We start from the raw sequence: 55080 nt of genomic DNA, 5'->3' as shown, positions 1-55080 counted from the left end.
CAATGACCCGCATTATTGCAGAGGTTGTGTGGGGCCGCGGCGGCTCTCCAACCTCAACAATTTGCTCGTCGCTCCATCTGGGCCCTTGGTCCAGCGACAAGATGGATAGTGTCGTAATCATTTGCTCCTCCATGAGCGTGACAACCACGCCTTCTGTTGGCAAGCATGGGTGTGAGACCGCCTTTCGGTCCTTTATCGGAGAATTAAAAGTTCCAAATTTGCCCAAAAGACCGTCGTGCTCAGCTTTCAGGCAGACCGGCTAGACGCAATCCCCGAAGCACGGGATCAATTCGTTCCGGCAATTTTTTTGGCTGTCCTCGTCTGATGGCCGCAACAGTGGTGCCCGGAATGGCCAGTTTCAGTCGAGCGCAGCTTTCGTGAGCGGCATCAATCCGCCCCATCAACGCGTTCGCTGCAGTCAGCATCCAATGGGTCGGCGCGTAAGTAAGATTCAAGGCCAGCGCCTCGTCGGCAACATTCAACGCCTCTTGGTACCGACCACTCACAATGGCCACATGCGCGCGAAGGATCAGTGAAATGAAGCGCATAGGCTCCGCGGGGCTCAGTTTGAGTGCCCGTACGGCAAGCTCGTCCGCTAATGCAAGATCCCCAAGATGCAGCTCGTTGATGGCGGCGATGACGACCGCGACCATCAGATTCGGGTTCGCTGCCAATGCGCGGCGGCTAGTCGCGTGCGCAAGCTCAAATTCAGTGCTGGAGTGCAGCAGCGCGTTGGAACAATAACTGAGCGCCCTCGCGTCGTCTGTACCGATGCCGAGGGCGCGCAATGCCAGCTCGCGGCAAGTACGCTGGTCGTCCTCGGTTATATCGGCCCAGCCAGACATGGGGCGGAACTGCAGCACCCATGACTGTGCGGCAAGATAGACCGGGTTGTCAGCTTCTTTTTCGATTGCGCGGCCCATAAGCTCGAAAGCCATGCGAGAACCTGCGTCCGTGGTCTTCTCGAGCTCGGCCATACCGCGAAGGTAGAGGTCATACGCATCTGTGCTTGCAGGCCTCGTCCGAGCCGCTCTCAACTCGGCAGACTGTACTTCGGGCGCAACCGCGCTGACGACTGCTTCGGTGATCCGGTCCTGCAAATCAAAGAGGTCGGCAAAAGTGCTATCGAACGTGCGCGCCCAGAGCTGCGATCCGCCTGTGGTCTCCGACAAATGTGCAGCGATGCGCAACCGTTCTCCGACGCGCCGCAGGCTGCCGTGAAGCGCATAGCGCACGCCGTTTGTTGCCAGAGCGTCTTGATGTGCCAGCGCAGATTGCCTGGTCAATACTGTGAATTCCTTGAATCTGCCCAAGGCGGTAACGATATCCTCGGCAATACCATCAGCAAGATACCTATCCTCAGTGCCACTGCCGATCAGTTCGATGGGCAGTACAGCAATGCGGGGCAGTTCGACGACATCGGGAAGCAGCCGGTCTCGTCTGAGCCGATATCCGATCCGCGGAACGGTGATAATCGTCTCTTCGCCCAGAAGCTTGCGCAAGCCCGCGATCTGGACTGTCAGATTACCCTCCTCGACTGTCACGCCGGGCCAAGCCGAGGTCAGAAGCCTTTCTTTGGTCACGACTCCCTCTGCCTCGACGAGCGCTGTCAACACAGCCAGTGCCCTGCCGCGGAGCGGCGCTGCAACGCCATCCCGGCTCAGTTGGCCGGTAGCGGGGTTAAATGCGAAGGCACCGATTGAAACCGATGTTTCCATGCATGCGATACTAGCGTGATTTTCTTGCTGCGGCTATGCGTGGCTGCGGAAGCCCCGGTCCCAAATCTTTGGCCTGCCACGCTTGAGTGGTCCGCTTCATTCTTGGTGCATGGCGGTCTTGGCGTTACGGCTTGGTTGGCCGGCGCAGCGGCTCCGGATGGCGAAGCCGGCCTCTGGAGCTGGCGGGCAATACCCAACGAAGAGTGCGGGCACTTGGTGTTCTTGTGGCGTCGACAAGGTTCGATGCCGATCCATGCTTCAACGGAACTGAAAAAGGACCTCCCCGTTGAGCAGCCCGTCCGTAAGTTTCGAGTTGAAGCTCTCACAGTAGCCGTTCTTCCAGGGGCTGCAGCCAACTCGACTCAATTAGATCGATGCTGCAAGTGCCCTGACGTCGGCGGCTGTGGAGGAGGCGGCTACGTCAAAGTCACGTTGCAGACTTTCGAAAAGTGGCACCGATCTCTCCCGATGCAGAGCGACGGCCTCCGAGACTTTGGCGCCCGCCAGGTAGTTGATTATGCCACTGGTATCGTCAGTGAAATGCCCGATTGTTCCGACTACGTTCTTTACCTGTAGGCGTCGTAGCGGCGCCATTCCCGCTTCTCTCCTGATCTCCTTCAGAATTGCCGTATTTGCGTCCCGCAACCCAGAGGCTGCGGAGCGAAGCGAGTCAAGGTCTGCAGTCTGATCCCGGCCTGGATCCGGGCTGGCGGCGTCAAGCAACACTTGAGTCTGAATGTGCCAAAAACCGCACGCAAGATGCTCTAGGGCAAAGAGCTGGTATAGGAGCAGTGCATTCTCCGCCAAGGCCAGCGCGACGGCCTTTACGTCGGCTTCATCGGCCCGGGCGGCAACACCGGCCGTCAGCGGAGCCGCCATCAGAGCCAAAGCCATTGTCCTGCGGTCTGTCACCTGCGTGCGACTCATCTTCCTACTCCTTGCGATACTTAGGCACGTGCACTGTCGGGACCTGGCACGGCTATGCGTCCAAGGATAGCGCTGGACTGCCCCCATAGAGAGGTCCGAGTTGAATGTTAGTGTATGGTCGGCCTTGGGTCCATCGGAACGAGGGTCTGCGGCATTGGTGTGCGGTATCTCCAAGGCGCTGTGGGCCTGACGGTACTGTAGTGGTGGTGCCATTTCTTGATCAGGATTTGAGCTTTGCGCAGGGGATAGAAGACCTCGGCGTTGAGGGGCTTTGTCAGAACAAGGTGCTTTCAGGAATGCGAACCAGTCTCCGTCACCCCAAACCCACGAGTCGATCAGACTGCGAGAAGGCGCGCCAATCGGCGAGAGCGGCGGCACGGGTCAGCTTGTACGTGTCGCGGTTCTGGAGGCGGCGCTCCGTCGGAAAGTGGTTTTGGACCGAGGCATGGACTTAGGCGAACTTCTGCAACGTTCGCATGCGCCGGAACCGCAACATTGCCCGCTCCCGTCGTCGGAATGGAAAGTGCGAATTCTCTGCCCGATTGTTGAGCCACCGCCCCATCTTGCGGTCATCACTGCGGCCCAGGTCGTTAGGCGCAGCGCCGTGGGACCGAAGTCGATCGGTCACGATCGTCTCAGGTCGGCCATGCCGTTTCATCGATTTCTTCAAGAATTTAAGGGCTGCTTTGCGATCGCGGCGCTTGGTGACGAAGCTTTCCAGCACCTCGCCCTCGTGATCAACAGCCCGCCAAAGATGGTGCCTCACGCCGTTGATCTTCACGTAGACCTCGTCCAGGTGCCACTGCCATTTGCGGCACGCACGCACCGCTTCGACACGTTTCCCACGAATCTCGGCGGCGAACGTTGGGCCGAACCTGTTCCACCAGTACGCACCGTCTCGTTGCTGACTTCGAAGCCGCGCTCATGGCGGATATTCCCTACATTTCGCAGTGACCACGGGAAGCGGATGTAGAGCATCACCGCTGGGCGGATGATCTTGGGGCTCGTCTGGATGTAGCGAAGCGGGAGCGACTGGTGATGTGGTCAGGCTCGCTGAGCGCCTTGCCTCGCGGCAACCAAAGCTCCTCCGACAACACCGAGCTAATGGCCGAAGCTGCAGCCTATCCCAGATATCGAAAGTGCGGTTGGGGAAGATTAAAAAACAGGTGCCCGGCCGTCGGGGAACTAAAGCCGGGCACCTTACGACTATTACCCCAAGGAGCGAGATAGTCGTACGTCCTCTAATGGACTGCCAAATATAACGAAGAAGCTGTGTACTCGTTCCCGCCTGACAGCGAAAAGGAAGGAAAAAAATCAAAATGAATCAGATATTTAATCCAGAGTGAACGAGATGTTCATGTCGTGTTCATTGTCGCGCGCAGGCTTTGAGCGGCTTACACAGAGAGGAACCGGGCTGCAGCCCCAAGTGGCTCGAAGCGGAATCAGCTACTGCTGCGCCGAATCGTTTGCAGTCTTTCGCGGAGATTAACGACCGGTTCACTTTAGGTTGTCTGCGCTCCCTCACACTGAACTGCGGCCAGCGGGTCGGAAGGCACATTCAGATGGATTGGAAGAATCTGGTGGACGAAAAGGAAAGGCGACGTTTCGTCCAGCTGTATGAATACGCAGCTGCACTCGAGATTGAGTTGGCACGATGCACGTTCAAGTATGGAATGACCGAGGAGGCATTCCGGTTACTGAGCGACAGCCCGCTAAAGGAGGAGACTCACGATGCTACTTCTCAGTCCCGCCCTCGTCGGTCCAGCGACTTCCATTAAGGGTTACTGAACCGACGGCTCAACCCAACGATTAAGGGAACTTCGTGCACCGATGAGCCCCAAAGATACGTGCCAATACCGCCGCTCGAAGTTTCTCAACGGCGGAAGACACGTCTACCGAACCATCGCGGCGACTGAAAGCCGACTTGGCTCAGTCTCCCCGCTTCTCCGTGCCCTGCACCCCAAGGATAACCCTAGGGCGCGCCTGTTGAGAGCAACGGCAGAGCAACTGGAGCCGAGCTTTCCTTTGGCTTGGAGTCTAGCGGCGGATCGCCTCGACAAGCTTTCCGCGGATTTCGGCGGCAAACACCGGGCCGAACAGGTCCCACCAGGACCGCACCGTCTCTTGGCTGATCTCGATGCCGCGTTCGAGCAAGAGGTCCTCGGCGTTTCAAAGCGACAAGCGACAAACGAATGTAGAGCATCACAGCTAGGCGGATGATCTCTGGCTGGCTTTGAAATATCGAAAGGGGGGGCGTACGGTCATTTAGGTAGGCTAATTGACTGTCAGGCCTACCTTAAGCGAAGTCCCTCCGGCATCACCCAACGATCCACCCGATTACCTTTTCTGCCTGTCACTCAACCCGAAAAGCACCCATGGCGAACCTTAGACGCGCCACTCTCGCGGACACCCTCCGCCTAATGGAAATCCGTTTCGCGGTGCGGGAGAACCGGCTGGCCGACCCCACTTCGGTTACCGCGGCCGACTGCTCTGCTTTCATTGCCCGCGATCTGGTATGGGTCGCCGAAGAGCCAGGCGGCATCGTCGGTTTTTCGGCTAGCAACGACCTTGATGGTACGATCTGGGCGCTTTTCATCGACCCTACCGATCAATGCCGCGGTCTAGGTGCGGGTCTGTTGGCGCTCGCCTGTGCCGATTTGGCGGCTAAGGGCTTTGCCATCGCCCGCCTGACCACCGACCCCGGCACGCGCGCCGATCGGTTCTACCGCCGCCACGGCTGGAAAGCGACGGGCATTGGCGAAGACGGAGAAGTGCAGTTTGAAAAGGTGCTGTAACCCGCGGCCTACCTTCGCATGCGTACCGGCCCACTCAAGCCAAGTTCTTCTGACACCACCGATTTACAGCATCACCGCCAGGCGAATGATCTCGGCGCTCGTCTTGAAGTACCGGAATGGGGAGCGTTTGGTCATCCCGAAAGGCTAGCCGGGTGCACTAAACCGTCGCAAGCGAAGTTCTTCTGACAACACCCTGACGAGAGCTATCGCCACGAAGCCTCGTTGTATTGAACGCCCAATGTTCTACAATCCGGTTTGAACGTGTGTCATGCGTCCTGCCATCTTCTCGTGGGGAAATGAGCTCGAATGGACAAAATGCGCAACGTCCGAGGACCGACGATCACGCTGCTCATCGTTGGTTGCTTCTCGTTGCTTCTACTTGTTGTGCTTAACCTGGTGTTCGGAAGCCTTGCGCAGAACGCGTCCGAAAGGGTGAACTTCTCGCGTGAGGTCCGCGCCCATGCTGTGTCTATGCGTTCCGCACTCCAAACGGCAGAGGCCAGTCAACGCGGTTATCTCTTGACAGGGAATGAAATCTATCTCGCTCCGTTTGCAACCGCTCTGGACGAAGCCCAACGCGCCTTGTCTGAGCTTCGACAGCGCGATGGGTTGCTGCCGACCGGCGAACACGCCTTCCAGAAACTGGAAACGGTGATTCAAGAGAAGATCGTAGAACTTGAGACTACTGTCGAACAGTACCGACGTGGGGAACGGGATAAGGCACTGGAGGCGGTGTCGCAGAACCGCGGCAAGGCGTTGATGGACGAAGCAAGCGTGTTTATCTCGGCGATCGTCCGTAAGGCGGAGCGGGACCTAACAGCGGGCGTTGCGCTCCAGCAGAACAGTCTTCGCACCGTTCAGATCAGCACTTACATTGCGGTCTTCGCCGTGTTCCTGGTGACGGCTGGGGTCTATTTCATTCAGCGGTCCTTTGTCCGTGAACTTCGGACGGCAAATGAGCAGGTCCAGTCCCTGAATGCCGAGCTTGAGGCGCGTGTCGAGGAGCGGACACAGCAGCTGAGACAGGCACGCGACCGCGCTGAAGTCCTACTGGCCGAAGTCAATCACAGGGTGGCCAACAGCCTTACAATGGTGGCTTCAATGGTCGGGATGCAGGCCCGCGCGTCCGGCGACGAGGAGACCAAACGGATACTCGCGGACACGCAGGCGCGGATCAATGCCGTTAGCGTCGTTCACAAGCAGCTCTACACATCGAGCAACGTGCAATCTGTCGCCCTACCGGACTTTCTGCCGAAGCTTCTGGAGCAGATCGAAGGGGCGATGCGAAGCGAAGGGCTGTCGGCAACTGTCCGTAAAGAAATCGAGGCCATCGAGATGCCGACGGATCAAGCGATAAGCTTGGGGATCATCTTGACGGAATGGGTCACCAACGCGTTCAAGTATGCCTATCCGGCAGGTGTCGGCGAAATCCGGGTGAAGCTTGTCCATCTGGGCGACGGTCTGGCCCAGGTCTCGGTCGAGGACGACGGTGTTGGCCTCGGGGCAACGACGGTACCAAAGGGAACGGGTCTGGGGTCTAAGCTCGTCTCAGCGATGGCGGCAAGTCTTGGCGGGACGGTCGAATATCAAAACCGCAACCCGGGCACCGAAGCGCGAATGGTCCTGCCGCTATAGGTCGAAATGGGAGGGGATCGTTCTGATGAAGCGACGTGCATTGCTTGGGTCTTTCGCATCGGCGGCAAGCCTTGCGCTGCTGGGACTGGTGCCGACTCGGGGTCTAGGCCAAGGCGGACTAGACGGCCTGACGGTCGCGGTTCCCTTCGGTCGATTCGACCCGCGGGCGCCGCACTGTTCTTCCAACACGGGCCTGTCGCGCACCTTGGCCTTCGTGCGCGACAATGATCGCGATTTCATTAACGGGGTCGATTACGGCCTGTCGCTGGCGGCTGCCGACCGGCAGCTCGACTATGTCAGCATGAACGCGGACAACAGCGCCGAGTCGATGGTCGAGCATCTGCGTGAGATGCAGGCGCGGCAAGTCGGCGGGCTCGTCACGGCCCCGGTCGATCCGATGAAGAGCGCCCCGATCCTGCAGGAGCTGCTGCGCGCGGGAACTTACGTCGGGACCATCGTGCCACCGCCTGCCACGACGATCCTGAACGCTCCGCAATACCTGACCGGGAAGGTGCTGGCCGAGGCCGCCGCCGCACATATCCGCGACACTATGCAGGGGCGGGCCAACGTCGTGTTGCTGACCCATGACAGTATGCAGTTCCTGTCGCCCCGGTTTGCTGCCATGCGCGATGTGTTCCGCGAGATGCCGGAGGTCGCTATCGTCGCGGACATCTCTCCTGTCACCGTGACCGAGAAGGGCGGCTACGACACGATGACCAACATCCTGATCGCCGAGCCGCAGATCGACGTCGTCCTCGGGGCCGATACCGTGGTGCTGGGTGCGCTGGCCGCACTGCGCGATACGGGAATGGCGCGACCTGACCAATTTGTCGGCGGGATCGATGGGGAGCGGGAGGCGGTGGCCGAGTTGTCGCAGCCCGACAGCCCCTACAAGACCAGCATCAGTCTTGCGTCAGCGATCTTCGGTTATGCGATGGGGCAGCACGCGGCGGACTGGATCGAGGGGAAGAGTATTCCAAAGGCAATCGACGTCCTGCCGTTCGCGCTGACCGCCGAGAACGTGGAAGCCTACAGGGCTGACATGGCCGATCCAGCCAAGGTCTACGCCGACCAGGCGCGGTTGGCGAGCTACCTTGCGATGTACGGGAACACTTGCATCGGCACGAAGGACGAGTACGTGAACTTCCCGTGGTCGTCGGAAACCCGGTTCTAACGCAGCATTTGGCGTGCACCCGTGCCGTCAGACGAATGCGAACCAGTCTCCGATACCCTACCCTAGTTCTTTAATTGGCGACGAAAGACCTGCGCCACTGAGCGACGCTGGAGCAGGTCAAGCCGCAGCGCCCAATCGACGGAAGTGCAACTTCAAGTTCCTTTTGTTCCACACCCGCCGCGCCGCATCCGAATTCCCCGAACTGCAAGTTCGGCAGCGATCGCCCGCAATGAGGTGTGCTCACCCGCCCGGATATCCGCGATCACCGGCGCCAAGTCTGACGCGAATGCGGCTGCGTTCGCCGACTCCGGCGGCCTCAGCGCCACACCGCCCTTCCTGGTGCGCCGCAGGCTCTCCGCGTCGTTCGAGTTCCCCAGCTTCACTCCACTTGCCTTGGCGACCGCCAGCGCCTCCTTAGTCCGTCGCGACGTAGCTTTCCGATCCGACTGGGCAAGCAGCGCCAGTATCCCGACGGTCAAATCGTCGCCTCCGGAATGTCATGGGTATCATCGAATGCCGCAGTTGCGCATGACGAAAAGGAAGGCGGGGCGGCCGTCTGCGATTTGTGATGCTATGTTAGGTGCGGGGAAAGTTTCGGAAAGATTTCACCCGCTTTTCAGGACTTCGGCGTGGCACTGATCGACACTTGTTACACCGTACAGATGGAGGTGTACCATGTCGCTTCATGATCCTTTACTCCTAGCCCAAGACTTGGCGGCTGTTATCTCCGGGGCAGGCGTCTTGCCACCGGTGGACGATCGTCGCCACCGTCTTCTTGAGGCGGGCAGCATAAACTGCTGTACGGACGGCGATTTCCTTGCCCTGATGCCGTCCGTCGACACGTCGGCGCCAACCTGGCGCGACGATCGGACGTGGTTCCGGCGGATCCTCGGGTTCTGAAGGCTTGACAGGTCGCACTGACGTGTCTTCGCTGTAGGCACCCTGTTGCGGGTAAGCCATGAGGATCGGAGACCACAACCTCGATCTGCAGCGCGGCACGCTGGTCCATGACGGCGAGCCTGTGCATCTGCGGGCAAAATCTTTCGCACTCCTGTCCTACCTCGCCCGGAACGCGGGTCGAGTTATTGGCAAGGACGAGCTGATGGCCGTCGTCTGGCCCGACGTGACTGTGACCGAGGATTCACTTACCCAGGCCATCAGTGAGCTTCGCCGGGTGCTGGGAGACCGCCATCTGCGCACCATTCCGCGTCGAGGCTACATGCTGGAAGCCGCGCGGGTCACGCCCGCCCCAGATGGCCCACCCACCGTGGTCGTGCTCCCGTTCCTAACCATTTCGGAAAGGGACGAAGATCGCACTTTGGCGGACGGCATCGTTGAGGAGATCTGCCAGTGCCTGGGGCGTTATGGTTTAGTCCGCGTCATTGCCCGGCACTCTGCCTTCCAATGTCGGCCCGAGGATATCTCGCCACAGGAGGCGGCGCGCAAGCTGGGTGCGGACTGGTTCGTGGAGGGACCAGCGCGAAGGGTCCCGGACGGGCTGAGGCTGTCGCCCGCCCTGTGCGAGACTTCGACCGGGCGTCAGATCTGGACGGAGACCTTCCTTGTCGGCGACGACGGCCCTGCGGAGGTGATGTCGGCCCTTCCGCACCGCATCGTCACCCGTCTGAGTCTTGATGAGCAGAAACGCACGGCGCTGCTGCCGGCCTCGACGAGTTCCGATCTGGGGGCGTGGCAGCATTTCGTGGCAGGGGTCGCAGCACTTCGACGCTATGGCCCCGGAGTGAACGAGGAGGCTTGCGCGCGTTTTCGGGCCACTGTGGATCGGGATCCGGGCTTTGCTTTGGGGCATGCATATCTAGGGCTCGCGATCCTAACTTTGGGCCGCTATGACGCGTCGCCGCCAGCGGTGCTGGACGAAGGACTGGCCCACGCTCTGCGCGGCGTGGAACTTGCGCCGGAAGAGGCGCGGTGTCACGCCATCCTGGCGCTAGCCCGCCTTTGGCGTCGGGAGTTCGACGCGGCCGAATATTCGGCGCGAAAGGCGGTGAACACCAATCCGTCCGACCCGGATCCGCTAGCTATGCTGGGATACGTCCTGACCCTTCGCGGGAAGCCTCATGAAGGGATTGCCTGCCTGAACGCGGCCGTCCAGCTCAATCCTCTGCATCCGGACTGGTATCACGGAGATCTGGCTATCGCGCATCACATCGCAGGCGACCACGCCGAGGCCATCGCTTGCATGCAGCGCCTGCCGTTACTGGATGCGTGGAAGGAGACGCGCCTAGCTGCCTGCCATGCAGCGCTTGGAAATTCCGCCGCCGCGGCCCGTCACCTCGACCGGGCCGAAGCTCTGACCCCCGGGTGGGACGCACAGGCCATGGTAGACAGCTGGGCCGAACTGGAGCACGAGGGCGACCGGAAGTACATGCAGCGTGAGGTGGCTTTAGCCCTTGAACTGCGCCGTAGACAGAAGCGGGACGACGCACATTTGTGACAAGAGGATTTCTTTGGGCAACAGAACGCGAAGCGGCGGGGCCGTTAAACAAGGACGGCGCCAGCTATTGAGCGAAACGGGTCGCAAATTTCAGTTCCTCGTCCGCAGAACGATTTGTCTCACATTTCCGACGCTCCAACTCCCACCTCGCCGCGTTCTGATCCCGCGCGCCGTAAGCTCTACCGCAATCGTCCGCAGCGAGGTGTGCCCCGCCGCTCGGATTTCTGCCAGCACCGGCACCAGGTCCGCTGCGAATGCGGCTGCGTTTGCCGTGACGGCCGTCCGCAGTGCCACACCGCCTTTCCCAGCCCGTCGAAGGCTCTGTGCTCCATTCGGGTTGCCCAGCTTCACCCCGCGCGCCTTGGCCACCGCCAGCGCCTCCTTCGTCCTCCGCGAGATCGCCTCCCGCTCGGCCTGTGCCACCAGCGCCATGATCCCCACCGTAAGATCGTTCGCCTCTGGCATGTCGACCGACACGAACCGCACTCCGCTATCACGCAGGGCGAGGAGGAACGCCGCGTTCTGCTTAAGGTTCGCCCCTCACATATCGCGGTGACCCCGCCATGGCTCCTGTGGTCCCGCCGTCGACGACAATCTCGGTTGCCTGGAGGCCGGAACTCTCGTCAGATGCGAGAAACAGGACTGCATTCGCAACTTCGGCAGCGCGGATCATGCGGTTCAGAGGAGCACGTTCCCCGATCAATCTCTTACGCTCGTCGCGGAGGCTCAACTCCAAGTCATCCATTCCCCAGCTAGGTGTGTCGACTGCGCCGGGTACAACAACATTGACCCGAATGCCGCGTGGCGAAAGTTCCGATGCGAAGGACCGGGCGAGAGCGGCGATCCCGGCCTTGCTGGCTGCATAGGCGCCTGCACCGGGAGGACCCATCGATGCATAGAGTGAGCCCATCAGAATGATTGACGCACCTTCCCGTAGATGCGGAAGAGCCAGTTGCACGGTCATAAACGTGTTCGTCACTACGGATAGCTGCTGTTGCAGCGTTTCGCGTGAGGTTTCGCCCAGGGGGGCGTTTACGTAGTGGCCGGCATTGGCAAAGACCACGTCAATCCCTCCCGACGCTGAGGATGTTGCCGACAACGCCGCAACCATGGCCTCGTCGTCACCAGCATCGGCGACAAAGCCCACACAGTTTTTTGCTAACCTAGCGATGACCGCGTTCACCCCCTCTGTCTTTCGAGCCGTGAAGCCTACCATCGCACCGTGCTCAATAAACGCCTCTACCGTGGCGAGTCCGATGCCTCTCGTGCCTCCTGTGATAAACGCTGTCTTGCCACTGAGTCGCATGGTGTTCTCCTCCGCTCTCCTCGGCAGGCTACACTATGCGAGCCTCGATAACGCTGACCAAAGACCAGCCGCTCTTACTTCGGACGAAGCCACGCGCCTTCCGATTGGCGCCGCTAGTTCATTCTTGCGAGAAGGTTGCGCACGTTCCCTACGCCCCATTCTCCGCCACGTCTGGTTCTGATCCCGCGGGATGTGAGCTCCGCTGCGACGGACCTCAACGAGACGTGTCCCGCCGTTTGGATGTCCGCCACTACTGTCGCGAGGTCACGGGAGAAAGCTCCCGCATTCGCCGCCACCGCCGCCCGCATCGCAACTCCACCCTTGCCCGCCCGTTTGAGGCTTGCGGCACCATTTGGGTTCCCCAGCTTCACCCCACGCGCCTTGGCCACCGCGAGCGCTTCCTTCGTCCTCCGCGAGATCGCCTCCCGCTCGGCCTGGGCCACCAGCGCCATGATCCCCACGGTGAGGTCGTTCGCCTCTGGCATGTCTACCGCGACGAACCGCACTCCGCTATCACGCAGGGCGAGGAGGAACGCAGCATTCCGTGACAGCCTGTCCAACTTCGCGATCACAAGCGTCGCACCCGTGACCTTCGCCAAATGCAGCGCTTTCGCAAGTTCCGGCCGGTCCGCCTTGCGCCCACTCTCGACCTCGGTGAACCGCGCCAGGACCTCTGCTCCACGAGACGCCGCGAAGTCCTCGATCACCTTGCGCTGAACTTCCAACCCGAGCCCGCTGGCTCCCTGCCGCGCAGTCGAGACCCGCTCGTAGGCCACCAGCCGCTGCCCTGTCGCCATGTCTGCCCCCTGTACAAAACTGCCTAACGTTCGTTGCGCAGTTGTGTACACCGAGTGGCGCGGAGGTCGTAGCGCGAAGTGGCTGGGGTGGTCAAAAAAACCAGCAAGAACAATGATCTATCGAGTTGATAGGTGCCTGCGGTAGAGCGAAGCTGATCGCAGGGCAACTCACCAGCCCGGAGGATCGGACAATGGCCCGCAAGACGGCCGCACCGAACGACAAGGCCCTGGACGCCTTCGTGGCGGCGAAGACCGAGATCGACCGGCTCCTCGCCGAGTTGGCTTCCTTGAGTGCCGACCACTTCCATGCCAGCCCGGATGAGATCACCTGGAGCCACGTCGGAAGCGCGAACCACATCCGGGAGCGCCTGCAGGAGATCGCTAACTTCGCCACCGGCAATGGTTGAACTCACTCGCTGGGCTTTGGACGGCCGCACATCTCCACAGCCCGCCGCACGCGGGCCTTGGCCCCGTAGAAGGGCTGGCATGCCGCCGGCCCGGACAAGGAGGCCACAATGGCACGCACCGTGAAGACCAAGGACGATCCCGCAACCCAACCCGTCGAGGCACCAGACGCCACGACCACCACCACCGAGACCGCTGCGCGCACCCCTCGGCCCGGCAGCAAACTCGCGAAGGTGGTGGAACTGCTTGAAGGTGGGGCTGGTGCGACCATCGCCGAGATCATGGCCGCGACGAGCTGGCAGCAGCACACCGTGCGCGGAGCGTTCGCCGGGTCCATCACCAAGAAGCTGGGTCGCGCGCTGACCTCGGAGAAGATCGAGGGCCGCGGGCGCGTCTATCGGATCGCAGCGCGGCAGGATTGATCCTCGCCCAACAGGATCAGATGCCGTCCCGTCCGGGGCGGCACCTTTGTCAAAGGTCGCCATAGATCTGGATCCGCTTCGGCCGCTCGGGATCAGGGGCAGGGGTCTCTTTTTCGATGGCTGGCGGTGGGTCCTCGGGACGCTTCTCCACGCGATTGCCATCCTTGTCCTGGTAGACGATCACGAACTCGATCTTGTTGATGGGCTCGGGCTGGTCAGCGGGATTCATGATGGCGATCCGCGACCGAGAGGCAGGCGTCAGCCCGATCTCGGCCATGTAGCGGCCCATCAATTCCATCTGCCGGTTGGCGATGTTCAGCCAGGGCGACTGCTGCACGTAGCCCGAAGGTGTCTTGAAGAGGACGGGCGTCTCCTGCAGCTTCCGCTCCGCCTCAACCCAGCGCCCATAGGCCTGGCAGTAGGCCGCCAGCACTGCCCGGTCGACGATGGTAATGACACCCATGCTGACCAGCGTGTCCACGAGCCGGTGCCACTCGGCCTTTGCCTCCTCGCTCAGATGATCCGGACAGTCCGGTGTGCCCTCGGGCGGCTTTGGCTCCGCGTGGTTCCATGCCCGCTTGCCGCGGTTGCCTTCCGCCCGGCGCCAGGCCGTGGGCTTCTTCGGGGGGCCGCTCATGGCAGCTGGTCCCGGAAGGCGTTGAACAGGCGACGGACGGTGTAGCCCCGCAGGATCGAGACGACTGTGAACACCGAGGCCACGACCATATTCTCGGCCAGGGCAAGGTCATGCCCCATTGCCGGAAAGAGCAGCCGTTGCACCCACACCGACAGGATGAAGCCGATCACCGTACTGGTCAGCGTCTCGAAGAACGAGCAGGCGCGGGATTGACCGTCAGCCATCTTCGCCTCCGGACTGTTCAGCGGGAACTGCTTGGGGCTCTGCCGTCAGTGTCGCCGCCTGCGTCCGAGAGGCGATGGCATTGAGATAGGCCGTCAGCTTCTGGAAGGCGGAGTCTGGCGAGATGTCGGGCTCAGCGGGCAGCATGTGCTCGACCTGGCTCGTCTCGCGCCAGCCAGCCTGGGTCTTCAGGAAGAAGATCATCGAGGTCGTGTCACCGGCCCGGGCCTTGTTGATCAGGCCCTGTGCAATGACCCCGATGGCCTTGGCCTTGCCCCTTTTGTAGCGTGCCGCGATCTCCTCATCGCGCTGCATCATGGAATAGAAGGTTCGCCTCCCGATGCCGAAGTAGTCCGCCACCTGTTCGGCCGTCAGCACCGCGGCAAGCGTTTCCACCTCGGCCTTCTGCTCGTCCGTGAGGGTGAAGGGCTGCATCGCCATCAGGCGGCCTCCACGGGCGCCCTGGCGGCCGCTACAGCCGCGAAGGTCTCGCCGGTCGCCTCCAGCACCGCCTCCCGCCCGGTGAAGGCCTGCCAGCGCAGGACAGCCACATCGACGTAAGCCGGGTCCAGTTCCACGGCATGGCAATGTCGCCCGCAGGTCTCGGCGGCAATGATACACGAACCCGATCCCGAGAACGGCTCATACACCGCCTGGCCGGGGCTGGAGTTGTTCAGCATCGGGCGACGCATGCATTCCACGGGCTTCTGCGTGCCGTGCACCGTGGCCGCATCCTGGTCCCGGCTCGGGATCTGCCACAGCGTCGTCTGCTTGCGGTCCCCCGACCAGTGGCCGGTCGCCTTCTGCCGGACGGCATACCAGCAGGGCTCGTGCTGCCAGTGGTAATCGCCACGAGAGAGGACCAGCCGCTCCTTGGCCCAGATGATCTGGCTGCGGATCGCGAAGCCGCAGGCCCGCAAGCTCTCGGCCACAGTGGTGGCGTGCAGCGCGCCATGCCAGACATAGGCCACGTCGCCGGGGAAGAGCGCCCAGGCCTCGCGCCAGTCGGCCCGGTGGTCGTTCAGGACCTTGCCCACACGCTTCGTCTTTGCCGCCCCCACCTCGTTGCGCCAGGCCGGGTCATACTCCACACCATAGGGCGGGTCGCTCACGAGGAGATGCGGCCGCACACCGTTCAGCACCTTCGCTACGGAGTCCGGATCCGTCGCATCCCCGCAGATCAGGCGGTGGTTTCCGAGAACCCAGAGATCGCCAGGCTGGGAGACGGGTAGGGCAGGGGGCTCGGGGATGTCGTCTTCCCGCTCGTCCGCTTCCCCGGACCGAAGTAGCGCATCCAGCTCTGCCGCATCGAAGCCGAGGCTCGACAGGTCCACAGCCATGTCCTGCAGATCGCCAAGCTCCAGCGCGAGCAGCGCCTTGTCCCAGCCCGCCTGCTCGGCCAACCGGTTGTCCGCGAGGATGTAGGCCCGCCTCTGCGCCTCGGTCAGGTGCGCGAGTTCGATTACCGGGACCATCGCCAGCCCCAGCTTCCGCGCGGCCATCACACGGCCATGCCCCGCGATGATGCCGTTCTCGCCGTCGACCAGGACAGGGTTGGTGAAGCCGTATTCCCGGATCGAGCCCGCGATCAGCGCAACCTGAGCCTCCGAATGCGTCCGGGCGTTCCGGGCATAGGGGATCAGATCGCCGATTGGGCGGTAGTCGATTGCCAGCGTGCCATCCATCTCGTTCCCCCACCCCCCCGGTCCGCATCAAGCGGTGTCTCTGCGGGAGGTGTGGCCAGTATATCAGAGGACTAATGCATTGATAAGAAGGACAATATCCGACATTTGGCGACATAGAGGGACAGGGGCGGGCTAAGGTGGCAAGCGATGGAATTTGCAGTGCCGGACGACTGCTGTGCGGATTTTGCTGCCGTTCGCTCTCCCGAACCGAAGGCCTGCTTCATTCGAATTCTGACGCAATCCAATCAACGATCCGCTTGATGCGCGTCTGGCCCAGATGTTCCTTCGCCCATGAGATATAGAGCCCATCATCGGAGGGGTCGGGATCGACCCAAATCTCCACCAGCTTCTTTGACCGAAGATCATTCTCCACCATGTAGGTCGGTGCGATTGCAACGCCGTGACCACCGATAGCAGCATCGAGAGCCAAGGCAGATCGGTCGAAGTTGAGTAGCTTGTGCATGTTTCCATACCCGGTCTTATGGATCAGCTTTTCCCACCGCCGGTGCGCATCCTGAAGGAGCGGCAGCGTCAGCAGTGTCTCCAGCCCCATTGGCCAATCTGGTCGCAGGAAATCAGGACTGCATACGGCAACTAGGCGGATGTCGGCCAAGTGGCGCGATCCGTGGGCTGCATTCGTATCATGTGCTTTTCCGGGCCAGATTGCGATCTCGTTCCGACCCAGACTGCGCGCAAGAACTTGCTCGTGGACCTGAGTGGTGAGGGACACGTTCGGAAACTTGGCTGCGAAAGCGTTCATCCGGGGCATCAGCCACTTTGTTGCTGTGGAAGACCCAAGGTGTAGCGTGACGCGATTATCGTCCTCGCCGATGTTCAGAAAGGCAGTGTCGAGGATTGCCAAAGCGTCTTTCATCGCCGCATGACAGCGCTCGCCTTCCGGGGTCAGCGAGACACCGCGTGCGCTACGCACGAGAAGAACCACCCCCAGCTCGATCTCGAGCTTTTTGATCCGTTGAGATACCGCACCACGCGACAGGCTCAGCTCCTCAGCCGCGCGTTGCAGATTCCCGTGCAATGCGACGACGGAGAACACTCGAAGCGCATTGAGGTTCACGTTCTTCATTCGATACCTTGGAGGCGATAGTTTTGCTAAACGGTGGTGTAACTATCCTGTTTTGTCAATTTAGTGCGGGCGGCCGATACGAGCAGGCAAGAAGCACTAGCTACATGAGACAGAGCTATGACCCAGACAGTCCGACCAGCGACACCCGACGACATGCCGCGCCTGATCCATCTTCTTATGCTAGATGCCCAGGAACGCCGTGCAGAGGATGCCATGCTCTGGAAGATGGCAGATGACGCGCCCGCGCAGATCGAGAAGGCACTGACATTTGCGCTAGCGGCCAAGCAACAACCCTTTCGACAGTTTTGGCATGTCGCGGATGATGGGGGTCAGATCACGGGTGTCATTCATGCTATGATGCTGCCGGTCCCTCCAATCTATGCAGGCCCGTTCGGCGAGCCGGGACTGATCCTGCCAGACTCCTTCGTTGCTGCCGACGCGGCGAGCGGCACTGTTGACGACCTATTGGCCGCAGCCGAGGACGCACTTCACGAAGCCGGTGCCCGGATCAAACTGGCGTCCTACGTGGCGGGCGAAGCTTGGCGAACCGCGTTTAACGCAAGCGGCTATGAGCCTCTGACACTTTATCTGTCGCGCAGTGACCTGGGCGATCAGGGAATGCCGGTCAGTGTTCGACAAGCGACGGAAGACGATATTCCGGGTATCGTTGAACGCAGCGCTGAGAACCGGCAGGTTCTTTTTAACATCGACCCGTTCTGGGATATTCATCCTGAAGCTGATCCACGGTTTTCGGCGTGGATGACGCGGAGCCTGACGCTTCGGGATCGGGACATGATGGTTCAGGGTGACTCCGAGGATTTGCAGGGCTACATCATCGCACAACCCGCCTCACGGCTGCATTTTCCTCCGGCCCACGACATCACCGGAACGGGTGTGATTGATGACTACTACCACCGTGAGATGGCCAACCCGGCGGCTCTTGAACAAGGAAACGAAGGTGCGAGCGCGCTTTTGCGAGCGGCTGAGGCGGCATTCGCCAACCGTGGGATTGGAGCCGCCGTTGTCGTCTGTCCGGCGAGTTGGGCTTCTAAGGTCGAGTTGCTGGAATCTGCTGGATACGAGACCGCGATGATTTGGTCTATCAAGCGATAGCAATCCGCAAAGCAGCCCTTGGGGTGTTGCGCAGCATTCGGTGAAGTGGGCTCTAAGCAGACCATAACATTACATAGGCTCCCATCGCTCCAGGCTGCCAAGCGTCTGCACCAAGCGAAGCCTGATTTTGTCCGTAGTGCCCGAAACCCACCATGCGGTCTGCAAAGACCGACCTCTGCCACCTCGCCGGTACCGGGCCGATTTAAGCGACATTTCCCTATAAGAGTTACCTATAGGGATTTGTCGCTTAAATCCCGCCCGTTCGAATGCCTTCTGCGCCTGCTTAGCGTCTAGGAACAGGCCGGGATGAAGTGCCGCCGCATCGGCCGGACTGTCCACCGCCAGACCAGCCAGCAGCATCATCTGCATCAGGTCCGGCCTCACGCTGTCCCAGGGCACGAGGCGATCATGGACCATCGGCAACGCCACGTCGGCCAGAACTTGGACTTCGAGTGGATTCGTCACTGTTCGATTGACCCCGCGCCCCCGACCGATGGCCTGGACCACCTCGTCGTCGCAAACGGCAGCCCGCATGAGTTCAGCCTTCGGGTCCTCGTGCTCGATCACCGAGATCGCCCGTCGCGATCCGTCCCGCATCAAGAGACCGCGCCGGACCGTCTGGTATTCACCCGTGGGCAAATGCCCGAAGTAGGCGCTCGTCAGCTTTGCGAGTTCATCGCTGCCGGGCAGGGGGCGGCCAATGACGATCAAGAGCGCGACGTCCTTGAAGACGTCGAGCCCCGCGATGGCCTTGAAGTGACCTGTAAAGACCCCAAGGATGCTGCTAAACGCGGGCTCGATCGCCTGGTAGGTCACTACAAGAACACGGCCCGGGGCGACCCGAGCTGCCTCCCAGCGGACGTGGTCAACGCATTCCTGCAAGCGGTTGCGACGCCGCCTGTTCTCAGCGGGAGAGGCTTTCGGATCCTCCACCAGCGATGATTTCCCAAAGCTGCCCTGCACTGCCGTCAGGTGCATATGCGGCATGTCCGCTGCGATCTCGGTGACCTCCAGTCCTGGCAGCACCGTTTCTGCGAGCCCGGGCCTGAGCGTGGCATCGAGATGCAGGATCGGCAGGCGCGCCAAAGCCGGTTCAATCTTGTGGAGAACGGTCACGTCGATGCTGACGGCACTTGGTGCGGGATCGGGTGAGTGCACCTGGATGCGTCCATCCAGCTCGTCCGTTCCCTGCAGACAGGCTGCCAACGCACGGAACAAGGCCTCGCGCCGCACCGAGCGGTTGGCATCCTGGCTGAGGTTCACCGCTTGTCTGCGCGCAGCCTGCGGCAGCCCTGGGCGCAGGCCGGGATCCAGGCGCAACTGGACTTCCAGAACAGCAGCAGAGGCGCAATCCGCTTCCGTCAGTCCGGCCTCGACCAACCTCTGTCGTTGCAGCGGCCCGGCGCCATTCGCCAACAGCGCGTCGGCGACAAGGCCCCGGAGCCGGAAGAGGTCGGTCCAGGCACTTTCTTCGGCCTCGGGATCGTCCATCCTCGGCTGGTCCGCGGCATCGGGGTCCGTGATCTCCGCATGCCTGATGCTGATCTTCCTGACCGCGCGTTCCCAGCATCCCTCGTCGATGACCATCAGCGCGAACTTCTCCGGGTCGGCGGCAAGTCCGGTGAAGAGGCTGTCATAGGCAGCGAGGACCACGTCCGCGCTTTCAACCTCGCGCAGGTTCTGCTGCTTGGCACAGTGATCGAAGTTGTGACAGCTCGCCCCGCCGCGCCGAAGACACGCGTTCGGAAAGATTGGCAGGCCAGAGGCAACAGCCATGCGCACCATCTCGATATCCCGGCACATCGGGATTCCCAGCCCCGGCATCATCGCCTCGTAGCCGCGATGGACAGCAACTTTGAACCCGTCGGCCTTCCAGCCGGCCTCTGCCTCGTCGGCCAGTGCGAGGGATGGCACGGAGACAAGGATACGGTGCGGCAATCCAGCCTCCTTCAACCGCTTCTGCAGAGCACCAAGGTCCCGCCGCGACACCGCCGATTTGCCCAGCCCGACGCTGGCACGAAGCCCGATCCGTGGTCCCGCGTCTGCGCGCCCAGCAACAGCCCAGGCTTCAGCAGCGTTGCAGAAGGCGGCGATCTCCTGGTCCAGCCTCGCCCGTGCCTCGTCGACAGTAAGGCCAGGTGGAACCTCGACGGGCTGGGCCTCCGGCGATGCGCGAGGTGGCAGGCGGCCAGCAGCATGAAGGGCCAGCTTGTCGCGAACCTTCCCTTGAGCGTCCTGAACCCCGTAGCACTCAATGCTATCCTTCTTGCCCCGGGACAGATCAGTGGTCGCTGCGAACCGGTCCCAGACTCGATCCGCCAGAGCATCGGGGTCGAGGTTGTGCCGAGCGTCGATCGCGTCATGGACCATGTGATAAGCAATCGTGGACAGCCAGCCGTCGCGGCCGTCGATGACCAGTCCTGCGTCGTTGCGGGTAGGTGCGCTTTTGTCCCCGGATGGGCGGCCAGATCTGCTCTTGCGCTGCTTGTCCCCGATCGGCGGCAGCAAGGCTGCGAGTTCGTTCAGGAGATCGGTGCACGTTGCTTCGTCGACCAGCGGCAGGTCGACCAGCGGGACATCAAGCGGTGTTTCGTCCGTCCAGTAGTAGGGCTTCCGGGTGTCTGGATGGATCCCGAAGGTAACGAACTGCTGGCCGTGGCCGAGGATTTCCAGCTTGCGGATGGATTTCTTGGCGAAGGGGTGCACTGTCCGGACCAGGTAGAGCCGCTTCGGCCAGAGCCCCACCCGCATCAGCGATGCGCCGGTCCGTTCCTCCACGATGCGCCCCATCTCGTGGGCGATCTCGGGATCCAGCACATCGATATCTATGCCAACGGCGTGTCCGGTCCGAATTCCCACGCCCGAGTCAGGCAATTCATCGATCCACCTGCGGACCTGAGCTTCACCTATGACGAGCTCGGTCCAACCCTCGGGAATCGGCCGCTTCTTGCGGACATAAAGCGGAAGCGGCTCGTAGCCATTGTCCAGAAGCTTCAGCGCCACTTCGGCGTAAGTGGGATGGCTAATGGGTTTCGGGCCGCCGGTGGCAGCCTGGGTGTCGTCTTCCTCTTTTTGCGCGGGTCCCCAATCGCGGCCCCACGCCACGGTCTACCCGCCTTTACGCCGGTGCCGATCCTCGTAGGCGAGGACGTCATCCATCAGGTAGAGGATCTTGCCACCGATGTGATGCCAGGCTGGGCCGTAGGGCTCGGCTCGCCAGCGCTCCAACGTCCGCGTGGTCATTCGCCAACGGTCGGCAAGTTCGGCCGTGGTCAGCCAGGACGGGGATGGGCGAAGAGTCATCTCAGCTCACCCCACAATGATGCGGGCAATTCAGGTCACAGACGCTGCTATCAAAGTTAGGCATTTCAAAATTCGCCGCACCGGGCGCTCCCACAAGGGCCTTGCCCCAATGGTAGCACTTTAGTAAGCAACTGATAATTATGACATTTATCGCCACAAACGGACAAGGGCGGCCAAAGGACGACATCTCGCGAAAAGCCTTGCAGGGCGCTATCCTCTGATGAAGCTCAAGATGGCTCCACTTCGAATCACGCTCCAACGAGAGGATTTGGTTTTGGGTGTCGACAACCAACTTGACCAGATGCTGGATGCAGACCGGATGGGCCTGCTCAGAGAAAAGCTGGGCAAATGGTTATCATGGCAGCAACCAGCCATTGTTCAAACCATCGGACCGTTCGACCCGGACGTTTGGGATCGATTTGCCAAGCTACATCGGTCGGTCGTGGACACTTGTGTCGAATGGCTTCAATCGTCTGCAGACGATCGTATCGCCGTCGTCCTCCGGAATCGAAATGTCAGATCGCCCGGAATTGGCCAGACGGACCAGAGGGACCCGGAGGCGCGAGAATGGTTCAACCTTGGCGAAGGGAAGCTGGCCGATCTGAACCGTATGTTGCCCCCTTGGTATGCCGGCGGATTTGGCCACCCGGATCACGTCGCTGACTTTGAGTACTGGGCAAGGATGTCCCAGTTCAGCGTCGGTGAACTCACCTGCCTTTCTGTCGGGATTGAACCAAAAGAATACCCTGACCCGAAACTCAAGGAGCTCAGCAAATCGAGCGACAGGCCCAAATTCTGGAAGCCACAACAGTTCATCCTGCTCCGCTACGAACAATTAAAGCGCAAGTTCGACCGACATGGTCACGACCGGAGCGTGTCGCCGAACGATTTCCTGGAATGGGTGGACCAGTTTGAGTTTCCCGTTCACCCGGAGTTCCTGGATCTGCTGCGACGGTTTCATGGCCTACGGGATGAAGCAAAGGCTTCAATCAAGGTACTGAAGACGGACCGCCGTGAAATCGATTCCATCGCGATGCTCTTTACGGCGATGGCCATCGATCAACTCGGGTATGTCCCTGGCGCCCCCCGTAGTCCCATTCCCAAAGAAATCGGCGAAATCGTTGCAAGCCTTGGTATGTCGATCTCGGAAGACACGATCCGGAAATACCTTCGTAAGGGCGCGGGGTTTATCTCGCCCGACTGGAAGCCAGAGAAAAGATAATCGTTCAACGATTATCTTTCGGAAAGCTCAATGAAAGCAATGGCCTGATCTGATCGACTTGGCATTGGGGCAGTTCGCGTACAGCCCGTGAGCGATCTGGCACCATACCCGCAATCGGCAATGTGCGGGCAGAAGGTATGCGGAAACAGCCGGACATCGAGGTAGATCGACTTCTGACGCAACGAGAACTTGCGGAGCGTTGGAGTTGTTCCAAGCGCACCCTTCAGCGTTGGAGAGCGTCTGACGACGGCCCGAGTTTTGTTCGGCTTGGCAGAGGTGTTCGCTACCCACTCGCGGACGTCGTCATCTTTGAGCAGCGCAACAGGAACGGGAGCAGGCAACAATGAACCCTCTCTCCCCGTTCCACATGACCCCCGCAGAACGCCGCGCCGAACTGTGCCGCATCCTGGCCCTCGGTCTTGTTCGCCTTATCCAGCGGCAGTCAAGCGAACTATCCGACGGCACCGGAGAAAGTTCGCTACACTTTCAGCCCGACCAGAGCGGTCATGCAACCCGTGACGAACGGAGATCCGCATGACCACACACGATCCCATTCCCGCGCGCCTGTCCGCGCTGAAGACCACCACAACGGCGGACCTGAAGCAGCAGTGGCGCGACCTCTTCGACAGGGAGCCACCACCCTTCAACCGGCGCTACCTGGAATCCAGGCTGGCCTACCGGATCCAGGAACTGGCCTACGGCGGGTTGAGGCCCGAGACGATCCGGCGGCTGGAGCAGTTGGGCGAGGAACTCGACGGCGGCGACAAGAAGAAGCGCAGCATGCGGCTCGATCGCGACCGCCCGATCACCGGGACGAGGCTCCTGCGGGAGTGGCAAGGCGTCGAGCAGGTGGTCACGGTGACCAAGGACGGCTTCGAATGGCAGGGCCGACCCTACAAGTCGCTTTCGGCCATCGCGCGCGCGATCACCGGCACCCGCTGGAACGGCTGGACCTTCTTCGGGCTGAAGAACCATCGGGGGCGGACATGAACGCGCTGACCAAGCCCCTCGTCCGCAAACTCCGCTGCGCTGTCTACACCCGGAAGTCCTCCGAAGATGGGCTGGAGCAAGAGTTCAACAGCCTCCACGCCCAACGGGAAGCCTGCGAGGCCTACATCGCCAGCCAGCGCTCCGAGGGCTGGGTACTCGTCCGCGATCATTATGACGACGGCGGCATCTCCGGCGGCACGCTGGAACGGCCCGGCCTGCAGCGGTTGCTGGAGGATATCGAGGACGGGCTGGTCGACGTCGTTGTGGTCTACAAGATCGACCGCCTCAGTCGCTCGCTCGCCGACTTCGCCAAGCTGGTCGAGGTATTCGACAGGAACGGCGTGACCTTCGTCTCGGTCACACAGAGCTTCAATACGACGACGTCCATGGGGCGGTTGACGCTGAACATCCTCCTGTCCTTCGCCCAGTTCGAGCGGGAGGTCACCGCCGAGCGCATTCGCGACAAGGTCGCCGCCTCCCGGCGCAAGGGGATGTGGATGGGCGGGGTGCCGCCCTATGGCTACCGCGTCGAGAACCGGAAGCTGATGGTCGATGAAGACGCCGCCGCACATGTACGCTGGATCTTCGCCCGCTTCATCGAGATCGGCTCCTGCACGATCCTTGCGCAGGAGGTTGAGGCCAAGGGTCTGCGCACTTCCCGCGGCAACCGGATCGACAAGAAGTACCTCTACCGGATGCTGTCGAACCGAGCCTACATCGGCGAGGCGGTCCACAAGGGCGACAGCTACCCTGGCGAACATGACGCGATCATCGACCGCGCGCTCTGGGACAAAGTGCACCTGATCCTGAAGGAGAGCCCTCGTGCAAGGGGAACTCGCACGAGGGCCCAGACGCCTGCACTTCTCAAGGGCCTGGTCTTTGGCCCCGATGGTGCAGCCTTCTCCCCCACACATACGCGCAAGCTTGGGAGACTTTACCGCTACTACGTTAGCCAGAGTGTCTTGAAGTTCGGTAAAGGCGGGTGCCCGATCGGGCGGGTGCCCGCGGCTGATCTGGAAGCCGCTGTGATCCAGCAACTGCGGGCCGTGTTCCGGCAGCCAGAGACCGTGGCAGGGACATGGAAGGCGGCGCGGGCCCATGATGACAGCATCACAGAAGCGGATGCGTCGGCGGCGCTGCAGCGGCTCGATCCGGTCTGGGATGAACTCTTCCCGGCTGAGCAGGCACGGATCGTGGGGCTGCTGGTCGAGCGGGTGGACATCGGGGACGGTGAGCTTGTTGTCCGCCTTCGGCAAGTTGGTCTGAGTACTCTCGTGCAACAACTTGGCTCGGTCACAAAAGAGGCCAGGTGAGCAAAGAGCGGTAACGCCAACCAAGAAAGGCAAAGCATGAAAGAACTCAACTTTGAGAACTTGACCGATCAGCAGCGCATTGAACGAGCTAAGCAGATGCTGAGGGTTGTAGAGATGCCTGATGGTTTCCATGTCGTTCAGATCCCGGGCGACGGAGAGGCTTCTCTCACACATTGCGTCGGTCCACAGGTGAATCGGTTCGCTGCTGAAATGCAGCGAGATGAGCTCATCAACGCGGCAGAATCTGGGGACTTTTCCGGATGCTTTTCTGAATCTGCCAGAGAATACTTCGATCTGGCCGGTCACCTTGAGAAGTTGATCCGAAGCCACGAGGGCGATGCGAGAAGTCTTGCCCACCTGCTGTGCCGAGACCAACCCTGGGCACGAGACCTGCGTCTTGACAACGTGCCGCCGCCATTCTGACGGGGTCTCAATCATGCCTTTGAGTACTGAAGCAATCGAACTCCATGTGCCGTTCCACATAGTCAAGCGCGGAGGCCGGAAAGAGATGCAATTACCCGAAGGCGCCACGCAGCCGCGGCGGACGGACAGCACGTTGGTCAAGGCGCTTGCAAGGGCATTCCGCTGGAAGCGAATGCTTGAGTCGGGGGAGTTTGCCAGCGCCTCAGAGCTGGCCGAGCGAGAGGGGATCCCGCCGTCATACGTGACACGCATCCTGCGGCTGACATTGCTCGCGCCTAAGACTGTCGAAGCGATACTAGACGGAACGCAAGGACCAGAGATGGAGCTGGCGCGAGTGCTGGAGGGCGTGACGGTTGAGTGGATGGAGCAACCGCACTTTTCGGCTGACTGACGTGAATGGCCCAATGCTGCCGTTCGATCTGGCCGGGGCAGCGTTTATTGTCGGCCCCGATTAGAGCACAGCGCCTCTAGTCCGCCGCCCCGCGAAGCCTAGCGAAGTAGGTCTTCAGACGCTCGTCCGAAATGTCGCTTTCGTAGCAGAGCGGACTGTAGCCGCCTGCTCTTGACCATGCGCTTCGTCCTCCACATCGTCGACCTGCTCTGTCTGAATTGTATGGACACGGGCAGGAGCCAGGATATGACGCGATGCTTTGTCGAATGATCTCCGCCTTAGCTCTAGCAACCTCACTCGAACTTGGAGCCGCCACAGCCCGTCGAGGTTCTGCCTGCTGAACATCTGCTGGCCTTTCGGTTGAGAGAAAACGAGTTGCCATCCAACCTTGGCCAAGGGGCGTCCGGATCTCGCTCCAGCCATCTACCTCGGCAATCCGATTGACCAAGGTCCCCTCGACCAACTGTCCTAGCGTCTTGCCTTTTAGGGATGGAGCATCTCTCAAATTTACCTTTGAGCCCGTCACGTACAACGTAACCGATGGCTCCGACTGCAGCTCATCCGAAGATGCAATCAGAACTGGGACTGGGCTCTGCTCTTGGTCATCGGCCGCCGTACCGTTTGCCTCACTTTCTGTAGATGGATCAAGGCCGGCGACAGGGCGCGAGTCAGCGGGTGAGGCCAGATCAGCAGTTGAGGGTGCGTTTCCAACAGACGGCGTGGATTCTGCAACAAAGAGCCTGGAAGCAACGACCAGCAAGCCAACCACAAAAAGCGTGCGAAATTTCCTCAACATCACCTGATCCATTCAGAAATTGTGGCCGTCCAATACAGTTGTGGATAATGCGAATGCGAGCATCGCACGACCTGGCTCCCCAGTAAACACTGAGTGCCGAGTGTCATAAACTTGGGTCAGACAGGAAGACGTGGAGTCAAAATCGGCCCATGGCGGACGGTCAGCTCCGCCGGCGGCGACGAGCCAAATGGTCGAGATCTGCCGCTGTGAATCGCACGAGAACTATGTCAATCACGGGACAAGTTTTCACTGCAAACTTGATTGCCCGAGGCAAGATTCCTGACGCAGCTTCCAGCAGTGACCAAAACTTCCCCTCGTTGCCCGTTCACAAATACCGTCGCCGATTTCTCTGCAACCTCGACACCAATTTCGATGACAGTCCGAGCACCACTTTGCCACTGGAGAAGATGTCTCACCTTTGGCTGAGACCCACTGACCAATGATACGAGATGCAAGCAAACTTCGTCGTCCGTAGCGTCGCCCGACATACTTACCACTCGGCACCGTCGGAAGGAGATAGCATCAAATTCAACGTCTAAGGGAACCGCAAGCGCCCGCAGGTCGGAGACTGGATGTTGAGAGTAGATGCGATCAAAGTACCGCAGATCGTCGCCAACGTCACAATTTCCGAGCCTCGTATCTGAGCTCTCGTCGTACCCGCAGACACCGATAAAATCTGTCGAAGTATCAACCTCGCAGCTGATGCTTGAGTATCCAGAACGAGGGCTGGTCGTCGCATACCGTCCGCTCTCCCCTTTGCTTGCCACGCCTCGCGTGGCGTTATCGACCGACCAACCATTTGCCGGACGTAGTTCGAAGACCTGCTCTGTCATCAACCCGTCTTCGTTTCGGACGCTTGTAAGAGTGTATCCCGAGTTGAGCGCATTCTCACACGCAAACATGACATTCGGCTTAGTCAAACGTTCAAACCCGGGGAGCCCATCTACGCCTATCTGCCAACGCGTGACTTGCTCGACCGTACGAATTAGGTACATGTCCGATCCGGGTGTTCCGGCCATCAACTCCATCAAATCCGGCTCGATCATAAGGCTGTCATGCCAAGGAGTGGGGGTATTTGCGAGAGACATCAGCTCATAAATGGATCCGATTCCAATGTCATAAGCGAGCTCAACATCACCTGCACCGTACTGACGCGCCTCGTCAATTGTGAGGTAGGGCCGATGAAAGCCGAGCGTCGAGCTAGCGTGCATTCGTCTGTCTAAGAAGGCAACCTCAGCGCCGCGCGCGTTGCCCATCATGAACATTACCGCACAAATTGACTGGCACTCCGCGTCCTCGCGGATACGGGTCCCGACTCCACGCTCAAGTATGAAGCGAGCCATCTTCAGCCCATCGAGGAGGCTTCCACCTGGGCTGTCCAAACAGATCAATGAGCCACTCGTGGACTCGCCATTGCTCACCACTAGCTGATCTTCCAGTTCAACTAGCTTCTCAAAATCACCCGCCACGATGGGTCCCTCAAGGTCCACCTTACAATCGGCATCGGTAGACACATGAATGTCAGCGGCGGAGGAGGGCGCCGCCAACGCGGCTACCCAGCCAGCCACAATACAGACGCATATCTTGTAGCACATTCGTCGATGTTAGCTCCAGCCGAAGCGATGCCTTGGGCAAAGCGTTGGAAGATGGACTTGTGTCGTCCGTCAAACCTGTCATCGCTTGCCGATAAGCTTGACACTGGTTTGGTTTTTGGCTCGCCGCAAGCGTTGTTCTGTCCTCAAAATAGTCACACTACCGGATCAGGTTTTTGCTACAAGTGACTTCATAGACGGGCCGAAGGACCAGAAAAGGCACGAGATGCGGAAGATTGTTCTAACGATTGCGGCAGCGATAGGCGGCCTTCTCTGCGTGCCGGCTGAGGCTGATCCTTGGGGCAGTGCCAAGAGCTACGGCAGTTTTGTCCACTTTGAAGAGATTCCCGACGCGCTTTTTCTGACGGGTGAGATCAACGATGGCGACTACTTCCAGCTGCGCAAGGCAATGCGCGAAGATGAGATCAGCATCATTGTCGCGGCCAGTCCCGGTGGAAGCGTCTTCGAAGCTTTGCAGATAGCGGGGGTGATCCACGATACCGGCATGTCGACCTACGTGCCCAAGCAGCACGATTTCCTGTGTGCCTCGGCTTGCGCCTTTGTTTTCTTCGCGGGTGGAAAGAGGCTGGTCGGGGGCGAACTCGGAGTTCATCAGTTTTACGGCGCGGAAGGGTCAGCTCTCGATAAGGCCGGAGGCGCGGTCGCGAGCATCGTCACACAGTACACCACGGGCGAAATCATCGCGTTTCTCAACGACTTCAAAACGCCTCCGGAAGTCTATGCCAAGATGTTCTCTACCACGGACATGTACTGGTTCGATGCCACCGAAAAGGCTGAACTCGCGCTTGGTGAGGACGATCCATTGTTTGTTGCTCAAACAGTCTTGATCGATAGCCTTGTCGATGTACTCGTCGCCACGATGCCGAAAAAGCAGCCGCCACAACTCCTTGCGACAGAAGATCCAGTATCCGCCAAGCCCAACCCAGAACCAGCTGCACCGCCGACGGCGGCTCCAGAAGAGAAAGGCTTCAAGATAACCTATGACGCTGACCTTTTCGGAAACGACATCATGGCCAAAGGTGTCCGAGACGTGAGCCTAAGTCGCTGCCAGGAGCTATGTGCAGAGAGCACCGCTTGTGCCGCATATACGTACATACCCGAAACCCGCTGGTGCTGGCCCAAGTTCGCAGTCGGGAGCATGAGCTTCAAGTCTGACGCTGTTACCGGGATCAAATATGGTGAGGGCGCGCTGCCGGCCCTGCCCGTTGACACCGGGTTCCTTGAGTACACGTCCAAAGACATTGCCGGCTTTGATCTCCTGCCAGGCGGGTTGCCAAGCACTAGCCTTCAAGACTGTCGCCTGTACTGCACTGCTCGATCTGACTGTGCTGCTTTCACTTGGGTGCGCGATAAGCAGTGGTGTTGGCCAAAGTCGTTTGTCGGCCCTGCTTCGGATCGACTTGGTATGATCACAGGTGTCAAGCCCTGAGCGACTCCCGCAGCCGACGAACGCGATCAGTAGATAGCTCGAATGATGACCGATCCAAATGGCCGCCCTCAAGTGCCATACTTAGGTGACCGCTTATCCGTTGGGCAATGTCGGGATCCGGCGTATCGAAAGTCGAGTAGATCAAAAGGTCGTTGCCCGCCGCCACCGCCAAGACGGCCGCTTGTTCCTCACGATAGTTTGCCGTTACAGCGCGCATCTGCATGTCGTCAGTCATGACAACTCCTTCAAAGCGCAGGTAGTTTCTGATCTGATCCACCGACTTTGCGGACAAGGATGCAGGTTGACCAACTGTGTCCGAGAAATCCGGGTGATAGAGGTGGGCGTTCATGATGCTGTCGGCCGTGCCTGCTGACACGATCGCACGGAACGGTTCCAGCTCGAGCATCGACCATGTCCTGGATACATCAACCGGTCCAAGATGCGTGTCTCCCTTCGAGCTGCCATGCCCAGGAAAATGCTTCAGGCAAGTGAGTACTTCAGCTTCGTGGTGCGCCCGTATGAACCCCTCTGCGCCTGCCACGACGCGCTCAGGGCTAGCCGAGTACGAACGACCCAGACCTCCGATAATGGGATTCTTTGGGTTCAGATTAAGATCAATTACTGGCCCCAGGTTCAAGTTGATGCCTGCAAATGCCAGTTCCCGCGCACGCGGCCTGTAATAGTTGGCGGCACTTTCTGCGTCCGGGTAATTCTCTCCGACCTCCTCGGCCGGCAGCCAGCTCGAGAACCCAGCCGGCGAATTGGCGCGCGCTACCAAGCCCCCCTCGTGATCCACGCAGATAAGCGGCGGCAGGTCTGGTGAAGCCGCTCGCAAAAAAGAACAAAGGCCGATGACCTGGTCAACCGAGACTATGTTTCGGGCGAGCAGGATCACCCCCGCCACACTGCCTTCCGCAATGCTTCTTGCCGCCGATTGAACCCCAGCGTCCCTCGCGTCCTGTCCTGCAAATCCCACGACAAGCCGCGGTCCGAGACCACGGGGACGGCGTGGGTTCTGGCGCGGCTGCGTCTGGGCGAGAACACGGGAAGGCAGCACCACAGATGCCATGGCAGCCAATAACAGATCTCTGCGGGAACTAGTATTGGCCATTGCACTCGAGCTTTGTCGTACTTGGGACGGTCATGATGGTCACATAGGAAGTAGCAGTACAGACCAAAAATCTTCTGATTGAATGGCCCAACGTGGATCTACGCGCCTTCGTGCTCGGCGGCAACTTCGGCCGCGAACCGACCATTCTCCCCTACCGCCCCGAACGACTGCTCACCGCCGTTATTCGATGATCGAAAAAAGACTGTGCGCTCTAGTTGCGCTCAAGGGTCGCACCGTTCTCTCGGACAATCTTCAAACTGCCGTCTATGTCTGTAAGCCACAATGACCAGGTCGAACGCCCAGACGCTTTAGCGCCCCTGGCAGGCGATGCGGCCAACCAAGCGATCACGGCGTCTACTACGCAGCCTTCCGAAGAGCACTTCACTTTGAAGCTCCCCGGTTCTACCCGGTAACTGCGTACTGGCCAACGACTAGCAAAATCTTCTTTCTCGGTCATCACCTCCGCATGGGTAAAAGGGTTGCCGTAAAAGTCCACGAAAGGCGCGTAGTACGTTGCTAGACGAGGTAGGGCTTGGTCGTTCGGAAGCGACCAGTCCGCATTAACACTAGCGAGTAGAATGGCAGATGCTTCCTCCATGGTCGGCAATGGCGGTAGGTTAGGAGGTGTTGCTGCAGCCGGCGCCTCGGCTGGTGCAGGGTCCGTAAGGTTGGGAAGGCGATCCAGTACCTTGGGGTTCGTCGATAGATACGCATCGACTTCTGCGACACGATCGGAGCCAGCAATATCAGCTTCAGAGCGATTCAGGAGCTGCTTCTCCGCGGCCTTAAAATAGTAGATGTCAGTTGTCCCAAACATCTTCTCGTAGACGAAAGGTGGAGTGTCGAACTCGTTCATGATGCCGATGATATCAGCGGTGGTGTACTGCGTTGCGGCAGTTGCAATGTCCTTGCGAACTGCCCCATCTGCGTCCGGTCCGCCAGAATAGAACTGATGGACACCCAGTTCCCCGATCACAAGGCGGTGCTGTCCACCAAGAAAAACGGTCGCACAGGCAGACTCGCAGCTGGCTCCCATAGGCACGTAAGTGCCTACGTTGTTGTCATGCAGGATCGCTGCAATCTGCAGTCCCTCATAGAGACTACCACCCGGGCTCGCAGTGACAACGAGGTCGATTGATTGATCACGCATTGCACGTCGCAGTTCGAATGAGTCTCTGTCTTGGATTTCGCTCATTAGGAACAGCACACTAGGTAGGTCGGAATTGTGTTGAAAGCTTCCATAGGAAGTAGTCTCAGCCAGTGCAGAGCTGGCACCGACTGTGATGACTGCTATTACAAGATCGCGCAAACTGATCATGTTGCCTCTTGGACTGGGCCGGATTTTCGACTGAGCGAAACACGGGCGCCGAACTTACACAAGACCCTTCATGTTGCCTGACTGACACCTTTCTCCCGCCGTCGCGCCTTAGGATAGGTTAGAAGTCGGAGCCTTCACCAGGTGTCCAATCTGGCGAAACTCTTCGAATGCAAAGCAGCGCACTGGCCGATCTGCTGTCCCTTTCGAATACCGGCAATGCCTAATCTGCCGGATCGATAGGTGACAGTTCGACTACAGTTCCAGATCGCGCAGATGCGCCGCGGATCCAAATCGATTGGATGATTCAGGAAATCTATTACTTTTTAATATCTTATGGTCAAACCACCATACTGGTGCAGTCATGAGGTCCAGAGAGGACAGGCCTAGAGAGACTGTTTTCGCGCTTCGTGCCGCCGAGGCGAGTGCTCAGGCCCATCCCCATAAGCCCCGAAAACAATGGAAAAATCCGGACGCGCCGGGATCGGGAGAACACTTTCGTGAGGTCAAGTGGCGGAGAGGGTGGGATTCGAACCCACGGTAGGCGCAAACCTACAACGGTTTTCGAGACCGCCACGATCGACCACTCCGTCACCTCTCCGCGCTTCAGGGGTCGTCTATGTGGCGGGGTGGATAGCCGGGTGCCGCGCGATGCGCAAGAGGCAATCGGAAGTTTGCGTCACGGCGGCGAATGCGCGTGATCACGGGCTGTTGCGGTCCGGTGCCTTGGCAAGGGCGGGGGAAGGGTCTACCTAACCCCTTGCGGTCCACGGGGGCCGCCAGCTCTGGACCCATGCCCATGCTTCTGTCGCGTCTTGCCCTTGCCGCCTTCCTTGCGACCGCCGTGCCGCTGGCGGCCGAGACCGTTACAGAGCAGCCCGGGGCCGAAGTTTCTCCTGACCGGATTGGAGAGGTGCTGCAGCTGGATGCCCTTTTTGCCGTGCTGCGCGAGGAGGGGCTGGCCCATGGCACCACGCTGGAGGAGGACATGTTCCCCTCGGGCGGCGGGGCAGAGTGGCAGGCGGCGGTGTCGGCGATCTATGATGCGGACCGGCTGCGGTCGGGGTTTGATGCGGTGCTTCAGGAACAGCTCGCCTCGGACCCCGCGGCGGTCGAGGGGATCGTGGCCTTTTTCGGCTCGGACCCTGGCCAGAAGATCCTGGGTCTCGAGATCGAGGCACGGCGGGCATTTCTGGACACCGCTGCGGAAGAGGCCGCCCGGGTGGCGGCGGACGATGCGGCCGCAGCGCGGGACCCGAAGGTGGCGCAGGTGCGCCGGATGATCGAAGCCGCGGACCTGGTGGAAATGAACGTCGCAGGCTCGATGTCGGGCAATCTGGCCTTCATGACCGGCATGGCAAGCACCGGCGCATACGGGTCGGACATGCCAGCGGACCAGATCCTGTCGGACATCTGGGCGCAGGAAGAACAGGTCCGGGCGGACACCTCGACCTGGCTTTATGCCTATCTGGGACTGGCCTATTCGCCGCTCAGCGAGGCGGAGATGGACAGTTACATCGACTTCTGGGAAAGCCCCGCCGGCCAGCGGCTGAACGCGGCGCTGTTCACCGCCTTCGACCAGGTTTTTCGCCAGGTTTCCCTTGAGCTGGGCCGTGCCGCCGGGCGGGCGATCCAGGGGCGCGATATCTGATGCGGGGCGCTTGACACTTGGGCCGCTTCACAGCATAAGCGCGCATCCCGGGCAGAGGCGACTCTTGGCCGGGTACTATGTTTTCAATGACGCCCCATCTGGGGGCGCGCTGTCCGAGGCGGGGGTGACCCCGAGAACACCCGACCGGGGGCCACAGGGCGCGGAGCGATGGAAGGAAAGACCATGTTTGCGGTCCTCAAGACCGGCGGCAAGCAATACAAGGTGCAGGCGGGTGACGTTCTGCGCGTTGAAAAGCTTGATGCCGTTGCCGGTGACAAGATCCAGTTCAACGACATCCTGATGGTCGGCACCACCGTTGGTGCGCCGCTGGTTGCAGGCGCGGCCGTCCAGGCCGAGGTCATCGACCAGATCAAGGGCGAAAAGACCATCCACTATGTCAAGCGCCGCCGGAAGCATTCTTCCCAGCGCACCAAGGGCCACCGCCAGCACCTGACTCTGGTGCGCGTGACCGACGTGCTGGAAAAGGGCGCGGACAAGTCGGGCGTGAAGGCCGCCGTCGGCACCGCTGCCGCCCGCGTCGCCGCGCATGAGGCCCCCGGCGCGAAAGCTGCCGAAAAGGCCGAGAAACCGAAGCGTGCCTCCAAGGCCGCTGCAGCGCAGGAGTAATCCCCCATGGCACACAAGAAAGCAGGCGGTTCGTCCCGCAACGGCCGCGACTCGGCCGGTCGTCGCCTTGGCGTGAAACTGTTCGGTGGTCAGCACGCCATTCCGGGCAACATCATCTGCCGTCAGCGCGGGACCACCTGGTTCCCGGGCGAAGGCGTGGGCATGGGCACCGACCATACCATCTTCGCGACCGTCGAGGGCCGCGTGACCTTCAAGAAAGGTCTGAAGGGCCGCACCTTCATTTCGGTTCTCCCCGTCGCGGAGGCAGCCGAGTAAGCCGAACCTTTACAATCGGATTGTAGATGGGGGATCGGCCGAAGGGCCGGTCCCCTTTCTCGTCTCGGGGCCCGGTCAGGGAATGTGGCGGTCTGCCACGCGACGACCCTGAAAGGGCCAAACAATCGGGCGATTGCGCGGGTAACCGACAATCCCCACATGTGCTTCAAAGGAGGGAAGCCATGATCCTGGAGAAGTTCGCCGCTGCCACCGTTCTGCCGGTCGAAATCGTGACCGAGCGCTTCACGCTGCGCCCGGTGCGAAAATCCGACGCAGGTCTCTTTGCGCTTTATGCCGGTGACAAGCGCGTGGCCGAGGCGACGCAGGGCATTCCCCATCCCCTGCCGCCCGGCGCGGCCGAGGCCTTCTGCGCCCGTGCGATGGCGGCGGGGTCCGAGGAGGACATCTGGGTCATGGACGGCACGCGGTCGGACCTGCCCGAGGTCCTGGGGGTGCTCAGCCTGAAGAAGATGGACCGCAACCAGTCCGAGGTCGCCTTCTGGGTCGCCCCCGCCTTCTGGAACCACGGCATCGCGTCCGAGGCGGTGAATGCGCTGGTCGCAACGAACCCGCAGAAGAACTGCACGATGTTCGCGGAAGCCTTTCAGGACAATCCCGGCTCGGCCCGCGTCCTGACCAATGCGGGTTTCCAGTACCTCGGCGATGCCGAAAGCTTCTCTGTCGCGCGGGGCGTGAACGTGCCGACCTGGACCTATATCCGCAAGCTGGACTGATGCCACTCGCGACGCATTACCGGACGGCGCGGCTGGCCTTGCGGCCGGTCGCGGTGGCGGATGAGGCGGAGGTGGTGGTGGGGGTCGGTGACCTGGCGGTGTCGGGCTGGCTGGCTGTCGTGCCGCACCCCTATACCGCGGCGGACTTCCGATACTTCCTGACAGAGATCGCCGTGCCGGGCGAGACGTTCGCGATCGAGGACGCATCGGGCTTTGCCGGTATCATCTCGCTGGTGGACGGCGTCCTCGGCTATTGGCTGCATCCCCGAGCGCAGGGGAGGGGATACGCAACGGAAGCCGGGTTGTGCCTTGTCTCGGCACATTGCGCCGCCAGCGATGCGCCGCTGATCTCGGGCTACTTCGAGGGCAACACGCGGTCGGCGAATGTCTTGCGCAAGCTTGGATTCAGGGAAACCGGACGCGACGTGAAGCATTGCCGCGCCCGCGGGACCGATCTGCCGCATGTCGTCGTCGAGTTGACGCGCGAGGGGTTGGTTTAGCGACGATCCTCGTTCGCCTTCGGCTTCTCTTCGCAGGCCGCAGCGAAGAGGGACCAAGTCACCGATGAGCGGTCAGCCAAGGGGCGCGAGCAGCGCTTTCAGGGCGGTTAGCGGGTCTTCGGCAGACCAGATCTCTTCGCCCACGGCGAAGAAGTCGGTGACGGGGCCGAACTTCGCCACCAGCTCGGACGTCAGCGCGCCTTCGGCGATGATCGGGACCTCGATCACCTCGGACCACCATTCGAACAGTTCGAACGGCGCCTGGCTGCCGTCGCCAAGCGCAGTCGCGCCGATGGGGCCGAAGGCGGCGTAGTCCGCCCCCGCCTCTCCGGCGGTCATCCCGTCATGTTTTGACGCCCCGCAGAAAGCACCCACAATCGCGTCTGCGCCAAGGTCCTTGCGGGCCTTGCGGACGTTGCGCGACCCGTCGGTCAGGTGGACCCCGTCGAGGCCAAGCCGTTCGGCCAGGATCAGGTGGTTGTCGATCACCACAGCCACGTCACGGGCATGGCCTGCCTCGCGTGCGGCGTCTGCGGCGCGCATCAGGATGTCTTCGTCCCGGGTGCCGAGCGACAGCCGCAGGCAGGCGATCTCGGCCCCGTCAAGAACCCGGCCGATGCGGTCAGCGAAGGTATCGGGGTCGAAGGTCGGCGGGGTGATCAGGGTGATCTGCGGGCGCTCGTCTGCGGCCATTTCGGGCTCCGGAATGCTGTTCCGGCCCGTCTATCAGCGTTTTGCGGGCTTGGCTACCTTGGGCGGCAGTGCGCGGACAAAGGCGGTGGCGGCATCGAGAAGCCTGCGGCGGAGGGCGTCGTCGCCTGCGATTTCGGCGGGCACGCGGACCCAGCCGTCCATCACCCGCTCGCCCGCCCGCAGATGATCGGCGCCCGGCAGGGCCAGTGCCCAAGCGTCGTTGCCCTTGCCAAGCCGGACCATCAGCCCGTCGGTCCGCGCGCCGCACAGCAGGTGGCCGTTCCACATCCAAGCAAGGCCGCCGAACATCGTCGTCGTCGCCAGATTGTCGAGGTCGGCGAGGTTTTCGGACAGCACGGCCTCCAGCCCGGGATCGCGGGCCATGGCGTTCTCCTTGTCAGGGGCCGGGGATCAGCCTATCTCGGCCCGACGAAACCGGAAAGGTGCTTGCATGATCCCCCCCGTCTTCATCCTGGTCCGGCCGCAGATGGGCGAGAACATCGGCGCGGCGGCGCGGGCGATGCTGAACTTCGGTCTGGAGCGGATGCGGGTCGTGGGGCCGCGCGACGGCTGGCCGAACCCGAAGGCGGTGGCGATGGCGTCGGGGGCGGGGCGGCTCTTGGATCACGCGGGGCTGTTCCCGGACCTGGGCGGCGCGATTGCCGACTGCGACTTCGTCTTTGCCACCACGGCGCGGGGGCGGGAGCTTGTGAAAGAGGTGGTGACGCCGGAACGGGCGATGGAGATGGCCCGCGCGATGGGGGCGGAAGGCAAGCGGGTGGGTGTCCTGTTCGGGCCGGAGCGGGCGGGGCTGGAGAACGAGGACATCGTCCGGGCCAACGCCATCGTGACGGTGCCGGTGAACCCGGAGTTTCCCTCGCTGAACCTGGCGCAGTGTGTGCTTCTGCTGGGCTATGAATGGCAGCGGCAGGGGGCCACGGTTCCGGCCTCGGTCATGGAGCTGGCCCGGACGGAGTTCGCGAACCGGGAAGAGGTGGACCGGCTGGCGGACCATTTCGAGGAGCGGCTGGAGGCGGCGGGGTTCTTCTTTCCCGAGACAAAGGTGGAGGGGATGAAGGCGAACCTGCGGAACATGTGGGGGCGGCTGGGGCTGACCCGGGCCGAGGTGCAGACCTTCCACGGGATGCTGCGGCAGATCGCGTTCAAGCTGAAAAAGCAGGGCGACTGAAAGACGTGTCCACAGTGGACAATCCGTGAAAAAGTCACAATTTCAATGAGTTGTTCGTGGGCGTTAGGGGTTTCTTAACCCGGGCGTCTGGCCATGTGGCGGGCCGTTGGACCGGGGGGGCCACCCCCCGGACCCCCGGGGATATTTGGGGAAGCGGAAGCCGTGCAGGGGACGCGTGCGACATCCGGCGCCGGGCGTGCATCTGCCGCCGCAAGGGCGGGGGGCTTGGCCTTTGGCGGGCCGCATGGGTATCATGGCCGGATAACAAGAGCAGCAGGCGGGCAGGACGATGATTGAGGCAGCAACCGGCAAAGGTTTCACGCGGCGCGCGGGTCTGATGGTGGGGGCGGCTGCACTGTTGTCAGCCTGTATCGGGGGAGGTGGCAGGTCTTCGGGCGGCGCAGGTGGGGGCTACCGCGCACCTGACCCGGCACCCCGGGCAGTGCCGAATGCCGGGTGGGACGCCTGGGTTGAGGGGTTCAAGGGCCGGGCGGCCTCGCGCGGGATTTCGTCCGGGACGATTGACGCGGCGTTCCGGGGGGCGGGGTTCATTCCCGAGGTCATCGAGAAGGACCGCAACCAGACCGAGTTCACCCGGACGTTGGAGGATTATCTGAACATTGCCGCCTCGGACGAGAGGGTGAGCCTCGGCCGCCAGAAGTTCGCGCAGTATGGCGGGACGTTGCAGGCGATCGAGGCCCGCTATGGGGTCGAGGGCCATGTGGTGGCCGCGGTCTGGGGGCTGGAGAGCTTTTTCGGGACGCGGCGCGGCAATGTGCCGGTCGTCTCGGCCCTGTCGACCCTGGCCTATGAGGGGCGGCGGGGGGAGTTCTTCGAATCGCAGCTGGTGGCGGCACTGAAGATCCTGCAGGCGGGGGACGTCTCGCCGCAGGGGATGACGGGGAGTTGGGCGGGGGCGATGGGGCATACCCAGTTCATCCCGACCTCGTATCTCGCCTATGCGGTGGATTTCACCGGCGACGGGCGGCGCGACATCTGGTCGGAGGACCCGACGGATGCCCTGGCCTCGACCGCGGCCTATCTGGCGAAGTCCGGCTGGACCCGGGGGCTGCCCTGGGGGATGGAGGTCGTGGTCCCGGCGGGGTTCAACACCGGGCTCCTGGGGCGCGGCAAGGGCCAGTCGGCCGAGGCCTGGGCGGGTCTTGGCGTGCGGTCAGCCGACGGGCGGGCGCTGGCGGGCGGGTCGATCATTGCGGGCGGGAACGGGGGTGGGGCGCCGTACTTCCTGCTGACGCAGAACTTCGCGACGATCCTGCGTTACAACAACGCGCAAAGCTACGCGATTGGCGTGGGGCACCTGTCCGACCGGCTGTTGGGGTGGGGCGCGGTGCAGGCCTCGTTCGGGCCAGATGCGACGGGCATGACCAAGGCCGACCGTCAGGAATTGCAGCGTCTGCTGACGGCGCGGGGCTTCGACACGGGCGGGACCGACGGGGTGATCGGGGGCAAGACCAAGGCCGCGATCAGCGCCTATGAGGCGAGTGTGGGGCTGCCGGTGACGGGGGAACCGTCGCTGGAGCTGTTGCGTCGTCTGCGGTGACGGGGCGGTGGGCGGATTGCCCACCCTACGGGGGTCTGAGAATGACACATCGCGTCTATGGCATGAGCTTTGCCAAACTTTACCCGGTCTACCTGGCGAAGGTGGAGCGGAAGGGGCGGAGCAAGGCTGACCTGGATGCGGTGCTGTTCTGGCTGACGGGGCATGATGCGGACAGCCTGGAGCGCGTGATGGCGGAGGGGCTGGATCTGGAGCGGTTCTTTGCCGAGGCCCCGGCGCTGAACCCGGCGCGGGTGCAGGTGACGGGCGTGATCTGCGGGGTCCGGATCGAGGAGATCGCCGAGCCCGTGATGCGCGAGATCCGGATCCTGGACAAACTGGTCGACGAGCTGGCGAAGGGACGGCCTTTGGCGAAGGTGCTGCGGCAGGGGTAGCCCGACCCGTGGGGGCAGGCGGCGGAGCCTCCGGCGGGAGTATTTGGGAAAAGAGCAAACGCTGCGGGCTATTCCACGGCGCCGACATGCGCGGTGCGGATCACCCGTTCGCAGTGCTGGGCGAGGACCTTGCGGTTTTCAAAGGCGTCCACGGGGACCTCGGGGTGGAAGAAGACCTCGACCCGACCCTGGCGGGGGGTGGCGAGGGTTTTCAGCAGGTGGCTCGCGAAGTCCATGTCGCCCCACCAGCCGTAGTGCCGGGGGTCGGCGCCTGCAGGGGCGTGGAAGACCACGGTCACCGGCTGGATATGCATCGTGTGTTCCAGGGCGGGTGAGAAGAAGGCCTGGAAGAGTGTGGACTTGAACGGCAGGACGCGGATCGCGTCGGTGGAGGTGCCTTCGGGGAAAAAGAGCAGGCGATGCCCGGCCTGGAGGCGCTGTTCGAAGATGTCCTGCTGTTTCTTCGCCTCGGTCCCCTTGCGGGCGATGAAGATGGTGCCGGTGGCGCGGGCAAGCCAGCCGATTCCGGGCCAGCCGGCGACCTCGGACTTGGCGACGAAGTAGACGGTCTGGACCGCGTTCAGGACGAAGATGTCGAGCCAGGAGGAATGGTTGGCCACGATCGCTCCGGGCCGGGTCATAGGCGTGCCGTGGACGCTGAGTGGCAGGCGCAACAGGCGGAGCGCGGTGCGGCAGACGAACTTGGTGATGTGCGGGGTGACGGAGCGGGCCTGGCCAAAAAGCGGCCATTCGACGAGCCGGACGAGAAGCAGGACCACAAGCCCGCCGTAGGTCAGCCCGCCGACCAGCGCCCCGCGCCACAGGACGCGCAGCCAGCCCAGGGGGGTGACGCGGAAGGGGGGCGGGGGCACGTCCTTCCAGTCGGTCATGGGCCCGCCTTGCGGATGTAGAACTCACGGTGGCGGGCGGACATCTGGCCGGTGTCCATCACCAGGCAGACGTCGGTGGTGTTGAAGTCCCGGTCGATCCAGGCGCCGTCGCCGACAAAGCCGCCGAGGCGGAGGTACGCCTTGATCAGCGCGGGCGTGGCGGCCATCGCGGCGCGGCGGTCGAGCTGGTCCCTGGGGATCAGGTCCATTTCCTGCCGCTGCGGGGACAGTGCGCGGACCCGCATCTCGGGCGGGGCGAGGTGGTGGTGGTGCAGGTAGGAGAGCGGCTGGGCCAAGGCGGCGATGTCGGTGCCGTGGAAGGAAGCGGCGCCGAACAGCACCTCGATCCCGCGGTCGAGGACGTATTCGGCGAGGCCGTTCCAGAGATGGAACATGGCGGTGCCGCCGCGGTGGTCGGCGTGGACGCAGGAGCGGCCGAGTTCAAGAAGCTTGCGGCCCGAGGCGAGGAGGGGGGTCAGGTCGAACTCGGTTTCCGAATAGAACCGCCCGGCCGCGGCGCGGCGGTCCGAAGGCAGGACGCGGTAGGCGCCGATGACATGGGTGTGGCTGGCAGGGTCGATGCGGCGGTCGACAAGGATCAGGTGGTCGAAATGCGGGTCGAAGGCATCGCGTTCGAGGCCAAGGGCGTGATCGACGAGCGGGCCGTCGCCGCCCAGTTCCCGGACGAAGACCTGATAGCGCAGCGCCTGCGCCGCCGTCAGGTCATCGGGCGTTGTCGCCAGCCGGACGGCATAGGGGGCAGGTTCGGCAGACATCCGTGGGGATCTGGCGCTTTGCTACGGGCTTTTGTCGCGTCTGACTTAGCCATGGGGCGGCTGCAATGCAACCGTTCGCCGGTTCACCGCTGACGCAAGCAATTCCCGGTTGAGTTTCTGCGCCGGATTCGCACTATGGGTGTTGAGGTCCGGCCACTGGCAGAAGGAAGACGCGCTTGCTGTCGATCACGACTTTCCCGGCGTGTTCAAAGTTCACTGTCACCTTGTTGTCGATATTCGACTGTACCTGACCGAGACCCCAGTCTGCCTGATCCGGGTGTCGCACCAGCATGCCCGGTTCGAGAAGTGCCACCATATCAAGTCCTTTCGCCCGGTTCGATGATGCAAGACAAGCCCGACCTCGCCGCCCTGATCGCCTCGCGCATCTGCCATGACCTTATCAGCCCGATCGGGGCGATAGGCAACGGGGTGGAGCTTCTGGCGATGGAGCCGGGTGCGGTGCGGCCGGAGATGGCGCTGATTTCGGAAAGCGTGGCCAATGCCAATGCGCGCATCCGGTTCTTCCGTGTGTGCTTTGGCCAGGCGACGAGCGACCAGCGGATCGCGCGGTCCGAGGTGGCCTCGATCCTGGGTGACTTGGGGCGTGGGGGGCGGATCAGCTATGCATGGACGAGCCCGGGCGATCTGTCCCGGCGCGAGGTGCGGCTGGCGTTCCTTCTTCTGCAATGCCTGGAAAGCGCGCTGGCCTATGGCGGAAAGATCAGCGTGACGCGGTCTGACCTGGGCTGGCAGGTGCTGGCCGAGGCGCCGCGGCTGAAAGTGGACCCGGCGCTGTGGGAGGTCCTGACCGAACCCCGCGCGCCGGCAGAGATCGGCGCGAACCAGGTGCATTTCGCGCTGGTGCCGGATGAGCTGGCGCGGCAAGGGCGGCGGCTGATCACCGAAATAGGCGAGACGACGATCAAGCTGACGTTCTAGACCTCAGGTCCGGATCGTCCCGTCGCCCGTCACCAGATATTTGAAGCTGCACAGCTGCTCGGCCCCCACGGGGCCGCGGGCGTGCATCTTGCCGGTGGCGATGCCGATTTCCGCGCCCATGCCGAACTCGCCCCCATCGGCGAACTGTGTCGAGGCGTTGCGCATCAGGATGGCGCTGTCGAGCCGCTGGAAGAAGCGCTCGGCGGTGGCGTCGTTTTCGGTCAGGATCGCTTCGGTATGCTGGCTGCCGTATTTGCGGATGTGGTCGATGGCCTGATCGACGCCGTCCACCAGCTTGGCAGCGATGATCATGTCCAGGAATTCCTTGCCAAAGTCGTCCGGTGCGGCGCGTTTGGTGCCGGGGATCTTCAGCAACTCGCCCTCGGTGCGGACTTCGACTCCGGCCTTGAGGAGGTCCTCGATCAGAACGGCCCCGTGCTTGGTGTAGAACTGCCAGTCGATCAGGAGGCATTCGGCCGAGCCGCAGATGCCGGTGCGGCGGGTCTTGGCGTTCAGGACCACGCGGCGGGCTTTCTCCAGGTCGGCGTCGCGGTCGGCGTAGACGTGGCAGATGCCCTCAAGGTGCGCGAAGACCGGCACGCGGGCCTCGCGCTGGACGAGGCCGACAAGACCCTTGCCGCCCCGGGGGACGATGACGTCGATGTATTGCGTGGCCTGCAGCATCGCCGTCACCATCTCGCGGTCGCGGGTCGGGATGAACTGGATTGCGGCGGCGGGGAGGTTCGCGGATTTCAGGCCGTCGAGCATGCAGGAGTGGATGGCTTCCGAGGTCTCGAAGCTTTCACTGCCGCCCCGCAGGATCACGGCGTTACCGGACTTGAGGCAGAGGGCGCCGGCGTCGGCGGTGACGTTCGGGCGGGATTCGTAGATCACGCCGACGACGCCCAGGGGCGTGGCGACGCGCTGGATGTGGAGGCCATTGGGTCGGTCCCATTCAGCCAGGATGCGGCCGACGGGGTCCTTCTGTTCCGCGATCTGGCGCAGCGCATCGACGATCCCGCGCAGGCGGTTCTCGTCCAGCCGCAGGCGGTCGCGCATGGCGGGGGTGATGCCCTTCTGGTCGGCGGCGTCGAGGTCGAGGGTGTTGGCGTCGAAGATTTCCTGACGGCGGCGCCAGACGGCATCGGCAGCGGCGATCAGGGCTGCGGCTTTGCGTTCTGAGGATGCGCAGGCCAGTTCGGCCGCTGCGGCGCGGGCCTTGGTGCCGATTTCGGTCATCAGGTCGGTGAACTGGCCGTCCATTGTCTCGCTCCGTTTCAAATGGGGCGCAAAAGTTTTCGAAAACTTTTGCAAATTCCTTCGAAGGAATTTGGGCCCCTCAAACCACCATGTCGTCCCGGTGCACCAGCGCCGCGCGGCCCTGATAGCCAAGGATCGCCTCGATCTCGTTCGACCGGTGCCCGGCGATCTTGCGGGCCTCGGCGGAAGTGTAGCGCACCAGACCCTTGCCGAGAACCACGCCTTCGGGCGAGAGGATCGCCACCGGCTCGCCGCGCCCGAAGCTGCCGGTCACCTTGGTAACCCCTGCGGGTAGCAGGCTTTTCCCGGCCCGCAGCGCTGTGACCGCGCCCGCGTCGAGCATAAGTTCGCCCTTCGGCTTCATCGCGTTGATCCAGCGCTTGCGGGCGACATGTGGGTCGGCAGAGGGGACGAACCAGGTGCGTGTCGCACCTTCGGCCAGCGCCTTCAGGGGGCGTAGGGTCGAGCCTTCCATGATCGCCATCGCGCAGCCGCCTGCGACGGCGGTCTTGGCGGCGAGGAGTTTGGTCTTCATGCCGCCCTTGGAGAGGCCGCTGATCGGGTCGCCCGCCATCGCCTCGATTTCCGGCGTGATGGTGTCGACCACGTCGAAGCGAGTGGCCGTCGCGTCTTCCTTAGGGTTGGCGGTGTAGAAGCCGTCGACGTCGGAGAGGAGGACCAGCTGGTCCGCCCCCGCCGTTACCGCGATCTGTGCCGCCAGCCGGTCGTTGTCGCCAAAGCGGATTTCGTCGGTGGCGACGGTGTCGTTCTCGTTCACGATCGGCACGACGCCAAGGCTGAGCAGGGTCTCCATCGTCGCGCGGGAGTTGAGGTAACGGCGGCGGTCCTCGGTGTCTTCCAGCGTCACCAGGATTTGCGCGGTGGTGATGCCGTGGGGGGCGAGGACTTCCTCGTAGGCGCGGGCGAGGCGGATCTGGCCTACCGCAGCGGCGGCCTGGGACTGTTCAAGTGTCAGGACGCCATCGCCAAGGTTCAGGACCTTGCGACCGAGCGCGATGGAACCGGAGGAGACGAGGACGACATCGGTGCCACGGGACTTCGCCTCGGCCACGTCGAGGGCGAGGGCGGAGAGCCAGTTCTGCTTGAGGCCCGTCTTGCGATCGACAAGGAGGGCGGAGCCGATCTTCACCACCAGCCGCTTCGCTGTGCGGATGTCGGGCGCTTGAAGGGTCAAGGTTGCCACGGCGCGGACTCCTCGGCGGGGGCCTCCGCCGTGATGGTGGCATAGAGGGCGCGGAGGACCTCGGGCAAGCCCTTGCCGGAGACGCCGGAGATGACGTGGACCGGGCCGCCGGAAGCTTTCTCCAAAGCACGGCGGCGGTCGCTGATCTGTTTCGCGTCCATCGCGTCGGTCTTGTTCAGGGCGACAATGCGGGGCTTGTCGCCCAGAACTTCAGAATATGCTTCAAGTTCGGTCACGATGGTCTTGAAATCCTTCGTGATTGTCGAAGACGTTCCGTCGACCAGATGCAGCAGGACCTTGCAGCGTTCGACATGGGCGAGGAACTGCGTGCCAAGGCCGCGGCCTTCGGAGGCGCCCTCGATCAGGCCGGGGATGTCGGCCATGACGAACTCGTGCCCGTCGATGCCGACGACGCCGAGGTTCGGGACCAGCGTGGTGAACGGGTAGTCGGCGATCTTGGGCCGCGCGTTCGAGACGGCGGCAAGGAAGGTGGACTTGCCGGCGTTCGGCAGGCCCACAAGGCCTGCATCGGCGATCAGCTTCAGGCGCAGCCAGATGGTGCGCTCGATGCCTTCCTGGCCGGGGTTCGCGCGGGCGGGCGCGCGGTTGGTACTGGACTTGAAGCGCAGGTTGCCCCAGCCGCCATTGCCGCCTTCGGCGAGGCAGACGCGCTGGCCGACTTCGGTGAGGTCGGCAAGGACCGTTTCCTCGTCCTCGTCCAGGATTTCGGTGCCGAGGGGCACCTTCAGCACGATGTCGTCGCCCGATTTGCCGGTCTTCTGGTTGCCCATGCCGGGCTGGCCGGACTTGGCGAAGAAATGCTGCTGGTAGCGGTAGTCGATGAGGGTGTTCAGCCCTTCCACCGCCTCGGCCCAGACGGACCCGCCATGGCCGCCATCACCGCCATCGGGGCCGCCGAATTCGACGAACTTCTCACGCCGGAACGACACGCAGCCGGCCCCGCCGCCGCCGGAGCGGATGTAGACTTTGGCAAGGTCGAGGAACTTCATGGCGGCGCTTTCGGGCAGGGTCAAAGCGCGGGGATACAGGAAGCGGGGCGGATGCTCAAGCGATGCTCCCATCAACGCTCCTCGTGCGCCTTCGGCTTCTCGTCGGCGGAGGAGCGGTCGGGCGGAGCGTTAAGTCGCAGGGCCTTGAAGGTGGGGGTGGGCGGGCCTAGTGTCCCGGCCCAAGACCAAGAGGTAAGCGGATGGCCACAAAGCGCAGCATTTTCGAAGAAGTTGGTTCTGAGCAGAAGGCCCCAGTCGCTCCGGTCGGTGGCGGGATCGATGCCCGGCCCAAGGGCGCACGACGTGGAATCCGACTGTGGCTGGTAGCACTGTTCCTGTTGGTCGCGACGATGATCGCTGTGGGCGGGCTGACGCGGCTGACCGACTCGGGGCTGTCTATCACGGAATGGAAGCCGGTAACCGGGGCACTGCCGCCGATGGATGAGGCCGCTTGGCAGGCGGAGTTCGACAAATACCGGGCCATCCCGGAATACCAGTTGCAGAACAAGGGGATGAGCCTTGAGGCCTTCAAGACGATCTACTGGTGGGAATGGGGCCATCGCCAGTTGGGGCGGGTGATCGGGCTGGTCTGGGCGGTGGGGTTCCTGGGCTTTGCCGTGGCGCGACAGATCCCGCCGGGCTGGACTGGGCGCTTGCTGCTGCTGGGGGGACTTGGTGGGTTACAGGGGGCCATCGGCTGGTGGATGGTTTCTTCCGGCCTTGAGGGCGAGATGCTCGACGTGGCCTCCTATCGCCTGGCAACCCATCTTGGCCTTGCCTTCGTGATCCTTGGCTTCCTTGCCTGGTATGTCTTCCTGCTGGGGCGAAGCGAGGCCGAGCTGATGACCGCGCGGCGGGGCCGGGAGGCGAAGCTCTTCAGCCTTTCCACGGGCCTGATGCATTTCGCCTTTCTGCAGATCGTGCTGGGCGCGCTGGTCGCGGGGATCGACGCGGGACGGGCATTTCCGACCTGGCCCTTGATGAACGGGCAGTTCTTCCCGGCGGATGCGTTCTATGTGCCGGATGGGAACGGGGGCACGCTGCCGGTCTGGCACGCGTACTTTGAGAACCCGGGGCTGGTGCAGTTCATTCACCGGATGTCGGGGTATCTGCTTTTCGCCTTCGGGATCGTGGTCTGGTTGCGGGGGCGCAAGTCCAGCTACCAGGCGACGCAGATGGCGTTCCATCAGGTCATGGCGATGCTGGTCGTTCAGATGGCGCTTGGCATCGCGACGGTCCTGACCGTGGCACATGTCCATGTCGCGATCACCCACCAGATCGGGGCGGTGATCCTTTGGGTGCTGATCCTGCGGGCGCGGCATCTGTCTCAATATCCTGTCGCAGGGTCGATCCGGGAGGGAACCGCATGAGCGCGTTTGAGGAATTGATGGCGTTTCAGCGCCAGACCGAGGCTTTGGCGCAGGTCGCAGGGCGGCTGGGCTGGGACCAGGAGACGGTGATGCCGGAAGGCAGTGCCGGGCAGCGGGCCGAGGAGATTGGGGCGCTGGAGGGCGTGCTGCACGCGCGGCGGACCGATCCCCGGATTTCAGGCTGGCTGGAGGCGGCGAAGGCCCCTGACGCGGTGGGCGAGGCGCAGTTGCGGCAAATCCGGCGGTCGTACACCAGGACAATAAAGGTGCCGGCCAAGCTTGCCGAAGAGATTGCGACGACGATGTCCTTGGCTCAGGGGATCTGGGCGGAGTGTCGGGGGCGAGAGGATGTGGCGGGGTTCCTTCCCACGCTGCGCAAGGTGGTGGACCTGAAGCGGGCCGAGGGCGCGGCACTGGCGGCGGGGGGGGACCCCTATGACGCGCTGGTCGACGATTACGAGCCGGGAATGACCGGGGCGGCGATTGCGGCGATGTTCGATGCGATGCGGCCAAGGCTGGTTGCGCTGCGGGAGAAGGTGCTGGGGGCTGCGGCTCCGAAAGGGGTGATTGGGACCTTCGGGCAGGATGACCAGCTGGCGCTGTCGCGGGAACTGGCGACGGTGTTCGGCTATGACTGGTCGCGGGGCAGGGTGGACCTGGCGGTGCATCCGTTCAGCTCGGGCTCGGGCCATGACGTGCGGATCACGACGCGGGTTTCCGAGACGGACCCGTTCAACTGCTTCTATTCCACGATCCACGAGGTCGGCCACGCGGCCTATGAGCAGGGGATCGATCCTTCCTATGCGCTGACCCCCATCGGGCAGGGCGTGTCGATGGGGGTGCATGAAAGTCAGAGCCGGTCTTATGAGAACCAACTGGGGCGGAGCCGCGCGTTTACCGGGTGGCTGTTCGGGCGGATGCGGGACATCTTCGGCGATTTCGGGATCGCGGATGCCGAGGGGTTCTACAAGGCGGTGAACCGGGTTCATCCGGGATATATCCGGACCGAGGCGGATGAGGTCCACTACAACCTGCACATCATGATGCGGTTCGATCTGGAGCGGGCGCTGATAAAGGGCGACCTGCAGGTCGAGGACCTGGAAGCGGCGTGGAACGATCGGTTCCGAGCGGATTTCGGGGTGGCGGTGGATCGGCCGTCGAACGGGATGCTGCAGGACGTGCACTGGTCTTGCGGCCTCTTCGGTTACTTCCCGACCTACACGCTGGGGAACGTCTATGCGGGGTGTCTGGTGAAGGCGCTGCGGGCGGAGATTACGGGGCTGGACGGGATGATGGCGCAGGGCGACGTCTCGGCGGCGACGGGGTGGCTGCGGGAGCGGCTGCAGCGGCATGGGGGGCTATACGAGCCCCGGGATGTCGTGCGGCGGGCCTGCGGGTTCGAGCCTTCGGAGGGGCCCTTGCTCGACTATCTGGAGGCCAAGTTCGGGGACATCTACGGGGTCTAGCGTGGAAGTGTCCACGGTGGAAAATCGCGGCATTCCCCTTGGGATCAATGGGTTGGTCTCGGACGTTAGGGAAATCTTAAGGTCTTGAAATTGGGTCTTCCGGATGGCTCGTCGTTGGACTTCGTCCCTCCTCGCGGGCGCGCGCCCGGCGAGACGCGGAAGGCGCACGAGGAGGTTTTTCCGGCGGAGGCGTGGCGGTGACCGAGAAGGGCGGATCGGCGGTCTGGCTGTTGGCTTTGGGCCAGACCCTGATCTATGCGGGCTGCTACTATTCCTTTCCCGCCTTGCTGCCTGACCTGGAGGCCGCGACCGGCTGGACCAAGGCGGAACTGGCGCTGGGGCCGACGCTGGCGTTTCTGGTCATGGCATGCCTGACGCCCTTCACCGGGCGGTTGGTGGACCGGGGTCTGGGTGGCGAGATGCTGGTCTGGTTGCCCGCGGTGATTGCGTTGGGGGTGGCGGGGCTGGGGCTGACGGGCGGCCTGGCCGGGTGGCTTGCCTTGTGGGCGCTGATTGGGGTGGCGCAGGCGGGAAGCCTGTATGAGACCTGCTTTGCCTTCCTGACCCGGAGATTGGGGGATGGGGCGCGGGCGGCAATCACGCAGGTCACCCTGGTCGCGGGGTTCGCGGGGACCGTGGCCTTTCCCTTGGGGCACTGGTGGGGCGCGAGCCTTGGCGGGCAGGGGGCATTGCTGGCCTTTGCCGCGCTGGTCCTTCTTGCTGCGCCGCTGAACGCGGTCGCCGTGCGGCAGTTGCGCAGGCGGGAGCGTGCTGGGCTGGTGATCCCGCCAAGCCCGCCGGGGGTTCTGCAGGCGGCGCTGCGGCGGCCGGCGTTCTGGGCCATCGCGCTGGGGTTCCTGGCGGTCTATCTGAACCACGGCATCCTCATTACCTATGCGCTGGTTCTGTTCGCCGACCGGGGGGCTGCGCCGGGGCTTGCGGCCCTTGCAGCGGCCTGCATCGGGCCTGCGCAGGTGGCGGGGCGGCTGGTCCTTCTGGCGGCGGGGGCACGGGTGACCACGGCGCAGGCGACGATGGCCTCGCTTGGCTCGATGGTGGTGGCGGGTGTCCTTCTGTGGTTGGCCGGGGCTGCGCCGGGTCTGATCTTTGCCTTTGCGCTGGCGCAGGGGGCGGGAATCGGGCTGACCTCGATCCTTCGGCCGGTGCTGATCGCGGAAATCCTGGGGCGGCAGGGGTTTGGAGCGATTTCGGGCGCGGCGGCGGTGGCGCCGATCCTCGCCTCGGCGGCGGCGCCTTCGGTTGGGGCCGGGTTACTGGCGCTGGGCGGCCCGGGGCTGGTCTATGCGGTTTGCCTGGGGTTGGCGGTGGTCGGGCTGGCGTTGATGGTGGGGCTTTTGGCGCGGCGGGAGTCGGTCTGAAGCCCAACCTGCGGGGTAGCGGCGGAGTCGGGGTGAACCCCGACCTACTTGCGGGTGAGGAAGGTTTCGATGCCTGCGGCGGTGTCAGGGCGCAGGGCGTTTTCGACGATGGCGGCACCCGCGACCTGGTAGGCCTGGTTGAGGGGCAGGCCAAGCTGGGCCTGGAAGGCGCGTTTGCCAAGGCGGATCGCGGCGGGGTCCTTCGCAGCGATCTGGCGGGCGAGTGTCAGGGTGTCCTCGGCCAGCCGGTCGGGCGGGGAGAGGCGGTTCACAACGCCCATCGTGTGGGCGCGGGGGGCGGAAAGGAAGTCTCCCGTCGTCAGCAGCTCGAACGCGGCACCCGGGGCAAGGCGGCGCGACAGGGCGACGGCGGGGGTGGAGCAGAAGAGGCCGAGGTTGATGCCGTTCACGCCGAAGCGCGTGGTCTCGGACGCGACGATCAGGTCGCAGGTGCAGGCCAGCTGGCAACCTGCAGCGGCGGCGACGCCCTGGACCTGGGCGATGACGGGTTGGGGGAGCGCGGCGATCTGCTGCATCAGGGCCGAGCAGCGGTCGAACAAAGCCTGGAACTGGGCGCGGCCCTGGTCGGGGGCTGCGCGGTAGGACTGCATTTCCTTCAGGTCGTGGCCGGCAGAGAAGGCCTTGCCCTCGGCTGCGAGGATCACGACGCGGATGGTCTCGTCTGCGGCGATGGCTGTGAAGGCGTCTTGCAGGGCCATCAGCATCGGGGTGGAGAGCGCGTTCAAGGTGCCGGGCGAGGCAAGGGTGACGGTGGCGATCCCGTCATGGACGTCACGTCGGATCAAGGTGTTGGTCATTGCGTCCCCCCAAGGCTTCGGGCCAGTCTAGGGGCTGCAAAGGGTGAGGGGAAGATGCAGCTGAAGATGGATGCGGCGGCGTTGCAGGCCTTCCTTGCGCAGGACTTCGGTCAGGTGGCAGCGGATTTCGCGGTTGAGCGGGCGGATGCGGCGGGAGTGGTGCTGCGGATGCGCGTGGCCGAGCGGCATCTGCGACCGGGGGGAACGGTGAGCGGGCCGTCGATCTTCGCGCTGGCGGATGTGGCGATGTATCTGGCGATCCTCAGCCGGATCGGGCCGGTGGCGCTGACGGTCACGACGAATTGCGCGATCGACTTCCTGCGCAAGCCCGCAGCGGGGCAGGACCTGCGCGGCGAGGCACGGGTGCTGAAGCTGGGGCGGAGCCTGGCGGTGGGCGACGTGCTGGTCTTCAGCGACGGCATGGCGGACCCGGTGGCGCGGGCGAGCCTGACCTATTCGATCCCGCCGAGCGCCCGGGCCGGGTCTTAGCCTTTCGGCTTGAGGAAACGGCCTTCGATCTGCGCGCCGCTTTCGATGACGAGGGCCGCGGTGGTGACATCCGCCTTAACCTGCGACGAGGCGCGGAGCGTGAAGCTTTCGCAGGCGACCTTGCCGTCGAACTTGCCCTTTACCTCGACGGTATGGGCGTTGACGGAGCCCTTGACGCGGCCTTCCTGGCCGATGATCAGCCCGTTGGCGGTGATGTTGCCGTCAATCTCGCCTAGAACCTCGACCCAGCCGGTCGACGTGATTTCCCCGGTGATCTTCAGGTCAGCGCCCAGAACCGAGCGCGCCGAGTTCGAGCCGGGGGCTGTGGGCCGCGAGACCGGGGGGGCGGAGGTCGGGTCGGAGGTCTTGGAGAACATGCGAGGCATCCTAGGGAGAAGGGTTGGCCTGATAAGGAAGGATCGTGGTTGTCGGGTCAAGGGCTGCGTTCATCCTGTGGCAGGTTTCCCCGGATGGATGTCGCAATGGGGCCTGACAAGGCGGGGGGCGTTTGATCAAATGGCCGGGGAATCAGGGGGTGATGATGCAGGATGCATTCTTCCAGCCGGTCTCGGGCTTTGACCTGCCGCGCTTTGCCGGGGTGCCGACCTTCATGCGGCTGCCGCATGTGCCGTTCGACCATCCGAGGTTTGCCGAGGTGCAGATCGGGTTGATCGGCGCGCCCTGGGACGGGGGGACGACGAACCGGCCGGGGCCTCGGCACGGGCCACGCCAGTTGCGGGACCTGTCGACGATGATCCGGGCGATGAACGGGGCGACCTGGGTGGCTCCGTTCGAACTGGTGCGCTGTGCGGACCTGGGGGATGTGGCGCCCAATCCGGGCGACCTGATGGATTCGATGGCGCGGATGGAGGCGTTCTATGCCCGCGTGGTGGCGGCGGGGATCAGGCCGCTGACGGGGGGCGGGGATCATCTGTGCAGCTTGCCGATCCTGCGGGCGGTGGCGAAGGCGCGTCCGGTGGGGATGATCCAGTTCGACAGCCATACCGACCTGAACGACGTCTATTTCGGGACCTCGCGGTACAATCACGGGACTCCGTTCCGGCGGGCGGTGGAGGAGGGGCTGATCGACCCCAAACGCTATTGCCTGATCGGCATCCGGGGCACGGCTTACGGGCGCGAGGACTGGGATTTCGCCGAGGCGAACGGCATCCGGATCATTCCGATTGCCGAGTTCCACGCCCGGGGGCCGGAGGACGTGATGGCCGAGGCGCGGGAGATCGTCGGGGCGGGGCCCGTTTACGTAACCTATGACATCGACTTCGTGGACCCGACCTTTGCGCCCGGGACGGGGACGCCGGAGGTGGGCGGGCCTACCTCCTGGCAGGCGCTGCAGGTGGCGCGGGGGTTGCGAGGGCTGGATGTCGTCGGGGCGGACTTGGTGGAGGTGTCGCCTCCGTTTGACGCTTCGGGTGGGACGGCTTGGCTGGGGATCAGCCTGATGTTCGAGATGCTGTGTGTCATGGCCGAACGTGTCGCGCGGGGCTGACCCCCGGGGCGCTGCCCCGGACCCCGGGATATTTGTGAACAGAAGAAAGGATGGCCGATGCGCGCCGAGATGATTATCACCAACGCGAAGGTCCTGACGATGGACGAGGGCCGTCCCCGGGCCGAGGCGGTGGCCTTTGGCGGTGGACGCATCCTTGCGGTCGGGTCTCGGGCCGAGGTGGAGGCGCTGGCGGGGCCTGCGACGCGCGTGGTGGATGCCGGGGGGCGGACGCTGCTGCCGGGGTTCGTGGAAAGCCACCTGCATCTGGTGCTGGGCGGCAACGAGCTTTCGCAACTACAGCTGGGCGGTGTTTCGGGCTTCGACGAACTGGCGCGGCTGTTCCGGGCCTATGCGGCGAAGAACCCCGGGCTGCCGCTCTTGATGGCGCAGGGGGCGGCTTATGAAATCCTCGACCATCCGGTGACGCGGCATGATCTGGACCGGGTGATCGCCGACCGCCCCATCGCGATGATGTCTCCGGACCACCACACGGTCTGGGCCAATACGGCGGCGCTTCAGGCGGCGGGGATTCTGCATGGCGCGGAAATGCCCGCAGGCCATGTCGTCGTGATGGGCGCGGACGGGACAGCGACGGGGGAGCTTCTGGAGTTCGAGGCGTTTTCTCCCGTGCTGGCGCTGACCGGGGACCTGCACCTTCAACTCGGGATCGCGACGGGCGGAGAGCCGGAACCCTGGCCTGACGCCGCTCAGCGGGCGAAGGACAAGGAGAAGGTGGCGGCGGGCCTTGCGCATTGCGCGATGCACGGGATCACCAGCATGGTGAACATGGACGGCAACCGCTATACCTGCGTCCTTCTGAAAGAGATGGAAGCCGAGGGGCGGCTGACCGCACGGGTCAAGGTGCCGTTCCACTTCAAGCCGCATATGGAACTCTCCGAGTTGGATCGGGCGTCGGCCATGGCCGAGGAGTTCACGGGCGAGTGGGTAACGAGCGGTTTCGTCAAGATGTTTCAGGACGGGGTCGTCGACAGCCGCACCGCCTATATGCTGCACGACTATCCGGGGACCAAGGAACGCGGTGCGCCGCTGTTCGAGCACGAGCGGTTCAAGGAAATCTGCCGGGAGATCTCGCGCCGCGACCTGCAGATCGCGGTCCATGCCATCGGCGACGGGGCAGTGCGGCAGACGATCGACGGCTATGAGGCGGCGGGGCGGCCTGACCTTCGGCATCGGATCGAGCATATCGAGCTGATCGACCGGGCCGACGTGCCCCGGCTGGGTGCGCTTGGGATCACGGCCTCGGTCCAGCCGCCGCATCCGCCGGGGGCGATGGATTTCCCGATGTCGACGATGGACCATGTCTTCCACAAGCATCGCTGGCAGGATGCCTATCTGACGAAGACGCTTGCCGACCACGGCGCGCCGCTGGCCTTTGCCTCCGACTGGCCGGTCACCGATGTGAGCGTGATGCGCGGTATCCAGGCGGCGCTGACCCGGGTGCCCTTTGATGGGTGTCAGGACGAACGCGTCGGGCTGATGGAATGCTTGCGCGCCTATACGGCGGGCGGGGCCTGGGCCGCGCATATGGAGGGGCTGACGGGGACACTGCGGGAAGGAATGGCGGCCGATCTGGTGCTGATCGACGGCGATGTCGAGGCGATTCCGCCCGAGAGGCTGGGAAAGACCGGAATCGCCCTGACGATTGCCGGGGGCAGGGTGACCCACGACCCTTCCGTGATGGCGGGAGGAGTGGCGTAACGCCTTGATTTCAGGCGGGAAGCTGGGGTTTCGGAAAAAATCGTCATCTTCCCGTCATTTTCTGCTTGCGGGTCCCGAGACCCGGGACTAAAAGCCCCCTCACCGAAACGGAACGGCGGCGGAAACGAAGCTGGGAAGGGACGGAAGCGGGGGTGAAACGCCGCGAAATCTTCGGATGCACGATGGCAGTACAGCCAGAAGTTCTGGCGTGCTGCGTGTTTTGTGTCCGCGCTCTTTGACATTGATGGAAGATGAAGGGATATGCGGGCGGTTTGGGCGCATCGGCGTCGTAATCGCAGCATATCGGCCTAGTAGGGTGTCTATCGAGAGATGGTGCCCGATGATCTAG

General features: G+C 62.8%; 55 protein-coding genes, 1 tRNA gene and 4 pseudogenes. 29 read left to right on the top strand and 31 right to left on the bottom strand.

Features of this window, described 5'->3' with window-relative positions:
* Nucleotides 1-239: 239 nt before the first annotated feature.
* The 5 genes and pseudogenes from E8M84_RS20835 to E8M84_RS20820 all read right to left on the bottom strand — a co-directional run.
* Entirely contained in the window at nt 240-1718 is a 1479-nt protein-coding gene (locus E8M84_RS20835) for a winged helix-turn-helix domain-containing protein (RefSeq protein WP_137113181.1), read from the bottom strand.
* Between the two features lie 113 nt (nt 1719-1831).
* Nucleotides 1832-2066, bottom strand: a pseudogene (locus E8M84_RS21755) (integrase core domain-containing protein); the annotation flags it as partial.
* An 18-nt stretch (nt 2067-2084) separates the two neighbouring features.
* Nucleotides 2085-2645 carry a hypothetical protein gene (locus E8M84_RS20830; protein ID WP_137113180.1) on the bottom strand — a complete coding sequence of 187 codons (561 nt, stop codon included), beginning with the start codon at nt 2643-2645 and terminating at the stop codon, nt 2085-2087.
* A gap of 313 nt (nt 2646-2958) precedes the next feature.
* Nucleotides 2959-3659: pseudogene (locus tag E8M84_RS20825) on the bottom strand (IS6 family transposase).
* Between the two features lie 1029 nt (nt 3660-4688).
* Nucleotides 4689-4910, bottom strand: a pseudogene (locus E8M84_RS20820) (IS6 family transposase); the annotation flags it as partial.
* Nucleotides 4911-5065: 155 nt separating this feature from the next.
* Between E8M84_RS20820 and E8M84_RS20815 the strand changes: the two are divergent.
* The 4 genes from E8M84_RS20815 (at nt 5066) to E8M84_RS20800 (ending at nt 10704) form a co-directional block, all read left to right on the top strand.
* A complete protein-coding gene (locus E8M84_RS20815; protein ID WP_137113179.1) occupies nt 5066-5440 on the top strand; it encodes a GNAT family N-acetyltransferase in 375 nt (124 codons plus the stop codon).
* 306 nt (nt 5441-5746) lie between these two features.
* Nucleotides 5747-7075 (top strand): sensor histidine kinase, encoded by a 1329-nt coding sequence (locus E8M84_RS20810; protein ID WP_137113178.1) that lies wholly within the window; start codon nt 5747-5749, stop codon nt 7073-7075.
* A 214-nt stretch (nt 7076-7289) separates the two neighbouring features.
* Nucleotides 7290-8249, top strand: a complete 960-nt coding sequence (locus E8M84_RS20805) for a sugar ABC transporter substrate-binding protein (RefSeq protein ID WP_205914648.1) — start codon at nt 7290-7292, stop codon at nt 8247-8249.
* A gap of 958 nt (nt 8250-9207) precedes the next feature.
* The gene (locus E8M84_RS20800) at nt 9208-10704 is read left to right on the top strand and encodes a winged helix-turn-helix domain-containing tetratricopeptide repeat protein (RefSeq protein ID WP_137113176.1); all 1497 of its coding nucleotides are present in this window, start codon (nt 9208-9210) and stop codon (nt 10702-10704) included.
* 90 nt (nt 10705-10794) lie between these two features.
* On the opposite strand, the gene E8M84_RS21845 is transcribed toward E8M84_RS20800, so the two are convergent.
* The 4 genes and pseudogenes from E8M84_RS21845 to E8M84_RS20785 form a co-directional block, all read right to left on the bottom strand.
* Complete coding sequence (locus E8M84_RS21845; RefSeq protein ID WP_276607139.1) at nt 10795-10938, bottom strand: recombinase family protein; 144 nt, start codon at nt 10936-10938, stop codon at nt 10795-10797.
* Nucleotides 10939-11064: 126 nt separating this feature from the next.
* Nucleotides 11065-11220: pseudogene (locus tag E8M84_RS21840) on the bottom strand (recombinase family protein); the annotation flags it as partial.
* Nucleotides 11221-11230: 10 nt separating this feature from the next.
* Complete coding sequence (locus tag E8M84_RS20790) at nt 11231-12010, bottom strand: SDR family NAD(P)-dependent oxidoreductase (RefSeq protein WP_137113175.1); 780 nt, start codon at nt 12008-12010, stop codon at nt 11231-11233.
* 113 nt (nt 12011-12123) lie between these two features.
* The gene (locus tag E8M84_RS20785; RefSeq protein WP_137113174.1) at nt 12124-12807 is read right to left on the bottom strand and encodes a recombinase family protein; all 684 of its coding nucleotides are present in this window, start codon (nt 12805-12807) and stop codon (nt 12124-12126) included.
* Nucleotides 12808-12998: 191 nt separating this feature from the next.
* On the opposite strand from E8M84_RS20785, the gene E8M84_RS20780 reads away from it, so the two are divergent.
* The gene (locus tag E8M84_RS20780) at nt 12999-13214 is read left to right on the top strand and encodes a hypothetical protein (RefSeq protein WP_137113173.1); all 216 of its coding nucleotides are present in this window, start codon (nt 12999-13001) and stop codon (nt 13212-13214) included.
* 108 nt (nt 13215-13322) lie between these two features.
* Nucleotides 13323-13634, top strand: coding sequence for a DUF3489 domain-containing protein (locus tag E8M84_RS20775; RefSeq protein WP_137113172.1), 312 nt, complete (start codon nt 13323-13325; stop codon nt 13632-13634).
* A gap of 49 nt (nt 13635-13683) precedes the next feature.
* Here the strand turns inward: E8M84_RS20775 and E8M84_RS20770 are convergent, their stop codons facing one another.
* The 5 genes from E8M84_RS20770 to E8M84_RS20750 all read right to left on the bottom strand — a co-directional run bounded on the left by E8M84_RS20770 (nt 13684) and on the right by E8M84_RS20750 (nt 17262).
* On the bottom strand, nt 13684-14271 hold the full coding sequence (locus tag E8M84_RS20770; RefSeq protein WP_137113171.1) for a phage terminase small subunit P27 family: 588 nt from the start codon (nt 14269-14271) through the stop codon (nt 13684-13686).
* Nucleotides 14268-14495 carry a hypothetical protein gene (locus tag E8M84_RS20765; RefSeq protein WP_137113170.1) on the bottom strand — a complete coding sequence of 76 codons (228 nt, stop codon included), beginning with the start codon at nt 14493-14495 and terminating at the stop codon, nt 14268-14270. Before E8M84_RS20765 ends, E8M84_RS20770 begins: the two co-directional genes overlap by 4 nt.
* Nucleotides 14488-14934 (bottom strand): helix-turn-helix domain-containing protein, encoded by a 447-nt coding sequence (locus E8M84_RS20760; RefSeq protein WP_137113169.1) that lies wholly within the window; start codon nt 14932-14934, stop codon nt 14488-14490. The genes E8M84_RS20765 and E8M84_RS20760 overlap by 8 nt, the downstream gene beginning before the upstream one ends.
* Nucleotides 14934-16178: a site-specific DNA-methyltransferase gene (locus tag E8M84_RS20755; protein ID WP_137113168.1), complete on the bottom strand. Its 1245-nt coding sequence runs from the start codon at nt 16176-16178 to the stop codon at nt 14934-14936. The genes E8M84_RS20760 and E8M84_RS20755 overlap by 1 nt, the downstream gene beginning before the upstream one ends.
* A 220-nt stretch (nt 16179-16398) precedes the next feature.
* The gene (locus E8M84_RS20750) at nt 16399-17262 is read right to left on the bottom strand and encodes a LysR family transcriptional regulator (protein ID WP_137113167.1); all 864 of its coding nucleotides are present in this window, start codon (nt 17260-17262) and stop codon (nt 16399-16401) included.
* A 153-nt stretch (nt 17263-17415) separates the two neighbouring features.
* On the opposite strand from E8M84_RS20750, the gene E8M84_RS20745 reads away from it, so the two are divergent.
* The gene (locus E8M84_RS20745; protein WP_170972021.1) at nt 17416-18375 is read left to right on the top strand and encodes a hypothetical protein; all 960 of its coding nucleotides are present in this window, start codon (nt 17416-17418) and stop codon (nt 18373-18375) included.
* 69 nt (nt 18376-18444) lie between these two features.
* On the opposite strand, the gene E8M84_RS20740 is transcribed toward E8M84_RS20745, so the two are convergent.
* Together E8M84_RS20740 and E8M84_RS20735 are read right to left on the bottom strand one after the other, a co-directional pair.
* On the bottom strand, nt 18445-21480 hold the full coding sequence (locus tag E8M84_RS20740) for a bifunctional DNA primase/polymerase (RefSeq protein WP_137113165.1): 3036 nt from the start codon (nt 21478-21480) through the stop codon (nt 18445-18447).
* Between the two features lie 3 nt (nt 21481-21483).
* Entirely contained in the window at nt 21484-21678 is a 195-nt protein-coding gene (locus tag E8M84_RS20735; protein WP_137113164.1) for an AlpA family transcriptional regulator, read from the bottom strand.
* Nucleotides 21679-21898: 220 nt separating this feature from the next.
* Here E8M84_RS20735 and E8M84_RS20730 point away from each other — a divergent pair, with 220 nt between their 5' ends.
* From E8M84_RS20730 to E8M84_RS20700, 6 genes are all read left to right on the top strand, one after another.
* Nucleotides 21899-22900 (top strand): hypothetical protein, encoded by a 1002-nt coding sequence (locus tag E8M84_RS20730; RefSeq protein ID WP_137113163.1) that lies wholly within the window; start codon nt 21899-21901, stop codon nt 22898-22900.
* A gap of 137 nt (nt 22901-23037) precedes the next feature.
* Nucleotides 23038-23247, top strand: a complete 210-nt coding sequence (locus E8M84_RS21905) for a helix-turn-helix domain-containing protein (protein ID WP_137113162.1) — start codon at nt 23038-23040, stop codon at nt 23245-23247.
* A 187-nt stretch (nt 23248-23434) separates the two neighbouring features.
* Nucleotides 23435-23890, top strand: coding sequence for a DUF2924 domain-containing protein (locus E8M84_RS20715; RefSeq protein ID WP_137113160.1), 456 nt, complete (start codon nt 23435-23437; stop codon nt 23888-23890).
* Nucleotides 23887-25203, top strand: a complete 1317-nt coding sequence (locus E8M84_RS20710; protein WP_137113159.1) for a recombinase family protein — start codon at nt 23887-23889, stop codon at nt 25201-25203. The genes E8M84_RS20715 and E8M84_RS20710 overlap by 4 nt, the downstream gene beginning before the upstream one ends.
* Before the next feature lie 36 nt (nt 25204-25239).
* Nucleotides 25240-25626: a hypothetical protein gene (locus E8M84_RS20705; RefSeq protein WP_137113158.1), complete on the top strand. Its 387-nt coding sequence runs from the start codon at nt 25240-25242 to the stop codon at nt 25624-25626.
* 13 nt (nt 25627-25639) lie between these two features.
* Nucleotides 25640-26017 (top strand): hypothetical protein, encoded by a 378-nt coding sequence (locus E8M84_RS20700; protein WP_137113157.1) that lies wholly within the window; start codon nt 25640-25642, stop codon nt 26015-26017.
* A gap of 76 nt (nt 26018-26093) precedes the next feature.
* On the opposite strand, the gene E8M84_RS21980 is transcribed toward E8M84_RS20700, so the two are convergent.
* Together E8M84_RS21980 and E8M84_RS20690 are read right to left on the bottom strand one after the other, a co-directional pair.
* Nucleotides 26094-26813 (bottom strand): SH3 domain-containing protein, encoded by a 720-nt coding sequence (locus E8M84_RS21980; RefSeq protein ID WP_394347444.1) that lies wholly within the window; start codon nt 26811-26813, stop codon nt 26094-26096.
* Between the two features lie 227 nt (nt 26814-27040).
* Nucleotides 27041-28408, bottom strand: coding sequence for a hypothetical protein (locus tag E8M84_RS20690; RefSeq protein WP_170972020.1), 1368 nt, complete (start codon nt 28406-28408; stop codon nt 27041-27043).
* Nucleotides 28409-28631: 223 nt separating this feature from the next.
* On the opposite strand from E8M84_RS20690, the gene E8M84_RS20685 reads away from it, so the two are divergent.
* Nucleotides 28632-29855, top strand: a complete 1224-nt coding sequence (locus E8M84_RS20685; RefSeq protein ID WP_137113154.1) for a PAN domain-containing protein — start codon at nt 28632-28634, stop codon at nt 29853-29855.
* On the opposite strand, the gene E8M84_RS20680 is transcribed toward E8M84_RS20685, so the two are convergent.
* The 3 genes from E8M84_RS20680 to E8M84_RS20670 form a co-directional block, all read right to left on the bottom strand.
* A complete protein-coding gene (locus E8M84_RS20680) occupies nt 29845-30924 on the bottom strand; it encodes a glycoside hydrolase family 3 protein (RefSeq protein ID WP_170972019.1) in 1080 nt (359 codons plus the stop codon). The two genes, E8M84_RS20685 and E8M84_RS20680, sit on opposite strands and share 11 nt — an antisense overlap.
* A gap of 253 nt (nt 30925-31177) precedes the next feature.
* On the bottom strand, nt 31178-32284 hold the full coding sequence (locus tag E8M84_RS20675) for a hypothetical protein (RefSeq protein ID WP_137113152.1): 1107 nt from the start codon (nt 32282-32284) through the stop codon (nt 31178-31180).
* Between the two features lie 508 nt (nt 32285-32792).
* A tRNA-Ser gene (locus tag E8M84_RS20670) sits at nt 32793-32882 on the bottom strand.
* Between the two features lie 192 nt (nt 32883-33074).
* On the opposite strand from E8M84_RS20670, the gene E8M84_RS20665 reads away from it, so the two are divergent.
* From E8M84_RS20665 to E8M84_RS20645, 5 genes are all read left to right on the top strand, one after another.
* Nucleotides 33075-33932: a DUF2059 domain-containing protein gene (locus tag E8M84_RS20665; RefSeq protein ID WP_170972018.1), complete on the top strand. Its 858-nt coding sequence runs from the start codon at nt 33075-33077 to the stop codon at nt 33930-33932.
* Nucleotides 33933-34115: 183 nt separating this feature from the next.
* Nucleotides 34116-34559: a 50S ribosomal protein L21 gene (gene rplU, locus E8M84_RS20660; protein ID WP_137113150.1), complete on the top strand. Its 444-nt coding sequence runs from the start codon at nt 34116-34118 to the stop codon at nt 34557-34559.
* A 6-nt stretch (nt 34560-34565) separates the two neighbouring features.
* On the top strand, nt 34566-34835 hold the full coding sequence (rpmA, locus tag E8M84_RS20655; RefSeq protein ID WP_137113149.1) for a 50S ribosomal protein L27: 270 nt from the start codon (nt 34566-34568) through the stop codon (nt 34833-34835).
* A 182-nt stretch (nt 34836-35017) separates the two neighbouring features.
* Nucleotides 35018-35569: a GNAT family N-acetyltransferase gene (locus E8M84_RS20650; RefSeq protein WP_137113148.1), complete on the top strand. Its 552-nt coding sequence runs from the start codon at nt 35018-35020 to the stop codon at nt 35567-35569.
* Complete coding sequence (locus tag E8M84_RS20645; RefSeq protein ID WP_137113147.1) at nt 35569-36069, top strand: GNAT family N-acetyltransferase; 501 nt, start codon at nt 35569-35571, stop codon at nt 36067-36069. The genes E8M84_RS20650 and E8M84_RS20645 overlap by 1 nt, the downstream gene beginning before the upstream one ends.
* A 72-nt stretch (nt 36070-36141) precedes the next feature.
* Here E8M84_RS20645 and E8M84_RS20640 read toward each other — a convergent pair whose 3' ends face one another.
* A complete protein-coding gene (locus E8M84_RS20640; protein ID WP_137113146.1) occupies nt 36142-36762 on the bottom strand; it encodes a thiamine phosphate synthase in 621 nt (206 codons plus the stop codon).
* Nucleotides 36763-36795: 33 nt separating this feature from the next.
* A complete protein-coding gene (locus E8M84_RS20635) occupies nt 36796-37146 on the bottom strand; it encodes a TfoX/Sxy family protein (RefSeq protein WP_137113145.1) in 351 nt (116 codons plus the stop codon).
* Nucleotides 37147-37213: 67 nt separating this feature from the next.
* On the opposite strand from E8M84_RS20635, the gene E8M84_RS20630 reads away from it, so the two are divergent.
* The 3 genes from E8M84_RS20630 (at nt 37214) to E8M84_RS20620 (ending at nt 39904) form a co-directional block, all read left to right on the top strand.
* A complete protein-coding gene (locus tag E8M84_RS20630; RefSeq protein WP_137113144.1) occupies nt 37214-37951 on the top strand; it encodes an RNA methyltransferase in 738 nt (245 codons plus the stop codon).
* 289 nt (nt 37952-38240) lie between these two features.
* Entirely contained in the window at nt 38241-39512 is a 1272-nt protein-coding gene (locus E8M84_RS20625; protein WP_137113143.1) for a lytic murein transglycosylase, read from the top strand.
* Between the two features lie 41 nt (nt 39513-39553).
* Nucleotides 39554-39904: a DUF2200 domain-containing protein gene (locus E8M84_RS20620; RefSeq protein ID WP_137113142.1), complete on the top strand. Its 351-nt coding sequence runs from the start codon at nt 39554-39556 to the stop codon at nt 39902-39904.
* 68 nt (nt 39905-39972) lie between these two features.
* Here the strand turns inward: E8M84_RS20620 and E8M84_RS20615 are convergent, their stop codons facing one another.
* From E8M84_RS20615 to E8M84_RS20605, 3 genes are all read right to left on the bottom strand, one after another.
* Entirely contained in the window at nt 39973-40794 is an 822-nt protein-coding gene (locus tag E8M84_RS20615) for a 1-acyl-sn-glycerol-3-phosphate acyltransferase (protein ID WP_137113141.1), read from the bottom strand.
* Nucleotides 40791-41570 carry a GNAT family N-acetyltransferase gene (locus E8M84_RS20610; RefSeq protein WP_137113140.1) on the bottom strand — a complete coding sequence of 260 codons (780 nt, stop codon included), beginning with the start codon at nt 41568-41570 and terminating at the stop codon, nt 40791-40793. The genes E8M84_RS20615 and E8M84_RS20610 overlap by 4 nt, the downstream gene beginning before the upstream one ends.
* A gap of 133 nt (nt 41571-41703) precedes the next feature.
* Nucleotides 41704-41886 (bottom strand): DUF3553 domain-containing protein, encoded by a 183-nt coding sequence (locus tag E8M84_RS20605; protein WP_137113139.1) that lies wholly within the window; start codon nt 41884-41886, stop codon nt 41704-41706.
* 26 nt (nt 41887-41912) lie between these two features.
* Between E8M84_RS20605 and E8M84_RS20600 the strand changes: the two genes are divergently transcribed.
* Nucleotides 41913-42509, top strand: a complete 597-nt coding sequence (locus E8M84_RS20600; RefSeq protein ID WP_137113138.1) for a histidine phosphotransferase family protein — start codon at nt 41913-41915, stop codon at nt 42507-42509.
* Between the two features lie 3 nt (nt 42510-42512).
* Here E8M84_RS20600 and E8M84_RS20595 read toward each other — a convergent pair whose 3' ends face one another.
* The 3 genes from E8M84_RS20595 to obgE all read right to left on the bottom strand — a co-directional run bounded on the left by E8M84_RS20595 (nt 42513) and on the right by obgE (nt 45983).
* The gene (locus tag E8M84_RS20595) at nt 42513-43772 is read right to left on the bottom strand and encodes a glutamate-5-semialdehyde dehydrogenase (protein WP_137113137.1); all 1260 of its coding nucleotides are present in this window, start codon (nt 43770-43772) and stop codon (nt 42513-42515) included.
* A gap of 76 nt (nt 43773-43848) precedes the next feature.
* Nucleotides 43849-44973 (bottom strand): glutamate 5-kinase, encoded by a 1125-nt coding sequence (gene proB / locus E8M84_RS20590; RefSeq protein ID WP_170972017.1) that lies wholly within the window; start codon nt 44971-44973, stop codon nt 43849-43851.
* Nucleotides 44961-45983: a GTPase ObgE gene (gene obgE / locus E8M84_RS20585; RefSeq protein WP_137113216.1), complete on the bottom strand. Its 1023-nt coding sequence runs from the start codon at nt 45981-45983 to the stop codon at nt 44961-44963. Before obgE ends, proB begins: the two co-directional genes overlap by 13 nt.
* Before the next feature lie 200 nt (nt 45984-46183).
* Here obgE and ctaA point away from each other — a divergent pair, with 200 nt between their 5' ends.
* The 3 genes from ctaA (at nt 46184) to E8M84_RS20570 (ending at nt 50198) form a co-directional block, all read left to right on the top strand.
* Complete coding sequence (gene ctaA / locus E8M84_RS20580; RefSeq protein ID WP_137113136.1) at nt 46184-47353, top strand: heme A synthase; 1170 nt, start codon at nt 46184-46186, stop codon at nt 47351-47353.
* A complete protein-coding gene (locus E8M84_RS20575) occupies nt 47350-48819 on the top strand; it encodes a carboxypeptidase M32 (protein WP_137113135.1) in 1470 nt (489 codons plus the stop codon). Before ctaA ends, E8M84_RS20575 begins: the two co-directional genes overlap by 4 nt.
* A gap of 197 nt (nt 48820-49016) precedes the next feature.
* The gene (locus E8M84_RS20570; RefSeq protein ID WP_170972016.1) at nt 49017-50198 is read left to right on the top strand and encodes an MFS transporter; all 1182 of its coding nucleotides are present in this window, start codon (nt 49017-49019) and stop codon (nt 50196-50198) included.
* Nucleotides 50199-50242: 44 nt separating this feature from the next.
* Here E8M84_RS20570 and E8M84_RS20565 read toward each other — a convergent pair whose 3' ends face one another.
* Entirely contained in the window at nt 50243-51016 is a 774-nt protein-coding gene (locus E8M84_RS20565; RefSeq protein WP_137113133.1) for an enoyl-CoA hydratase, read from the bottom strand.
* Between the two features lie 54 nt (nt 51017-51070).
* On the opposite strand from E8M84_RS20565, the gene E8M84_RS20560 reads away from it, so the two are divergent.
* Entirely contained in the window at nt 51071-51505 is a 435-nt protein-coding gene (locus E8M84_RS20560; RefSeq protein ID WP_137113132.1) for a PaaI family thioesterase, read from the top strand.
* Here E8M84_RS20560 and E8M84_RS20555 read toward each other — a convergent pair.
* Entirely contained in the window at nt 51502-51882 is a 381-nt protein-coding gene (locus tag E8M84_RS20555; RefSeq protein WP_137113131.1) for a polymer-forming cytoskeletal protein, read from the bottom strand. The genes E8M84_RS20560 and E8M84_RS20555 overlap by 4 nt on opposite strands.
* Before the next feature lie 164 nt (nt 51883-52046).
* Between E8M84_RS20555 and E8M84_RS20550 the strand changes: the two genes are divergently transcribed.
* Nucleotides 52047-53012, top strand: a complete 966-nt coding sequence (locus tag E8M84_RS20550) for an agmatinase (RefSeq protein WP_137113130.1) — start codon at nt 52047-52049, stop codon at nt 53010-53012.
* Between the two features lie 57 nt (nt 53013-53069).
* On the top strand, nt 53070-54731 hold the full coding sequence (locus tag E8M84_RS20545; protein WP_137113129.1) for an amidohydrolase: 1662 nt from the start codon (nt 53070-53072) through the stop codon (nt 54729-54731).
* The last annotated feature ends 349 nt before the right edge of the window (nt 54732-55080 follow it).

The organism is Rhodobacter sp. SY28-1, assembly GCF_005222785.1.
Classification (GTDB): Bacteria; Pseudomonadota; Alphaproteobacteria; order Rhodobacterales; family Rhodobacteraceae; genus Tabrizicola.
This window is presented reverse-complemented; position numbering and strand designations above follow the sequence as displayed.

Bases quoted from the DNA above. Each gene is read 5' to 3' on its own strand.
- E8M84_RS20835 (WP_137113181.1), bottom strand. From the start codon at position 1,718: ATGGAAACATCGGTTTCAATCGGTGCCTTCGCATTTAACCCCGCTACC.
- E8M84_RS20830 (WP_137113180.1), bottom strand. From the start codon at position 2,645: ATGAGTCGCACGCAGGTGACAGACCGCAGGACAATGGCTTTGGCTCTG.
- E8M84_RS20815 (WP_137113179.1), top strand. From the start codon at position 5,066: ATGGAAATCCGTTTCGCGGTGCGGGAGAACCGGCTGGCCGACCCCACT.
- E8M84_RS20810 (WP_137113178.1), top strand. From the start codon at position 5,747: ATGGACAAAATGCGCAACGTCCGAGGACCGACGATCACGCTGCTCATC.
- E8M84_RS20800 (WP_137113176.1), top strand. From the start codon at position 9,208: ATGAGGATCGGAGACCACAACCTCGATCTGCAGCGCGGCACGCTGGTC.
- E8M84_RS20790 (WP_137113175.1), bottom strand. From the start codon at position 12,010: ATGCGACTCAGTGGCAAGACAGCGTTTATCACAGGAGGCACGAGAGGC.
- E8M84_RS20785 (WP_137113174.1), bottom strand. From the start codon at position 12,807: ATGGCGACAGGGCAGCGGCTGGTGGCCTACGAGCGGGTCTCGACTGCG.
- E8M84_RS20780 (WP_137113173.1), top strand. From the start codon at position 12,999: ATGGCCCGCAAGACGGCCGCACCGAACGACAAGGCCCTGGACGCCTTC.
- E8M84_RS20775 (WP_137113172.1), top strand. From the start codon at position 13,323: ATGGCACGCACCGTGAAGACCAAGGACGATCCCGCAACCCAACCCGTC.
- E8M84_RS20770 (WP_137113171.1), bottom strand. From the start codon at position 14,271: ATGAGCGGCCCCCCGAAGAAGCCCACGGCCTGGCGCCGGGCGGAAGGC.
- E8M84_RS20765 (WP_137113170.1), bottom strand. From the start codon at position 14,495: ATGGCTGACGGTCAATCCCGCGCCTGCTCGTTCTTCGAGACGCTGACC.
- E8M84_RS20760 (WP_137113169.1), bottom strand. From the start codon at position 14,934: ATGGCGATGCAGCCCTTCACCCTCACGGACGAGCAGAAGGCCGAGGTG.
- E8M84_RS20755 (WP_137113168.1), bottom strand. From the start codon at position 16,178: ATGGATGGCACGCTGGCAATCGACTACCGCCCAATCGGCGATCTGATC.
- E8M84_RS20750 (WP_137113167.1), bottom strand. From the start codon at position 17,262: ATGAAGAACGTGAACCTCAATGCGCTTCGAGTGTTCTCCGTCGTCGCA.
- E8M84_RS20745 (WP_170972021.1), top strand. From the start codon at position 17,416: ATGCCGCGCCTGATCCATCTTCTTATGCTAGATGCCCAGGAACGCCGT.
- E8M84_RS20735 (WP_137113164.1), bottom strand. From the start codon at position 21,678: ATGACTCTTCGCCCATCCCCGTCCTGGCTGACCACGGCCGAACTTGCC.
- E8M84_RS20730 (WP_137113163.1), top strand. From the start codon at position 21,899: ATGAAGCTCAAGATGGCTCCACTTCGAATCACGCTCCAACGAGAGGAT.
- E8M84_RS21905 (WP_137113162.1), top strand. From the start codon at position 23,038: ATGCGGAAACAGCCGGACATCGAGGTAGATCGACTTCTGACGCAACGA.
- E8M84_RS20715 (WP_137113160.1), top strand. From the start codon at position 23,435: ATGACCACACACGATCCCATTCCCGCGCGCCTGTCCGCGCTGAAGACC.
- E8M84_RS20710 (WP_137113159.1), top strand. From the start codon at position 23,887: ATGAACGCGCTGACCAAGCCCCTCGTCCGCAAACTCCGCTGCGCTGTC.
- E8M84_RS20705 (WP_137113158.1), top strand. From the start codon at position 25,240: ATGAAAGAACTCAACTTTGAGAACTTGACCGATCAGCAGCGCATTGAA.
- E8M84_RS20700 (WP_137113157.1), top strand. From the start codon at position 25,640: ATGCCTTTGAGTACTGAAGCAATCGAACTCCATGTGCCGTTCCACATA.
- E8M84_RS21980 (WP_394347444.1), bottom strand. From the start codon at position 26,813: ATGTTGAGGAAATTTCGCACGCTTTTTGTGGTTGGCTTGCTGGTCGTT.
- E8M84_RS20690 (WP_170972020.1), bottom strand. From the start codon at position 28,408: ATGTGCTACAAGATATGCGTCTGTATTGTGGCTGGCTGGGTAGCCGCG.
- E8M84_RS20685 (WP_137113154.1), top strand. From the start codon at position 28,632: ATGCGGAAGATTGTTCTAACGATTGCGGCAGCGATAGGCGGCCTTCTC.
- E8M84_RS20680 (WP_170972019.1), bottom strand. From the start codon at position 30,924: ATGGCATCTGTGGTGCTGCCTTCCCGTGTTCTCGCCCAGACGCAGCCG.
- E8M84_RS20675 (WP_137113152.1), bottom strand. From the start codon at position 32,284: ATGATCAGTTTGCGCGATCTTGTAATAGCAGTCATCACAGTCGGTGCC.
- E8M84_RS20665 (WP_170972018.1), top strand. From the start codon at position 33,075: ATGCCCATGCTTCTGTCGCGTCTTGCCCTTGCCGCCTTCCTTGCGACC.
- rplU (WP_137113150.1), top strand. From the start codon at position 34,116: ATGTTTGCGGTCCTCAAGACCGGCGGCAAGCAATACAAGGTGCAGGCG.
- rpmA (WP_137113149.1), top strand. From the start codon at position 34,566: ATGGCACACAAGAAAGCAGGCGGTTCGTCCCGCAACGGCCGCGACTCG.
- E8M84_RS20650 (WP_137113148.1), top strand. From the start codon at position 35,018: ATGATCCTGGAGAAGTTCGCCGCTGCCACCGTTCTGCCGGTCGAAATC.
- E8M84_RS20645 (WP_137113147.1), top strand. From the start codon at position 35,569: ATGCCACTCGCGACGCATTACCGGACGGCGCGGCTGGCCTTGCGGCCG.
- E8M84_RS20640 (WP_137113146.1), bottom strand. From the start codon at position 36,762: ATGGCCGCAGACGAGCGCCCGCAGATCACCCTGATCACCCCGCCGACC.
- E8M84_RS20635 (WP_137113145.1), bottom strand. From the start codon at position 37,146: ATGGCCCGCGATCCCGGGCTGGAGGCCGTGCTGTCCGAAAACCTCGCC.
- E8M84_RS20630 (WP_137113144.1), top strand. From the start codon at position 37,214: ATGATCCCCCCCGTCTTCATCCTGGTCCGGCCGCAGATGGGCGAGAAC.
- E8M84_RS20625 (WP_137113143.1), top strand. From the start codon at position 38,241: ATGATTGAGGCAGCAACCGGCAAAGGTTTCACGCGGCGCGCGGGTCTG.
- E8M84_RS20620 (WP_137113142.1), top strand. From the start codon at position 39,554: ATGACACATCGCGTCTATGGCATGAGCTTTGCCAAACTTTACCCGGTC.
- E8M84_RS20615 (WP_137113141.1), bottom strand. From the start codon at position 40,794: ATGACCGACTGGAAGGACGTGCCCCCGCCCCCCTTCCGCGTCACCCCC.
- E8M84_RS20610 (WP_137113140.1), bottom strand. From the start codon at position 41,570: ATGTCTGCCGAACCTGCCCCCTATGCCGTCCGGCTGGCGACAACGCCC.
- E8M84_RS20605 (WP_137113139.1), bottom strand. From the start codon at position 41,886: ATGGTGGCACTTCTCGAACCGGGCATGCTGGTGCGACACCCGGATCAG.
- E8M84_RS20600 (WP_137113138.1), top strand. From the start codon at position 41,913: ATGCAAGACAAGCCCGACCTCGCCGCCCTGATCGCCTCGCGCATCTGC.
- E8M84_RS20595 (WP_137113137.1), bottom strand. From the start codon at position 43,772: ATGGACGGCCAGTTCACCGACCTGATGACCGAAATCGGCACCAAGGCC.
- obgE (WP_137113216.1), bottom strand. From the start codon at position 45,983: ATGAAGTTCCTCGACCTTGCCAAAGTCTACATCCGCTCCGGCGGCGGC.
- ctaA (WP_137113136.1), top strand. From the start codon at position 46,184: ATGGCCACAAAGCGCAGCATTTTCGAAGAAGTTGGTTCTGAGCAGAAG.
- E8M84_RS20575 (WP_137113135.1), top strand. From the start codon at position 47,350: ATGAGCGCGTTTGAGGAATTGATGGCGTTTCAGCGCCAGACCGAGGCT.
- E8M84_RS20565 (WP_137113133.1), bottom strand. From the start codon at position 51,016: ATGACCAACACCTTGATCCGACGTGACGTCCATGACGGGATCGCCACC.
- E8M84_RS20560 (WP_137113132.1), top strand. From the start codon at position 51,071: ATGCAGCTGAAGATGGATGCGGCGGCGTTGCAGGCCTTCCTTGCGCAG.
- E8M84_RS20555 (WP_137113131.1), bottom strand. From the start codon at position 51,882: ATGTTCTCCAAGACCTCCGACCCGACCTCCGCCCCCCCGGTCTCGCGG.
- E8M84_RS20550 (WP_137113130.1), top strand. From the start codon at position 52,047: ATGCAGGATGCATTCTTCCAGCCGGTCTCGGGCTTTGACCTGCCGCGC.
- E8M84_RS20545 (WP_137113129.1), top strand. From the start codon at position 53,070: ATGCGCGCCGAGATGATTATCACCAACGCGAAGGTCCTGACGATGGAC.